This window comes from Paraliomyxa miuraensis (genome assembly GCF_026337845.1).
Lineage (GTDB): Bacteria > Myxococcota_A > Polyangia > Nannocystales > Nannocystaceae > Paraliomyxa > Paraliomyxa miuraensis.
This window is the reverse complement of sequence record NZ_JAOVZF010000156.1, coordinates 402,136-459,806: the sequence shown is the minus strand read 5'-3', so window position 1 is coordinate 459,806 and position 57,671 is coordinate 402,136. Positions and strand designations below refer to the sequence as shown.

Here is a 57,671-nt window from a genome sequence, read left to right as displayed (position 1 = left end):
GGGCACCTGCGCCGAGATGTGCACGGGCAGCGAAACCGAGCCGTTCTGCTCGGATCCCGGGATGATCTGCTCCGGCCGGGGTCCCTACCTGTGCTTGCCCACCTGCTGCCCCATCGAGCAGGACTGTCCCGAGGGACAGGCGTGCTATCCGGTCCAGGACACGTTCTTCTGTGCCCCGGACGCGAGCGGCGACGCGGGAGCCTTCGGCGATTCCTGCGAGTTCATCAACGTCTGCAACGCCGGCCTGATGTGTCTGGGCTCGTCCTCGCTGCCTCCGGGCTATCCGTGCGAGGCCGCGGCCGGCTGCTGCACGGCCATGTGCGAGCTCGGCCACGACGAGTGCAACCTGCTGGATCCGGCCCTGGAGTGCGTCGCCTGGTACGAGCCGGGACGCGCTCCCCCGGGGTACGAGTTCGTTGGCGTGTGCGTCCTGCCGGAGTGAGCGGATGCTGGCCATGCGCGCGTGCACGCCATCGCCGATCGCCCTCGGCCTCGCCCTGCTGGGGAGCGTCGTCGGCTGCTCCGAGGCCTCGTCCTCGGGCGAGGATGGAGAGCTCGTCGGCTCCTCGTCGTCGAGCGACGACGGCTCGAACGACGGCACGCTCGAAGAGGGCTCGTCGGGTGAGCCCGAGGGCCCCCCCGATGCCTGCGCCGACGCGTGTCTCGAGCGCACGACCCCGGAGGGCACCGCCACCTGTCACTCGTGCCGCTGCAAGGTCGCGCTCGACGACTGGCTGCCCACGGCTCTCGAGCTCCAGTGCAGCCACGCGGAGCCCATCGTCACCTACCACGCGGAGCTGTCGGAGACCGACTACGTGCTCGAGCCCACCGCCCCCGGAGCGATGTACTGCGCCAATCCTTCGCTGCTGACCGGCTCGTGCCGGCAGGGCAGCAAGCTCGGCCAGCTCGCCCACGGCGACGTGTCGATGTACTGGATCTGCCGCGACCCCTACATCGACTACGACGGCACGGTGCTCTACCACGACATGGCCGTGATCGGTCACAACCGCCGGACCGGTGCGACCTGCTTCTGGGACGACATCAACGACGTGATCCACGAGGACGATGCGCCTCCGCTGGATCTGTTGGAAGCGTCGGAAGAGGAGCGAGCTCGATCGACCGAGTGGTTTCCGTACAACGACGGCAGCCGCTGCATCAAGTGCCACGACCACGACCCCTTCCTCTACACGCCCCACCTGCAGTCCACGACCTGGGAGAGCGTGGCCGCGTCCAAGGGTCCCTACCACCTGGTGGGGCTCGACGGCTCGGCCCGATCCACCCAGGTGAAGGAGCTGGTCTCGCCGCAGGCCAGCGCCTGCACGAGCTGTCATCGGATCGGGAGCAACCAAACCTGCAGCGTCTTCGCCCCCGATGCCCTCGCGGCGCACAAGGGCAGCCTGTACGAGTCGCAGGTGCACGCCGCAGCCGAGCCGGGCAGCCCGCACTGGCCGCTCGCATACTGGATGCCCGGCCCCATGCATGCCTTCGGCGACTTCGGAGAGTGGGAGTCGACCTACGGCAGCGCGCGGGAGCACATTTTGAAGTGCTGCGAGGCACCCGGGGTCGACGGTGATGGCTGCCAGTGGCGGCCGGTGCCCGTGGAGTGACGCGAGCGCACGAGACCCGCCTCTTCAGGCCAGCGGATCCCAGGTTCGACCGTGGCGCAGCAGCGAGCGCGCGAGCGCGGGATGGGTCGCGGCCCAGCGGTCGTCGAACAGCCACCACTGCTGATGGCCGAAGAAGTCGCTCACGTGCTGTGTGATCGCGGCAAAGTGCTCGGCGCAGGTGATCTTGGTGAGCGTGGCATCTCCCGAGTTGGGCGAGAGCGAAGCCGCCATGTCGGCGAAGCCGGTGACCGCGTCGGCGTGGGAGCCGATGCCGAGCTCCATGGTGCTGCTGTTGCCCAGCGACTGGATCGGATGGTCGCGCAGGCGCTCGAGGGCGGGGGCGAGGGTGGTCTCGCCCTCGCGCACCAGTCCTCGCAAGAGCCGCGGCTCCAGCGGCCACGGGCCCACGTAGCCCCACGAGGTGGGCGGCATCGGCCGGGGGGTGATCGTGCGCAGGTACTCGCAGAGCCCGGGGAGCCGCACGCCGCGGATCACCAGGCTCTCTCCGGGCAGGCTGTCGGAGTCATAGAACGTGCCCAGCACCATGTAGGTGGCGCCCGCGCCGTTGCCCGCGGGCGACAGCTCGGTGAGCGAGAAGCCGGGATCGAAGCCCGAGTCGCGGGAGGGATCGGCGTCGGTGGGCAGCGGCCAGTCCTCGTGCAGCAAGAAGGCGAGGCGATCGGCGTGCTCGGCCACCGCGTGGGCATCGAAGAAGAAGTAGGCCAGGCCGACCTCGTCGTCGTCGGTCAGCACGCGGATGCAGTGCTCGTCGTGGAGGATCTCCCCTTCGACGTAGAGGTGCTCGTCGAGGTGGGCGAGCAGGGCCGCCATGGACTCGGGCGCGGGCACGCCGAGCTCGCGAGCCCGCTCGAATGCGCTGGCCAGGCCGTAGACGTGGCCCCGCAGCGACTGCGTGATCCACTGGTGGGGATCGGGCGCGTCCCAGCCCTCGCGAAACCACGCGAGGATGTCGGCGTGGGGCAGGTGGACCACCCGCTTGGACAGCGGGCCGTCGTAGTGGCTGCGATAGACGAACGTCAGGCCGTGGGGCACGGCTCTACGCTAGCACGGGCCGGTGCGACGAAACTCGTCGTCCGTGGGCCCGCGAACGAGCCCGCGGGCGATTTCAGTTGCACACGCCCTGCGCGGCGGCGAGCTGCGCATCGCAGTAGCCGGGCATGCCGATCGAGGGCAGATCCACGCACTGCAGGGTGCTGATGCAGGCGGCGAAGTCCTCGAACGCGGCCCCGCATGCGGCTCCGAAGGACATGTAGAGGTAGGCCGCATACTCCTCGCAGTAGGCGGTGTACGTTGCGGCGGCGGTCGGATCGCCGCCGGCATAGCACGCGGCGAGCACGTAGCCGTAGGCCTCGCAGGCCGAGCCCGGCGGTGGGGGTCCGGTCATCGAGTCGTCGCCCGCGCTGGTGGTGGCCGAGGCGCTCACGCTGGCGTTGCCGTCGTCCGATCCGGCGCTGGCGCTCGCACTCGCACTCGCACTCGCACTGACGGTGACCGAGTCGCCGGCCGAGACCGTGACGGTGGCGCTCGCACTGGCGGTTGCGCCGCTGGTGCCATCGACCGCACCCGAGCCCTCGCCGGTGGTGCCCTCGGCGTCGTCACCGGTGTCCATGCTGCTCGTGCCGTTGCCCCCATAGGGAGTACTGGTGAACGAGGTGCCATTGTCGGGCACGCCCACGGAGCAGCCCAACGCGAGCGGCGCGAGCCCGAGCAGGAACAAGAGGTCGTGATGGCGAGCGTCGAGGTCGTTCATGGGGCCGAGGTGGCTCGTTTCCCATGATGGTACACCCAGCCGGGCTCGGGAGCCCGAGTGATCCGCTCCGGCTCTACCCGACCCGTGGCTCGAGCCAGCGCTTGAGGACTCGATCCAGGGACTCGAGGGTGATGGGCTTGGCGACGAAGTCATCCATGCCGACGGCGATGCAGCGCTCGCGGTCCTCGACCCGCGACGAAGCGGTGACCGCGATGATCGGCCGCCACTGTGCGTCGCGGTAGCGTCGTCGGATCTCCCGGGTGGCCTCGTAGCCGTCCATCTGTGGCATCTGACAGTCCATGAGGATGAGGTCGTAAGAACGCACTCCCAGCGCGTCGAGCGCTTCGAGCCCATTGGTGACCATGTCCGCGCTGCAGCCGAGTCGCTCGATCTGCGCCATTGCGACCCGTCGATTGATGGCGTTGTCGTCCGCGATGAGGAGATGAGGTCGACCAGAGCGCGTCGCCGGCCCGTGATGCACGGGCTCCTCACGCGTCGGTCGACCGAGCACCTTCAGCACCCGGGAAGGCCGTGGGGGCTTGTACAGGAGCTCGGCAATCGCCTCGAGCGACTGGTCCAGGGCTCGCGACGCCTCGTTCATGCGGCTCAAGACGACGACCCGGGGCCTCGCTGCCCCGAGGGATCGGGCGGTGTCGAGCGCGGTGCAGAGCGCGAGGGCACCGGGCTCGAGCAGCGGCTGGTCGGCGATGACCGCGTCGAAGGGCCTCCCCTCGGCGGCTCGGTCGACGATCAACGACAGGGCCTCGCGCGCCAGGGATGCACGCTCACAGCGAGCGCCATCGGCCTCGAGATGCGCGACGAGCGTGCCCGCGGTGACGTCGTTGGCGTCGACGAGCAGGATCCGTCGACCGCACGAGGCCCCGGAATCGACCGCGCGCTCGCGGGCGACGGTTGGCAGCGGGACGCTGAACCAGAAGCTCGAGCCCTCGCCCTCGATGCTGTCGTAGCCGATGCGCCCTCCCATGAGCTCGACGAGGTGCTTGGCGATGCTCAGCCCCAGCCCGGTGCCGCCGAACTTGCGGGTCATCGACGAGTCGACCTGCGTGAATGGTTGGAACAGGTCATCCCGGGCCCACCCGGGGATGCCGATGCCGGTGTCGTGGACCCAGAACGTCACCTGGGTGCGGCCGTCCGGCATCGCCTCGGTCTCGAGTCGGATGTGGACATGGCCGCGGCTCGTGAATTTCACGGCGTTCGCCGCGAGGTTCGTCAGGATCTGCCGCAAGCGGCTCGGGTCGCCGCACAGGCGAGGCTGATGGGGCGCGAGCTGGCACAGCAGCTCGACGTCCTTGGCGTGCGCGTGCGAGATCAAGACGTCGCACACGTCCCACAGGATCTCGGCCGGGTCGAGCTCGACCGCCTCGAGCTCGACGTGACCCGACTCGATCTTGGAGAAATCGAGGACGTCATTGACGAGATCCATCAGCGACTTCGCGCTCGTGTTGATGGACTCGGCGATGCCGCGCTGCTCGGGTCGTAGCGGCATGCTGAGCATCACGCTGGTCATGCCGATGACTCCGTTGAGCGGGGTGCGAAGCTCGTGGCTCATGTTGGCCAGGAAGCAGGACTTGTGCTCGTTGGCCGCGATCGCTTCGTCGCGGGCCCGCGCCAGCTCTCCATCCATGCGAGCCCGATGGATCGCATAGCGGATCGCGCGCTCGAGGAGATCGGCGCTCAGGGTGCCCTTGACCAGGAAGTCCACCGCTCCCCGGCCCATGGCCTGCAGATCCAGCTCGCGACGATACTGGCCGGTCAACAGGATGAACGGGGTCGGGATCCCGTACTCGGAGGCAACGCCCAGCACGTCCAGCCCCGTGTGCAGACCGAGGTGGTGGTCGACCAGGGCCACGTCGTACGTGCGAGACAGCAGGCGCTCGACGGCATCGTCGAAGGCGGTCACCCAGTCGAGCTCGTAGTCCGCTCCCTCGGCGGTGGCCAGCAGCTCACGGATGATGATCCAGTCGTCTTCGTCGTCTTCGATGAGGAGGATCCGGATCGAGGAGGGGTGGTCCATGGCGTGCTCACCTCGGCAAGCGAACGATCTCGAACCAGTACGAGCTGAGGGTGGCCACGACCGACGCGAGGGCCTCGAATGTCACCGGCTTGCGAATGAACGAGTTGACCCCCAGGTCGTAGGTGCCATGCACGTCCTCGTCGGCATCGGAGGTCGTGAGGACCACCACCGGGATCTTGCGAAGCGCCGGGTTCTCCTTGATCTCCCGCAGCGCCTCGCGACCATCCTTGCGCGGCATGTTGAGGTCGAGCAGGATGAGCGAGGGCTTGGGGTGGAGCGTGCGGTCCGCGTAGGATCCGCGGCCCAGGAGATAGTCCATCAGATCCTCGCCATCGACCACGAAGCGCAGGTCGTTGGCCAGGTGGGCGTCGTCGAACGCATCTCGGGTCAGATCGCGATCGTCCGCGTCGTCGTCCGCCATCAGTATGGTGATTCCCTCTCGCATCAGCGTGCCTCCTTCAAGCGAACGGTGAAGGCGGACCCTTCACCCGGTTTGCTCTCGACCGACAAGGACCCTCCGTGGCGCACGGCGATCTCGTGACAGACCGCGAGCCCGATGCCGGTGCCCGGGTACTCGGCGCGGGTGTGGAGCCGCTGGAAGGGCTTGAAGATCCGGTCGGCGTACCTCGGGTCGAAGCCGATCCCGTTGTCGCGAACGGTGATGGCGAGGTAGCCGCGGTCGAGCGCGGCGCTCACCGAGATTTCCGGAACCACCCCTTCTCGCCGGAACTTGAGCGCATTGGACAGGAGGTTCTGGAACAGCTGCCGCAGGCGGGTTTGATCGCCCAGGACGCGCCCGGGAACGGGATCCACGCTCACCGTGGCCTGCGCCTCGGTGATCGAGATCTCCAGGTCGTCGACCACGCTGGTGAGGATCGTGCTCGGATCGACGGCGTCCAGGGAGGACGGACTGGAGTGCACGCGCGAGTACATCAACAGATCCGAGATCAACGTGGACATGCGCCCGGCCGCGTTGACCATGCGGTCGAGGTAGTCGGCGTACTTGGGTTCCAGCCGAGCTCGCTGGCTCGCCTGGATGCGATCGCCGAACGCCCGGATCTTTCGAAGCGGCTCCTGCAGGTCGTGGGAGGCGATGTAGGCGAACTGCGCCAGCGAAGCATTGCTGCGCTCGAGCGCCCGGTTGGCGTGCTCGAGCGCGATGGCCTTGGCATCGAGCCTGGCCTGCAGCTCGTATTGCGCGGTGATGTTGGAGTAGGCGATGCAGACGTAGCGCTCGAAGACGGGAAAGGCCGAGGCCTGGTACACGCCCCGCTGGATCGTTTCGTCGCCGTAGACGAGCGTGCCGAGGTCGATGGTCTTCCTGGCGTGCCAGACCTCGTCGAGCACCCGCTGGGGCTGACCGGTCTCGATGTACGAAGGATATGCCTCCCTCATCGTCTGGCCGATGAGCCGCTTGATGTCCGTTCCAGCCGCGACACCGGCGTGCTCGTTGGCCAGCACGAGGCGCAGCCGACCGGGGTCGGTATCGCTCTCGACGCGGTAGACGATCAAGCCGAGGGGGGTCTTGTCGACCAGGCTGCGGAGCATCGCGAGCTGCTCCTCCGCTCCCACGCCAAGGGCGGCCTCATCATTGGGGGCTTCCATGAGTGCCCAACGTTCTTGACCACTTCATCCGAACTGCAATCGGTCCGATCGTCTTTTTCGAACCGGTGGGACGGATGAGCCATCGAGCGCGGAATCGACCCGCTACCGTCGAGCTGTTTCATCCCAATGGAACATGGTTTGTCCGACCTCGGCCCGATTCGGGCCACGTGTCCACGTTGACGATGTCCATCGAGGATGTCGCTACACGAGGTTGAGCAAATCGAGCAACATCGGCCCTCCCCACGCTGTCACGATCCCCATGGCAAGCGAGGCTCCGGCGATCACGGGGATCGCGAGCCCGAGGCCGCTGACGGTGAGCACGGTGGCGGTCAGGCCCGCGCCGACCACTCCCCAGAGGAGTCGCCAGCCGATTCCGGTCTCCGATCCTTCCTTGCGCTTGCCCATCGACGGCGATGGTACACCGGGGACGATGGCCCAGCCGCACGGGAAGGGATTGCGATGCGCAGCGTGGGAACCTCGAGCGGCAAGGGGTGTCCTCGGGGGCCGCATGAGCCGCGGGCGTCACGCGAGGGCTTGGCTCGGGGCCTTGGCGATGGGCCTGGGTCTTGGATGCCGAGCACCGGTACCGGCCCAGCCACCGCTTGCCGAAGCGGAGCGGCTGGCGGTCTTCGACCCGGCCGCACAGGCCGATGGGCGCCCGGTGGAGCTGGGTCCGCTGCCCGAGCTGGAGCTTCGAGACTACGGACCGGAGGGGGTTGGAGAGGGGGATCAGGGGGGCTCGACGCATGGCGAGAAGATCCGCGTGCGCTTCAATCAACCCGTGGTGGACATGAGCCAGGCCCCGGAGCCGGGTGCGGATGTGCTCGGCTTGTGGAGGCTCTCCCCGGAGGGCGAGCCCGCCGCGAAGGTGCCGGGGCATGCGCGTTGGACAGCTCCCGATGTGCTCGAGTGGCAGCCCGAGGCAAGTGGGGATGAAGACGCGCTCGTGGACGTCCTGCCCGCGGCCACGGCGTTCGAGGCCCGCTTCGCCGGAGGGCTGACCAATCGCGAGGGCTCGCGGGTGGATGGGGTGGCGTGGCGCTTCGAGACCGCGCGGCCCACCGTGCGCTGGCTCGAGGACTGGGGCGCGGTGAAGACCGACCAGACGCTCTACGTGATGAGCGATCAGCCCATGCGCGCCGAGGCGCTGGCCGAGCACCTGCGGCTGATGGCACCACCGCGCGAGGGTGCCTCACCGCGCCCGGTGCCGCTGCGGGTGGCGGTGATCGAGGAGGACCAGATGCCTCCCTACTGGCGCGACGAGCTCTACGGTGCGGACCTGGAGCAACGGGTGGTCTTCGCGATCACTCCGCGCGATCGCTGGCCGGTCGGGGCCAGGGCGCGGCTCGAGATCGATGCGGGCCTGACCGGCGAAGCGGGACCGCTGCCCCTGGCCGAGCCCTATGTGGCGAGGCTGCACATCCTCGACCGGCTGCGGGTGCGGGGCTTGCAGTGCGAGCAGCAGCGCGGCCGGTCCTGCGAGCCGGGGTGGATCAGGCTGGAGCTCTCCAACGAGCTGACCAACGAGGAACTCGAGCGCATCGAGGTGTACCCACGTCCGGCCGACCTCGAAGCATGGCAGAGCCATTTCTATCCTGATGAGGAGGACGACGACGACGACGACGAGAACGACGATGGAGACGAGGACGAGGACGAGGACGACCACGACGACGACCACGACGACGACCAGCGCGTCGGCCTGATCCTCAGCGGTAATTTCGAGCCCGGTCGCCGTTATCGCATCACCTTGCCGGCCTCGATCACCGACGAGTACGGCCAGACCCTGGGCCGGCGCTACCAAACGACGGTGAGCATCCGCGAGCCCGAACCCGAGGTGCCCGAAGAAGGCTCGGCGTCGCTGCGGCTCTCCAGCTACCAGGGCACGTTCCTGCGCCCCCAAGACGCCCGCCTGGGCGTCCTCGCGAGCCGAGTCGACGAGGCACGGATCCGCGTGGCGGTGCTCGAGCCCGAGGCGCTCCGGGCCCTGCTGCGGGCCAAGGACCTCGACGAAGAGCCCTGGCCGACCGCGGCCACGACCACGGTGGTGCTGCGTCGGATGGCGACGCGCGGGGCCGATGCACATGCGCAAGAGGTGATCTCGCTGGCCGATTTCGGTGGGGCGGGGCAGGCGTTCCTGGTGGAGGTCGCAGCCAACGTCCTGACCCCGACCGGGCGAGACGAGCCAGTGCCGGAGCCGGCACGTGGGCTGTTTCAGATCTCCGATCTCGGGGCGTTGGTCGATCTGGGCCCGGCCCGTGGCACGGCGTGGGTGACCCGGGCCACCGATGGCAAGCCCTGGGCCGGAGTGGAGGGCGAGCTCCACACCACCCGCAGCGTCGTGCCACTGCGGCCCTCGAGCGCCGACGGCCTCATCGCCTTGCCGGGCGCGGACGAGCTGGGCAACGACGTATTGCTGGCGCTCCACGACCCGACCGGCGGGGATGCCTTGGTGCTGCCGCTGCGGGACTACGCATGGTCGTCCTCGAAAGGGGCCATGCACTGGTCGTGGCCGCAGCGCTACATTCGCGCGACGCGTCCTCCGTTGGCCAGGGGCGACGAAGTGCTGCCCAGGGGCCTGCGGCCGGGCGAGAAGGCGCTGGTGGAGCTCGAGGTGGGGCGGGGGATCTACCTGCCGGGCGATGCGGTGCACGTGGCGGGCTGGGCCGGCGTGGCGACGCCGCATCGGGAGATCAGCACCCGGCGGCTGAAGGCGGGGACGCCGGTGGAGATCGAGCTACGCCGCCGCCACGACGTGATGATCACCCACCGCACCACGGTGAACCGCCACGGGCGCTTTGCAGCTTCGCTCACGCTGCCCGAGGGGGCACCCCTGGACTACTACGAGGTACGAGCGCACGTGCTCGAGAGCTGGGGCAGCACCTCGTTGATGGTGGCCGACGCACGGATCCCCACGTTCGAGATCGAGAGCTCCGCCTCGCCCCACTCGGTGATCCGTGGCGAGACGGTGGTGCTGCGCGTTCGGGCGAAGGCCCTCAGCGGCGAGCCGGCGCCGCTGGAAGAGCTGCAATGGCACCTTGGCTGCTGGGCGAGCGACTTCCGACCGCGGGGCTACGACTGGCCGTGGTCGTTTGGGCGGCTCGAGTCGTACCCGTCCCATTCGGACGGGGGCACCCTCACCCCGAAGCGGCCGCAGGCCGAGCTCGAGGTACGGCTGCAAACCGAGCTCATCGAGACCAAGCGCATGCACTCGTGCCAGGCGAGCGTCGCGGGCCACGACGTGTCGTTCCAGGAGGTGGGGGCGGTGTCGAATTCGTTCGAGGTGCACCCGACCCGGACCTACGTGGGCCTGCGACCGCCCCGGGACGCCGAGGTGGGCGAGCGCGTCGAGCTCGAGGTCGTCGCGGTGGACACCAAGGGGCGGCGGGTGGCGCTGCGCGAGGTGGAGGTGACGATCGTGCGCGAGCCGGAGATGGATCGGCGCACGATGCTCGAGCCGCCACCGCCGATCGAGGTGGCGCGGTGTCGCGTGGAGGTGGCGGCGACCGGCGAGCACCCGCGCTGCGCCGTGGCCGAGCCCGTCGCGGGCAACCATCGGGCGAGGGCGACGGCGGTGGTGGACGGGGTGCCGGTGGAGGCCGAGGCGAAGTTCACGGTGGAGGAGGCCCCGCCCCCCGAGCCGGCCGAGAGCGAGGAAACCGACGCGGGTGACCACGAGGCGAGCGCGGGTGCGTCCGGTCCCGAGCCTCCCGCCGAGCCCGAGCGTCGCTTCGAGATCCTCGCGCCCGAGGAGGCCCACGCCGGCAAGGCGATTGCGCTGGAGATCACCGCGCCGTGGGACGAGGGCACGGGTCTGCTCTCGGTGACGCACACCGGCCTGCGGGAGTCGATCCCCTTCGAGCTCCGCGATGGGCGGGCGACCGTGTCGATCACTCCCCACGCGGGGAGGGGCAAGCGGCTGGAGCTGGCGGCCTCGGTGGCGCGGCCGGACTCGGACGGCGAGCTGCCGCAGGTGCGGAAGACCGAGGCCTGGGTGAAGGTGCTCGAGCCGCGCGCGCTCGAGGTCGAGATCGACGCGCCCGCCCAGGCCCGCCCTCGCCAGGAGGTGCCGCTGCGGCTGTCGGTGCGCGATGGTGACGGCAAGCCGGTGGACGCCAGGCTCGCGGTGTGGGTGGTCGACGATGGCCTCCATCAGCTCCGCGCGCCGCGGCCGGCCCAGCTCGCGGTCACGTTCGATCCCGACCGCCCGGGCGATCGGCAGCGCACGCTCGGCCACGACGATCTGCTGCGACCGTTCGTGCCCTGGGCCTTTGGCGGTCGCGGTCATCGCTCGCCTCGCGTGCGCCAGGCCAAGGCCCAGGTCAAGGGGGCGCTCGACGTGGAGGTGCGCCAGCACTTCGAAGCGGTGCCGCTGTTCGTGGGCGACGTGGGCACGGGGCCCGATGGCGAGGTGGAGCTGACCTTGCCGCTGCCCGATGATCTGACGCGCTTTCGGGTGACGGCGGTGGCCTCGGCCGAGCTTCCGCGGCAGGTGGGCACGGCTTCGGGGCCCGCCCGCTTCGGGCGAGGCACGGCGGAGATCGAGGTGAGCATGGCGCTGGTGGTCCGGGCCGCGCTGCCGCGGGTGCTTCGGCCGGGGGACACGGCCGAGGTCGCGGCGCTGGTGACCACGCCGCCGAAGAAGGCGGGCACGGTGACCGTGGAGGCGAGCCTGCGAGAGGCCGACGGCGTGCTGGCGGCCACCAGACCCCTGCGACGCCGGGTCAGGGTCGAGCCCGGTCGCCCCACGCGGGTGCCCTTCGACGTGCGCGCGCTCGGCCCGGGGCGGCCGGCGGTGCGCTTCGTGGCCCGCTTCGTGCCCGACGATGGAGGCCCGGCGCTGGGCCTGCGCGAGGGGGTCGAGCGCACGCTCGAGGTGGAGGTGGAGCGCACCGAGGTCGAGCGCGCGGCGATCTACGGTCGGCTCGATCGCGACGGCCCGTCTGCGATTCCGGTGCTGATCCCCAGGGGGGTCCGACCGGATCATGGGGAGCTTCGGCTGTCGCTCGGGAGCACGGCGCTGGGCGATCTCGACGAGGCGGCGCGCTACCTGGTGGAGTACCCGCACGGCTGCGTGGAGCAGACGGCCAGCCGCCTGCTGCCCCTGCTGGCGCTGCAGGGGCTGGCCCATCGACTGCCCGAGGCGCTCGACCAACCCGACGCCTTCGTGGCCGAGCAGCTCTCACGGCTGGTGGCGATGCAGCGCGGCGACGGCAGCTTCGGCTACTGGTCGGCGAGCGACGACGAGGCCGAGCAAGCGGGGGCCTACGTGACCTGGGTGCTGCAGATGGCGGCCGAGGCCGGGCAACCGGTACCGTCGACTGCGCTCGAGCAAGCGTATGGGGCGTTGCTCGCTCGTCTCGATCGGCCGCTGCCCGATCGCGCGTGGGCACGTGCCGATGCTCGCGCTCTACGAGCGCTGGCGGTCCATGCCCTGGTGCGCGGTGGTCGTGGCGACGAGGCGGTGGTGGCAACGGCGCTCGACGACCTGGTCGAGCATCGCAACGGGCTGCCCGTGTTCGCCCAGGCGCTCGTGCTGATGGCGCTGCACGGTCGCGACCCGGCCGATCCCCGGATCGAGGTGATGCAGCGACGGCTCTCCTCGCTCATCGAGAGCTTGCCCGGCCACGCGCAGGTGGTCGACCCTGGTCGTCGCTACTGGTGGCTGTTCGACTCGCGCACGCGCAGTCAGGCCATGATCCTGCTGGCGTTCCTGCAGGTGACTCCCGACGATCCGCTGGTGGACGACCTCGCGCGCGGGCTCACGCTGATGCGGCACGCGGGGCGCTGGCGCAACACCCAGGAGAACGCGTACTCGCTGCTGGCGATGGCCGGCTACGCGAAGGTGCGCGAGGCCGAGGTGCCCGATCACCGGGTGGAGGCATGGATCGGTCCCCGGCGGGTGCTCGCGACGGAGCAGCGCGGACGCAGCGAGCAGACCCACGAGGTCTCGCTGCCCATGGCGTCCGTGCTGGGGCCGGTGGGATCCGATCGCACGACCCACGTGGTGCTCGATCGCGAGGGCGAGGGCGCGCTCTTCTACCGCCTGGGCATGGAGTGGGTGGGCAGTGAGCCTGCGCCTGCGCGCAGTCAGGGGATCGAGCTGCAACGCACGCTCGAGGGCCCGCAGGGCCCGTTGTCCGAGCGCGAGGGGGTCGAGCTCGAGGCGGGCCAGCGCTATGCGATCGAGGTGGTGGTGGAGACCGACGCGCCGCAGCACTACCTCGCGATCGAGGTGCCGCTGCCGGCCGGGCTCGAAGCCATCGACACGCGGCTGGGCCAAGGGACCGAGGTCCGAGCGTTCGGCGTGCTGGGCCGCGGGTACTGGATGAGCCACGAAGAGCTGCGCCGCGATCGCGTGGTGCTCTACGCCGACGAGCTGCAGCCGGGGCGGTACGTGCACCAGATCCATGTGCTGGCGACCACGCCTGGGTCTTATGTGCTGCCGGCTGCGGTGGCAGAGGGGATGTATACCCCCGAGGTGCGCGCGAGGACCACGGCGGGTCGGGTGCGGGTGGTGGAGCGGTAGCCGAGGGATCGGGCGCAGCCATCACCGGGATCCGAATTTCGCCGTCACCGACGTTGACGCTCGATCGTCGCGGAGTAGGTTTCCGACTGAGCCGCCCCCAACGCGGCCTCTACTTCGAAAGGAGGCGCGCAAGGCGATTGCAAGAATGCGTACCCGAGGATGCTAACGTGACTCTACGAATGCGGTTCGTTGCCGGGTTCTGCTCTTCGACCCTTTGCATCACGGCCAGCGGGTGCAGCGATCCGGCGGGCCGGGAGTTGCCTCCCGTCTCCTGGGAGGGAGAGCACCTGCGCCTGGCCACCAATGTCGAAACCCCGCTATGCGGCGGGACGGCGCCCTACATGGATCACCTGCTCGGCGCGCTGGGCGAGCAACTCGGCGCAGCGCCCCCGGGAAGGCCCATCTACTACCTGCTCGAGGGCGACGTCGACGAGTACGATACCCCCTGCGGTGCCGGGGACTATAGCTGCGGCCATGGCACGGCAGCCTATTCGCCGATCGCCCCCTTCGATCACGAGATCGTCCACGTCGCCCGCTCCGCCATCGGCTTCTCGTATCCCCTGATCGAGGAAGGAGCCGCCGAATACTGGGGCGATGATGCGGACATCCGCGGACGGCTGCAGGGCGACGTGCTCGAGCTCGCGGCGCAGGGCAACGCGTTCGAGTTCCCCTTCTATCCAAAGGCGGGCCACTTCGTGGCGTACCTCCTCGATGTCTACGGTGAGGAATCCTTCCTGGAGCTGTCGCGTCGCACCAACTACCAATCGAGCCTCGCGGCGTTCGACGACGCTCTGGTCGCGGTCTACGGCGAAGACCTCGAGGCACTCGCGGAGGACTACGAGGCCAACTATCCCAAGTGTTCTCAACGCCAGTATCGAGCGGCCTTCGGGGAGTGCACCTTCACCCCGGCTCGATCGCTCTGCGAATCGGACGAGCCGCTGGTCGTGCGACGGCGCTTCTCGTGCGGTGACGAGGACGTGCTGGGTCCTCGCTTCGGGCGGCAGTGGACGACGATCCCCATCGACCTTCCGTCCGCGGGTCTCGTCTTCTTGTTCCAGGCGGACCTCGTGGAAGGCGTGGAGCTGACGATACGACGGTGCGGTGGAGGGTGCCCCCCGTCCGCAGTGGGTCCGCTCGAGCCCTCCGAGACCACGAGGATCGCACCACTCGACGAGGGGCGCTACGTGATCGAGATCGAGTGGCCAGAGGGACAGGAGATCGAGGTCGATTTGGAGATCTACAGCTCGTGCGCGTGACCCCTGGCCCATGGCTGGCTCGGGCAGCCGACCCGCGGAGTCCATCCACTCTCGGGATTCGAAATTCATGGTTCCCCGGTGGTGACGTCCGATCGCCGCAGAGTAGGTAGAGCTCGTAGAGCCGCCCACGAACAAGAGGGGCGGCGGCCTGTTTCGAATCATCGCATCACCCGTCACCCGTGGAAAACCGTCCCCTTGGTCGCTGATCTGGCCGGAGGGCTCGTTGACGTCGGCGCTCATCTTGCGAGCGCGTGTCCGCGAGCGACGAGGCTAAATGGGAAGGAATGCTGTCTCGTCGAGAGAGACGGCCCACTGGCACTAGCGGGTGCTTCCTGGAGGACCAACCGTGATCGTCAATCTGCAACTCGCAGCGGAGAATTACCGACCCATTCTACTCATCGTTCTGGCCGCAGCCGTCGCAAGCGGCTGTGGAGCGCCGAGTTCTCCGGATATTCCACCCGTCGGGAGCGCCGGCACCGACGGTGACACCGGCGGGGATGATGAGCCGGGCCCGGGGCAGTGCATCATCGAGGCGAACGACGGTGGACTCGTTGGAGAGAGCTATCAGTGCAAGGGGCAATTCCACGCCTACTTCGGAGCCGACGGCGCCGAGGAGAGTTCCTACGCGGTCTCGTTCGGCTACCCAGACTCGGGCGACTCCTACGAGAAGCCCTTCGTGGCCGCGTGCTGCGGCCCGCTGGTCGAGGCGCCCAACTGCCCGGACGGTGACGTCAACCAGCATCTGTGGGCGTGCTACGTGGATGCAGTGCAACAGATGTGCGTGGGATTGGGGACCAAGGTCGAGGAAGTTCGCAACGAAGTCCCCCCGGCACATGCCCTCATCAAGCCCTCGCTCGCCCAGCTACGCGACTGGCTCAACCTCTCGACCTCGATCCTCGAGTGCACGGACACCTTCATTCTTCACACAGGATTGATTTCCTTCGACTGCACCGAGGATCCATCGTCGTTGATCGAAGACGTGACCTGGTCGCTCAGCGAGACCAAGCACGGCCTCATCCACAACCCGTACGTGAGAATCGGCCATGTGGAGGTCGTCGATGTCGACAAACCCGAAGTGGGAGAGTCCTGCGTCAACCTGCACGACAACGATACCCACATCCCGCTCGAAATCGGGCCACAGGAGCCGGGTTGGACCAAGCTCATTCTTGCCGACGGGACGGTGAACCTGACGGGACCCGAGCTCGACGGCATCGCCGTCACGGGCAGCGCCGGGCTGGCCTCCATGGCTACGGGCTGCCAGGGCAAGGGGTGCTCGTCCCTGTCGGCCAACCTCCAGACCGAACCGGGCCAGTGGCGGCTCGAGGGCCTTCAACTCCACTCCGTTGGCGCTGCCTCGGTGGCGAGCGGGAGCGCGTCGGTCGGGGTCGAGGAGTACACCATCTCGCTGTTCAGCCCGGTTGACGGGATCGCGGAGGGCAGCACGTACGAGATCCCGCCGGGGGCGGCGCTGTTCTCGTTGTCGGGTCACACCGCGTTCGGCAACTACTCGTTGGCCACCACGAACACCACGACGATCGTCCTTCAAGCATCCGAGAGCGGCTGGGTGATGCCGCCGTTCGGGATCGGCTACGTCGACCAGGATGGCAACGACTGGACCTTGACCATCGACGCTGCTGCGTGGGCGTCCCCTCCGCCTCAATCGGGGGACCAGTAGATCGCTGGAGCGTGTGCATGACCTCGCGTGGCCTACTTCGGAAAGAGGCGCGCGAGGCGATTCCAAGAACGCGTGCCCGAGGTGCTAACGTGTCTCCAAGAATGCGGTTCGTTGCCGGGTTCTGCTCTTCGACCCTTTGCATCACGGCCAGCGGGTGCAGCGATCCGGCGGCGCGGGAGCTACCTCCCGTCTCCTGGGAGGGAGAGCACCTGCGCCTGGCCACCGATGTCGAGACCCCGCTATGCGGCGGAACGGCGCCCTATATGGATCACTTGCTCGGCGCCCTGTCCGAGCAGCTCGGCGCAGCGCCGCCGGGCTGGCCCATCTACTACCTGCTCGAGGGCGACGTCGACGAGTACGACACCCCCTGTAGATCCGGCGCCTATGGTTGCGCCGATGGCACGGCAGCCTATTCGCCGGTCGCCCCTCTCGATCACGAGATCGTCCACGTCGCCCGCTCCGCCATCGGCTTCTCGTATCCCCTGATCGAGGAAGGAGCCGCGGAATACTGGGGCGATGATGCGGACATCCGCGGACCGCTGCAGGGCGACCTGCTCGAGCTCGCGGCGCAGGGCAACGCGTTCGAGTTCCCCTTCTATCCAAAGGCCGGTCACTTCGTCGCGTACCTCGTCGATGTCTACGGCGAGGAATCCTTCCTGGAGCTGTCGCGTCGCACCAATTACCAATCGAGCCTCGCGGCGTTCGACGACGCTCTGGTCGCGGTCTACGGCGAAGACCTCGAGGCACTCGCGGAGGACTACGAGGCCAACTATCCCAAGTGTTCTCAACGCCAGTATCGAGCAGCCTTCGGGGAGTGCACCTTCACCCCGGCTCGATCGCTCTGCGAATCGGACGAGCCGCTGGTCGTGCGGCGGCGCTTCTCGTGCGGTGACGAGGACGTGGTGGGTCCTCGCTTCGGGCGGCAGTGGACGACGATCCCCATCGAGGCTCTCTCGGGTTTCACCTTCGTGTTCAAGGCGACCCCTGCCGAGGGAGCAGGGATGATGGTGCGGCGGTGCGGCGGTGGGTGCCCGGTGCCGTGGGTAGGGCCCGTCGAGTCTTCGGAGGTCGTGAGGCTCCCGCTCTTCGGCGAGGGGCACTACGTGATCGAGATCGAGTGGCCCGAAGGGCAGGATCTCGACGTCGACCTGGAGATCTACAGCTCGTGCGAATGACCCCACCCGTCCATGACCGGGGTCACCGCTCCCATGACCGTTTCCGGCCGCCCATGACCGGGGGTCGCCGCTTCCATGACCGCTTCCGGCCGCCCATGACCAGGGGTCGCCCCTCCCATGACCACTCCCTGCCGCCCATGACCAGGGGTCGCCCCTCCCATGACCAGGGGTCGCCCCTCCCATGACCGCCCCCAGCCGCCCATGACCGGATGGAAGGCGCGCCCCGGGTCATGGACTGCTTTGGACCCCCGAGCCTCTGCGCCCCTTCCGCCAAATCGGCAAACGTTTGCCGATTTGGCGGAAACGGCGCACCACGACTGACGCGCGCAGGGCCCCTCCCCATCCCCGCCCCACCCCTCGAACATCAACCGCCGTAGCTGACCACCGCGACGCTCTCGGCGTTGTGCGTGCCGTTGTCCGCTTCCTGCTCCTGCAGGCGAACCACCACGCCGCTGGTCGAGACGCCATTCTGGCGAGTGACCACCGACGACCCGCCGTTGACCGTCTGCGTCTGGCTCAGGACCACCGGCGGGGCGGCGGGGCTCGCGGGGAAGGAGACCGCCTGCGCGCCATGGTCGATCATCTGGGTCGTGGCCTGGAGCAGGGTGCCGTCGGGCAGGATGTGGGCGCCAGCCTCCACGATCAGATAGACCGCCGTCTCCGTCGCGTGGGTGCCGTCGAGGTAGTCCCACTCTTCGAGCTGGTACGAGAACGACTCGGAGGTCACGTCGTCCAGGCGGATGTGGGAGGCGTGGCTGCCGTTGACGCTGTTGGTCATCATGATGACGACCGGGTCGCCGTAGCTGCCGAGGTAGCCGTCGAGCGTGAACCACTCCCCCGCGTCGTCCTGGGTGAGGCTCAGCGTGCCGACCTCGCCGACCGTGTAGCCATCCTCGTCGATGATGACTCCAGGCTCCAGGGCCAGGTAGCCGACGAGCTCATGGGCGTGCCCGACCTCGCTGTCGCGGGACTGCTCCTCTTGGATGAAGACGTCGAAGCCCGAGGTGTCGATGGCGCCGAGCCTCGTGTCGGAGGGGTCGATCCCATCGAGGGTCTGCATCGCGGCGAACACCGCCGGCGTGCCGGCGAAGGTCTCGTCGAAACTCACGGGCACGACGCTCTCGTCGACGTCGGCGACCAGGCCATCGAGGATCAGAGGCGGCTGTGCGCGATAGTGGATGAGAGCGGCGATCTGAGGCCAGTTGGCCTGGGTGCACTCGCCGGCCTGGACGATGTCGAGCAGGTAGTCGTCGTCGTCCATGGCATCGAACGCGTAGGTGTCACAGGTCAGGTACATCTCCGTCCAGTGACTCCAGTCGCAGCTGTCGAGCGACACGAACTGCGACACGCAATCGAGAGACTCGCTCACGGTCTGCGGCGCCGAGTCACGGTACTCGATGATCCCCGCATACGACGGCCAGTTGGCCTCGGTGCACTCGCCGGCCTGCACGATGTCGAGCAGGTAGTCGTCGTCGTCCATGGCATCGAAGGCGTAGGTGTCACAGGTCAGGTGCATCTCCGTCCAGTGCCCCCAGTCGCAGCTGTCGAGCGAAGCGAACTGCGACACGCAATCGGCTGACTCGCTCACGGTCTGCGGCGCCGAGTCGCGGTACTCGATGATCCCCGCATACGACGGCCAGTTGGCGGCGGTGCAGTCACCGGCCTGGACGATGTCGAGCAGGTAGTCGTCGTCGTCCATGGCGTCGAAGGCGTAGGTGTCACAGGTGAGATAGATCTCGGTCCAGTGACCCCAGTCGCAGGTGCCGGACATGGCGTAGCCCTCGACGCAGCTCAGCGCGTCGGCCAGCGTCTCCACCGGGTCACTGGTCGTGCCGCTACGCTCGGTGACGCGCTGATCCTCCGCCTCCGTGTCACAGGCGGTCGCCGACGCCGCGAGCGTGATGCCGGCGAGGCACTGGATGATGCGAAGGCTGAGCGTGGAGCTGGCGCGAGCGGTCATGGGTCGTGATCCTTGGGTCTGGGTTCGTGCGAGGGGCAGCCTCCCCGCTCGCAAGGGAGTAACGTTGGTCGCCGTTTTTGTTCACCGACCAGACCGAGGGACGCGCGGCGTCATCCACCACGTCGTCCGCACTCACTCCGCTCGCTCGGCCAGCCACTGCTCCACGCGCTTCACCTCGGCATCCATCCCGCGCTCCCGATGCGTCGCGAGCGCTTGCTCGGCCAGCGCCCGTGCGCGTGCGGAATCCTGCCCGGCTGCGTCGAGCGCCCGGGCCAGGACGAAGCGCGCCTGGGCCGTGGATGCGGGATCGATCCCCGCGGCCTCCATCACTCGCAGCCCCCGCTCGGACGCCGCCACCGCATCGGCGGCACGGTCTTGCGACAGTGCGATGAGCGCCAGGCCCTGCAGCGGGGTGCCCAGCAGGAGATGCTCGGAACCCAGTGCCTTCTCGAAGATCCGCAGCGCCTGCTCGAGCTGGGCACGGGCCTCATCCAGCCGCCCCTGCTTGCGCGTGGTGTCGGCCACATTGATGAGGGCGATCGCCACGTCGGGATGCTCGGGGCCCAACGCCTCTTGCAGGATCGGCACCACCTGCTCACGGATCGCGTGCGCCCGCTCCGTCTCTCCCTGATCGGCGTAGCAATTGGCGAGATTGGCGAGTCCGCGGGCGACCTCGGGGTGGTTTGGGCCCATCGTGGCCCGGAGGATCGACAGCTCCTGCTCGTACAGGGCGATGGCCCGCTCGGTGTCGCCGGTCTTGCGGTGGATGAGCGCGAGATTGGAGAGCGGCGCGGCCACGTCGATGTGATCGACACCCTTGGCCTGCTCCGCGATCCGGATCGCACGCTCGAGGACCTCGATGGCCTCGGCGTCGTTGCCCTGAGTCAGGAGGATGTTGCCGAGGTTGTTGAGGCTTCCTCCCACTTGCGGATGCTCGGGGCCCAGCGCCTGCTCCTCGATCCGGATCGCACGCTCGAGCAATGCCCGGGCCCGCGAGAGCTCGCCCATGCCCTTGTGCACGATGGCGAGGTGACCGAGGAAGACCGCAACCTTGACGTGGGTGGGGCCCAGCTCCTTCTCCGCGATGGCGATCGCCTCCTCCACGGTGGCCTTGGCCTCGGCGAGCTTGCCCTCGTCGTGAAGGACCGTCGCCAGGCGATCGAGCTGTTGTGCGCGCCACAGGCCCGCAACGTCGGGTAGGTGCGACACCCAGAGATCCTCGTGGCGTGACCAACGAACGGCGTCGGCAAGGCGCTGCTGTGCCCGCGCCATCTCCACCAGGTTGCCCGCGGCGGTCGCCGCCTCCTCCGTTGCCGAGGCATGGGCCGCTTCGAAGAACGCGTCCTCGTAACGTTGCCCCGCTTCGGCGTACTTGCCCTGCCGCTCGAGCAGCCCGGCCTCGTAGAGGTGGGCCTCGGCGACCAGCGGGGGCCAAGCCAGCGCCTCGGCACGAACCACCGCCTCGCGATTGATCTCGATCGCCCGTTCGTGCTCCAAGGCGGCCCACTGCGACGAGGCGCGCAACAGCTCGGCTCGTATGCTTCGAACCGTCTCGCGGCTCTCCTCGGGTGGCAGCGCCAGTCGTGAGACATCCACCCGATCCCGACAGGGCTCCACGCGCCGCAGGTTCGATGCCGACCACACCGCGTCGTCGACCGTCTCGGGCCGCCCCGCGCCGAGCTCGGTGATGAACGCCTCGAGCTCCGCGCGGCGTTCTTCGAGGCACCACTGCGCGCGCTCGAGGGCATCGGCATCCCAGGTACCTTCGACCTCTGCGCCCAGGCAGACCTCGGTGCGCGCCGCCGCCCAGGCCCCGGCCTGCGCCTCGAGCCACGGAGTCAGCTTGTCGGCCGTGATCTCCGCTCGGGCCATGCCCGTGCTCGTCAGCGCCTCGCGAACGGACCGGGCGACGTCGGCGTTCCACACCTCGTCGACCTCCCGTCCCGCGCGGTCGCAGGCCTCGATGCGTGCGACCTCCTCGTGGTGTCGCCATCCCACGATCGCGGCCGCGGTGGCGGCGACCACCCCCAGCGCCCACCCCAGGGCTCGCCGTCGCACCCCGGCTCGCCCATGGGCGAGCGCATCGACCAGGGCCTCCATCGAAGGCCATCGACGCGCCGGCTCGACCGACATGCCTCGCTCCACGATCGCCCGCAGCCATCGCGGCACCCGGGCAGCTTCGGGGGGCTCGGCGATCCTGCCGTCCAGGATCCTCACCGTCAGCTCCGCCAGCGTGTCGCCGACGAACGGCCGCTGACCGTGGAGCGCCTCCCAAAGGCTCACGCACAGCGCGAATTGATCCCCGGCCGCACTCCCCGGCTGCCCTCCCAGCAGCTCCGGCGCCATGTAGGCCGGCGTTCCCAGCAGCATCCCGTGCTGCGTCAGTGCGGCGTCGGTCGTCGCCGTGAGTTCGTCGTCCTCGCTGCTCGCCTCGTCCTCCTGCCCCACGTCCTTGGCCAGCCCGAAGTCCACCACCCGCACCCGACCGTCGTCGCCCATGATGCAGTTGCCGGGCTTGAAGTCCCGATGCACCAGTCCCGCCGCATGCGCCGCGGCCAGCCCGGCACCCGCCTGCGCGTACACGTCGATGATCTCCGACCACGCCGGTCTCGGCTCGCGACGGATCCACTCCGCCAGCGTCTGCCCCCGCACCAGCTCCATCGCGATGAACGTCTGCCCGTGGTCCTCCCCCACCTCGAACACCTGCACCACGTGGGGATCCGACAGGCGAGCCAGCGCCGTCGCCTCCCGCTGCATGCGATGCCGCGCCGCCACGGGCATCTCCGCGTGCAGCACCTTGATCGCCACCGGACGATCGAGCGAGGGATCGAGCGCCTCGAAGACCGTGCCCATGGCCCCGGCGCCCAGCCGACCCGACAGGCGGTAGCGACCGATCGTGGGCCACGTGGGCTCGATGCTCGACCGGCGAGCCGAGGTCGCCATCCCGAGCTCGGTGGGCTCGTCGCTGGTCGCAAACGCGCTCGCGTACGAGTCCTCCGGCTCCGGCTCCGGCTCGGGTGAAGAGCCCACGCCCATGGTGCTCGTCTCCGGCGACGAACCCCGAGAGGGCTGGGTTCGATCTTCACCACGGGTGGTCACGGCCGCACCGAGGGTAGCCCCTCGGACATTCCGCTTGCCAGCCATGCAAGACGAGCTACTGCGCATGGGCCTCGAGCCACGGCTCGATCGTCGCCAGCACGCACCTTCCGGTGTCGCCCCGCTCGCGGCACGTGTCCCGGGCCTGCTCGGCCAGCGCGCGTGCACGGACCCGGTCGCGACCGGTTGCCCACTGTGCTCGGGCCAGCTCGAAGCGTGCCATGGCGAGGTCGGTCGCATCGCCGCCATGGGCTTCCAGCGCGGTGATCGCCGCCTGGGCCGCGCCGATGGCCTCGTCCGGTCGGCCCTGGTCCGTGGCCACGGCGGCGATGTCGATCCGAATGTCCGCCGCGTTCGGGTGGTCGGGCCCCAACGCGCGCTCCACGATGGGGAGCGCACGCTCCAATGCCTTGTGGGCCTGGTCGAGTCGCTCGGTGTTTCGGTAGACCACCGCGAGGCCGGACAGACACAGCGCCACGTGGGGGTGCTCGGGGCCGAGCGCGCGCTCGAAGACCTCGCGTGCTCGCTCGAGCAACCCCTCGGCCGTCGCGTGGTCTCCCTCCGCGATCGCGCTGCTGGCGAGGTTGATGAGGGTGCCCCCAACGCTGGGATGGTCGGGCCCCAGCGCAGCCTCTTGGATCGCCAGCGCACGCTCGCCCGACTCTCGGGCTCCGACCGCATCACCGAGCTCGAGCCGAATCATGGAGAGGTTGACCAATACGATGGCGACGTCGGGGTGCATGGGCCCCAGCGCGGCCTCACGGATGCGAAGGGCTCGCTCGAGCATCTCCACGGCCTTGGCGTGGGAACCCATGGTGCCTTCGATCAGCGCCATCTTGGTCAAGACGGCGGCCACTCGGGGGTGGTCGGGATCCAGCTGACTCTCGTAGAACGCCAGCACGCGCTCGTACGACGGCATCGCCAGCTCGGGCTTGCCCAGCATCTGGCGGAACGCCGCAAGGTTCTCGAGATGCCTGGCCACGTTGGTGTGGTTGGGGCCGAACACCCGCTCGTCGATTTCGACGGCTCGCTGGGTCAGCACCTCGGCCTCGGCGAACTCCCCCAGCTCGGCATGGGTGGCGCCGAGGTTGCCGAGCACGACTGCGACTTCGGGATGCTCGGGGCCCCGCGACGCCTCGAGCAAGGCGAGGACCCGCTGCCGTAGGGCCTTGGACTGCTCGTAGTCCCCCAGTGCGTGGTACGTGTTGGCCAGGTTGGCGAGGCTCGCGGGCAGCCAGGGATGATCGGTACCCAGCACGCGTTCCTTGATCGCGAACGACTGTTGGATCAGATCCCTGGCCTCCGCGACGTGGCCGTCGCACTCGAGGATCGTCCCGCGGCGGTTGAGCAGCGATGCACGCCACAGCTCCGCTTCATCGGGGAGACGGGCGATCATCAGCTCCTCCTGGCGCGACCACGACATGCCCACCGCGGGATGCGCCAGGGTGCAACCCTCGAGGAAGGAGAGTAGCGACGCTGCCTTCGCCGCCTGGACGACCGCATCCGCCTTGGCGGCTTCGAAGAATGCGTCCTCGTAGGCTTGCCCGGCCTCCGCATACTGGTCCTGCTCATCGAGCACCACGCCGACTCGCAGCCTGGCCGCGGCGGTCAGTGGCGGCCAGGCCAACGCCTCCGCCCGAGCAAGGGCCTCGCGCGCCACCGACAGCGAGCGATCGTAGTCGTGTGTGGCGTAGAGCGCCTTCGAGCGCGCCAGCTCGGCTCGCACCGCATCCACCGCCTCGCGGGCGTCGTGCGGCGGGGTGGGCAGGTGCGCGAGCACGAGCGGATCGACGCATGGATCCACCCGGTCCAACCGGGAGGCAGCCTCCACCGCTTCATCGATCGTCTCGGCTCGGGCGCTGCCGAGTTCGGTCACCAGTGCCTCGAACTCCTCGCGGTGTTCGTCCAGGCACCACCGCGCACGCTCGAGGATCGAGGGATCCCACGCGTCCCGGACCTCGGCTTGGAGGCAAGCCTCGGTGCGCGCACTCCCCCATGCGTCAGCGTGGGCATCGAGCCATGGGATCACCTTGTCCGCCGTGATCGAGGCCCTGGCCACGCCCGTGCTCATCATCGCCTCTCGCATCCCGGCCGCGGCCTCGTCGTTCCAGATCGCCTCGAGCTCGCGTCCGGCCTCCTCGCAGGCTCGGGTCCTCGCGTGCTCGTCGATGCGGCGCCACCCCGCCCCCGCGGCGATGGCCACGGCCACCACTCCCGCCGCCCAGGCGCCCCGTCGCCAGCGCGCGCGGGCCCTCCCACGCCGCAGCGCGTCGACCAGGGCCTGCACCGAGGGCCAGCGGTGATCGGGGTCGACGTCCATTCCACGCTGCACGATCGCCCGCAGCCATCGCGGCACCCGGGCGCCCGCCGGAGGATCGGTGAGCCGGCCCTCCAGGATCCTCACCGTCAGCTCGGCCAGCGTGTCGCCGACGAACGGCCGCTGGCCGTGGAGCGCCTCCCACAGGCTCACGCACAGCGCGAATTGGTCGCCGGCCGCGCTCCCCGGCTGCCCTCCGAGCAGCTCCGGCGCCATATAGGCCGGCGTACCCAGCAGCATCCCGTGCTGCGTCAGCACGGTGTCGCTCGTCGTCGCCAGCTCGTCCTCGCTGCTCGCCTCGTCCTCGTGGCCGACGTCCTTGGCGAGCCCGAAGTCGACCACGCGCACGCGACCATCGTCACCCATGATGCAGTTGCCGGGCTTGAAGTCGCGGTGGATCAGCCCGGCCGCATGGGCGGCGGCCAGCCCGGCGCCCGCCTGCGCGTAGACGTCGACGATCTCGAACCACGCCGGTCTCGGCTCGCGACGGACCCACTCGGCCAGCGTCTGGCCGCGCACCAGCTCCATCGCGATGAACGTCTGGCCATGGTCCTCGCCGACCTCGAACACCTGCACCACGTGGGGATCCGACAAGCGAGCCAGCGCCGTCGCCTCCCGCTGCATGCGATGGCGCGCCGCCGCGGGCATCTCCGCGTGCAGCACCTTGATCGCCACTGGACGATCGAGCGAGGGATCGAGCGCCTCGAAGACCGTACCCATGGCCCCGGCACCGAGGCGGCCCGAGAGGCGGTAGCGACCGACCGTGGGCCACGTGGGCTCGATGCTCGAGCGGCGAGGCGAGGCCCCCATCCCGAGCTCGGTGGGCTCGTCGCTGGTCGCGGACGCGCTCGCCTGCGAGTGCTCGGGCTCGGGTGAAGAGCCCGCGCCCATGGTGCTCGTCTCCGACGACGAACCCCGAGAGGATTGGGTTCGATCTTCACCACGGGTGGTCACGGTCGCCCCGAGAGTAGCCCCTCGGACATTCCGCTTGCCAGGCACGCGCCCGCGTGCACCGGGCTGGCCGCCGAATTCTTGGTGGGCTGCGGCCGGTGCTCATACATTCGCCATCGAGCGAGACGATCCCCGATGACCACGTTCTGGAATCCGAGGCTCCGGCTGGTCGTGCAGGGCTACTTTGGCGTGGACCGGCTCGGGCTCGACGGTTGTGGGGCGACGCAGGTCGAGCGGAGGATCATCGCCCGCGCTCCTCGGCCGGAGCTGATGCCGGCCAAGATGCTCGGGATGAGCGCGCAGGCGAAGGGCATGCTCGGTCCTTCCCCTCGGCCAGGGCTCCCGCCGGGGATGGGGGCGCCGCGGGTGGCAATGCTCGCAGGGGTTGCGCGATGGGCCGAAGGCGGGATCAAGGCCTCGCGGCTGGCCGAGGGGCGAGTGCGGTTGCCAGGGCCGGGGAGGGCGCTCGACGATGATCTCGCGGAGCAGATGGGGAGGTTCCTCGGCGCTGACTTCTCGAGGGTCAGGATCTACGAGGACGCGGTGGCCAGTGCGCTGGGTGCTGCCGCCTTTACGATGGGAGACGCCATCTGCTTCGCGCCAGGGGCATACGCTCCGCGGACCTCGGCCGGCATCGAGTTGATCGCACACGAATTGACACATGTGGTGCAGCAACGAGAGGACCGGGTGAGCAATCCCTTCGGGAGTGGCGTGGCCGTGGTGCAAGATCCACGGCTGGAGAGCGAGGCGGAGCGGCTGGCTCGGAGCGTCCAGTCGATCCCGTCGTGGGAGCCGCGGAGGTGGGCCTCGATGCAGCTGATGAAGCGCCCCGGCTTCACCACGGACGCGAAGAAGTCGGCCTATCACTACCACAACGCATCCAACCGAGGGTTTCAGGTCGATCCCAACCGGCCTCGCCTGCGCTCGTTCAACGCCGCGATGCCGCACCGAATGTCGTGGGCGGACATTCGACGAAACATCGAGGCGTTCTGGAACGATGAAGACTCCGTCGATGACTTCAAGCGGTGGACCAAACGGTTCGTGAAGGCCGGCAGGGACCGGATCGCCGAGATCCGAGGGATGCGGGATCGGTATCGAAAGCAGGGAAGGAAGCGAGACGCCTGGGAGGCCGATGAAGCACTGAGGCGCGCCGAGGCTTCCCAGGAGGCCTTCGAGGATGCCAGGGACGACTTCGCCAGGCATCCGTATGCTCAGAAATGCAAGCGGGAGTTCGCGCGGCAAGCGAACAGCTTTCACGCGAACGTGCCCGATCTGGGCCCCCATGACGGCGTGAACAATCCGGTTCGCGAGCGAACCCACCTGCACTTTCGACGGAGGAAGAACAGCAATCGTAGGTCACCGAGCCCAATGTCGCGGAGGATGCTGCGGATGTCGCCAGAGCGAATCAGCGAAATCGCAACGACGGACGACGGCGACATCATCGACGTGCACGGTGAGGTGGTGGATCTCGAGGACCTGTCGCGGAAGAGGAAGCGCCAGGTCGAGAACATAGGGTTCCACACGATCAAGACGTTCGATCCCGACGCCCAGTTCGGAAAGAAGACGAAGAAGAAGCGCAGGGTGAGCTAGAGCGCATGGGCCTCGAGCCACGGCTCGATCTTCGCCAGCGTGCACATCCCGGTGTCATCGTCCTCGCGGCACGCATCTCGAGCCTGCACGGCCAGTGCCCGCCGTGCCGGGCTCGAGGCTCCGTGTTCGTCAGAACTCGTACTCCAGCTCGTAGGCCATGCAGGCCGCGTCCACCGCGGTCGCGCGCACGAAGACCTGCGCCGAATCGCCGTTGCCGAAGCCACAGTCGACCGAGCCCACCTCGACCCCGTTGGTGCCACAGCACCCCGAGCGGCCGTCCGGGGAGTCGCTGGGGTTGGATGGAGGGGAGCACTGCACCATCGTGTTGCCCTCGTCGCACTCGAAGTACATGCACAGCACGACGTCGGCATCGGCCGTGACCTGGGCGCTCGGGCCTCCGAAGCAGGCGATGCCCGCACTGCCATGAAACGTGTACCAGTCGGCATCGACCCCATCGAGCACCCCGCTGGTCGTCTCCGGCGGATCGCCGCAGCCGAGGTCGGCGAGCTCCACCGCGCTGGCCTCGTCGCCATTGGGCTCGCCCTCGGGCTGCGCGCAAGGGGGACCGGACACGCAGATCCCGTCCTCACACGAGAGCCCGTCCTCGCACGCGGCTCCGACGTCGCACAGGCAATTCTCGGTCCCCACGGGGCAGTCGTCGGTGGTGCTCGCGCTCGGAGGCTCCGCCGTTTCGTCCGCATCCGAGGTGTTGGCGGTCGTCAGCCCGGTGGTCGGCCCGGCGGTCGTGAACGTGGTGCTCCCGCTCGTCGTGCTCTCGGTCTCCGCATCGGTGTCGGTCTCCGTATCCGTGTCGGTCTCCTCGATCGCCTTGACCCCCTCGGGACCACACGCCAGACCGAGCAGCAGGCAAGAGCAAGACCACCATTGGAGCGAACGCGATGAGACCATGGCGCCATCGTACCGCCTTCCCGATGCCCCGTCAGGATCGTGTGGGCTCGTCCACCACGCCGATCTCCACCCGTGCTCCGTCGCCGTGCAGCGGCAGCGACAAGCACACCCGCGACGCCGGACGACCCATGCCCAGCCAGCCAGGGGCGGGACCCTGACACCACGAGGCCCCCAGCGCACGCAGCCGCAGCCGCCGGCCCGCGGCCACCACCTCCGCCACCTCACCGTCCACCGTCAGCGGCAGGCTCGCAGGCACGAAGTACCGCACCGTGGCCGGCCCGCCGCCGGGCTCGAGCGCATCGGCCACCACGAACGTGCCGCGCTGCGGCTCGTACTCGATCACGCGCCGATGCGCCGCGCTCCCGTCGTGCCCCCACACCCGACCCTCCAGGCGGTGCTCGGCCTGCGCCAGGGTCTCCGTGCGCCCGCGGGCCCCGATGCGATGGCTCGCCCACAGCTCGTGCTGATCGGCACCTCCCACGCTCACCGTGTTGTGGGCCGCAGTCGATCGCGCGTAGGCACGCTCGGGCCCCACCTCGTACGTCCCCACCCCCGCATCGACCAGCACGCGCGTGTCTCCCACGCTCAGCTCGATCGACAGCGCATCCGCGTGCACATGACCGGGCTGGTGCGGCAGGCCCACGCCGCCGCGGTTCCACAGCAGCGACAGCGGCCCGAAGCAGCGGCGCCCGAATCCGCTGACCGGTGCATCCGCGTGCGACGACCCCAGCGTCCCGCCCAGCCGCGCCACCAGCCCCGCCGGCGTCACCGGAGCATCGCGCTGGCTGTCGCCCCACAGCGCCACGTCACCATCGGGATGGGTGAACGCCGGCAGCACCGCGACCATGGCATCGAGCGCCGGCTCGAGCGCATCAGCCAAGAGCGGCTGGGTCACCCGCGCATACGAAAGCAGCACCGCCAGCTGCTCCGCCAGCAGCACGTGATAGGTGGGCGTGCGCTCGCCATGCACCCCGTCGCCCGCGAGCTGCTCGCGAACGACCGCCAACGAGCGCGGCCCGAAGCGCTCGAGCAGCCGCTGCGGCAGCGGACCTCGCAGCGCAGCGCCAGCGCAGGTCAGCGCCACCAGGTTGGTCCACAAGTGGTTCCCATCGATGTGCGTCTCCACGTGGGCGGCCAAGTGCTCGAGCTGCGCCGCCAGCGAGCCCAGCATCCGCTCGCGCGCGTGCGCCTGCAGCCCCGCGCCGTGCTGGTGCAGCCAGCCCAGCCAGTGGAGCACTCGCATCGACGTCGGATACGGCTCCCACCCCACACCTTCACGGTGCTCCCCGATCCAGCTGTCGATGATCGATGCCGCCAGCCCCGGGCTCATCGAGCGTTCGTTCAGCCAGCCGTGGTAGTGCAGCGTGTACGACCACAGCGCGCTCTGCCCCGGCTCCCAGCCCATGCGCCGCGGGTCGTACGCAGGCCGGCCGACCAGCGCCACCCTCCCCTCGGCGTCCGGCCGCCCCTCCGGCGAGGGCGCCCAGGGGCTCGGGCAGGCCGACAACGCCGTGATCCCCTCCGCGATGGTCCGGCGAGGCGTGCGTGCCGGCCCCCGCACCCGATGCACCAGCTGCGCCGCGAGCTGCTGCGGCCGGAGGTGACGCGCCGTGCGGAGGGAGAGGCCGAGCCGGTGGAGCGAGGGCATGAGCGACGCTCGCTCCTACCGGAATTGGCCCCACCCGAGCAAGCCCCCCAGTCCCGGTTGGCAGCGAGCGCCGCTCACTCTTCCATCAGGGGATGATCGTGCGTCGTCCAGCGAGCCCGAGTCTCCATGTGCACCGCGCCCCCGCGCTCGATCGTCACCGTTCGATCCAGGCCATCGCCATGGTCATCGATCGAGGTCAAGCGCACGGTGACCGCATCGTCCTCGATGCGCACCTCCGGGGCCAGCGCGGTCACGTCCGGCTCTCGGGTGCACTCCCCGACCAGGCTGGGATCGATCACCAGCGTCCCCACCTCGGTCATCACCACCACCAACTCCATCCATGCCGCCTCCGTGAGCGAGCGCGGCTCGAGGTGGTGGTTGCGAACCAGGCGCTCGAGATCGCCGAGCGTCCCGTCGGGACAGTAGGCCTCGTGCGCGTCCGCAAAGCAGTGCAGGTGCCGCCACGCCATCATGCACGCCCCGGGCGTGCTCGAGGCCACCACCAGGCGCAGCCCCGGCACGTCCACGTGGTCGCGCAGCACCATCACCGCCGTGGCGCTCAGCGTCAGCCGCGGCGGCTCGATCGTCTCCACCCGGCTCGAGATCCGGTCGAACAGATCGCCACCCGCCAGCCGTGGACCCAGCGCACCGAACATCACCGCGGGGCATGGCTCGCTCACCGGCGTCGGCCACAGCGCATGGGTGCGAAGCTCGCGAAGCCCGATCCGCGCCAGGTGGGTCTCGGGCGATGGCGGCCACGTGGAGTAGTCGCGCTCCACGTCGTCCCACGGAGACGCCTCGTCATCCACCTCGTCGGGCTTGCCGCGCTCGCCCGGCTCGACCGCGATCATCGGGTCGACCTCGTCGTAGAGACCCTCGATCTCGAGCGGCTCGGGCACCTCCACGCAGCCCCCGCTCCCGAGGACCAACGCTCCCATGAGCAGCGCGAGGCCGAGCGTGGGCCGTGCCGTTTGGTTGCCTCCCGTCCTCGTCATCGCGTCCCTCCACGGTGGTCGATCTGCATCAGCTCCTTGCGCTCCACATCGAGGCGACCCTCCTCGAGCGTGGCGTACACGGTGAGCAGCAGGCTCAGATCGTCCACGTCGATCCACTCCACGAACGTCACGTGCTGCCCGCCCGCGATGCGCCCCCGGCCCAGCGGCGGGACCTTGGCTCGAACCTCGGGCGGCAGGTCCGGCACGCAGCCATCGAGCTCGGCCTCGCTGGCGAACACCGCGGCCGCGTCGTCGAAGGTGCCGAGCAGCCGCGCCCATGTCGAGGCATCGCGTGGCAGGTCTGCTCTCGAAGACCGATCCACCATGAGCTCCGCCGGAACGCACTCGTTGGCGCCCCAGCCGTCGTCCTCGGTCCGCGGCGTGCTGCGCAGCCAGCATGGCTGCAGCTCGTTGGGCACGTGCTCTACCTTCACCTGCCAAAGCTCGTAGCCGGGAACGGAGACCGGAGCGCTCACGCGACGGATCCCGGTCGGACGCCCGTACTCGGCCCGCGGGTGCCAGCTCGCGCGCACTGCCGCGAGCCGCTCGCGGCGATCCCACCGCTCGAGCGGCTCCAGCACGAGCTCCCCGCAGACCGGCCTGGGCCCCGCGTAGGACCGGGCCTTCGGGCGAACCGGCGGGGCATGGGGAGACCGCGACGGCGAGCCGAACCGCGCCGGCTTGGACTCCTCGACCGCCACCTCGCGATCCTCGGCTTGGGTGGGCGCACAACCGGGCACGAGCGCGAAGCCGGCCATCGGCAAGACCAGGGCAAGGGCCAGGCGGGTCCGCATCCGGGGGCACGGGACAGCGCCTCCGGACGAAGGTTCCCCTGCCCGTGGATCCCGCCGTGGTTGGCGCATGCCCTGCCGCGCTCGGGGTGCCTTCGCGTCGAGGTCCTCGTGCTACCGTCGCCCGACGCGATGCTCGGGTCCAACGCAACCCCAGCCGCCATCGGGCGGACCTGCATCGGCCTGTGGCTGCTCGCCCTCGTCGGCTGCTCCGATCCGCCCGAGGATCCCGAAGTGGCCCACGCCATCATCGGCCCCTCCGGCGGCCTGCTCACCTCGACCGACGGCGTGCTCACCCTCGCCATCCCTCCCGGTGCGCTCGAGGAGGACGTCGAGCTGTTCATCCGGCGCAGCGGCGAGCCACCCGGAGTGTACGGGCAGGCCTACGTCGTGCGCCCCAACCCCGTGCTGCTCTACGACGCCAGCATCACCATTCGCCAGGAGCTCCCCGACGACCCCACGGGGCTTGCGGTGGGAGCGATCGACATCGACGACTACGAGGCCGATCGCGGGCGATGGGAACCACTCCCCGTGCTGCGGATCGACCCCGAGGCCAAGCTCGTCAGCGGTCTCGACGACGGGATCTCCGTCTTCTACGCCCTGCTCGACGACGCCGAGCCCAGCGCCGCGACCACGACCACCACCACCAGCGGCGGTACCAGCTCCACCACCACCACCACCACCACCACTACTGGTGACGACCCCACGACCGCCGGCGACCAGACCACCGGCAACACCGACCCCACCACCGGGGCCGCCGACGAGAGCACGAGCACCGGCGACACCACGGGTGCGTCCGCGGTCGGCTACGCCGACGACGTCGAGCCGATCCTCGAGGCCAGCTGCAGCTGCCACATCGACGGAGTCGAGGCCGGCCTCAGCCTGCTCGACGGCCATGCCAACCTCGTGGACGTGCCCTCGACCCAGGTCCCCGCACTCGATCGGATCGAGCCCGGCTCGCCGGAGGACAGCTACCTCTGGCACAAGCTCCACGACACCCACGCCAGCGTGGGTGGGACCGGCAACCCCATGCCCGCCCCTGTGGGCGGACTTGCGGCCGGTTCACTCGCGATCATCGAGGCGTGGATCCTCGACGGCGCCGTACCCTAGGGGCCAACGCTAGGGACTGGCGGCAGGCGCGATTTCGGCCCGGGGCCACACTGCTTCGATGGCCAGCACCGATCCCCCAATTGCCAGCAGCACCGCGACCCAAACCAGCGATCGCCGCTGCTTCCAGCTCAGCGCCCGATACGACGCGGTGGTCCATGCCACCAACCGCACACGCTCGCTGCTGGGATCGTAGATGAACTTTCGGACCACGCTTCCGCGCCGTGTACCACAGTGTCGGGCGACAGGGCCAGGGTACGGTGCACTCGCCCTTGGAGCCCTGCACATCCGGTGAGATCGCTCGCACTCGCACATCGCCGCACGTCTCGCCGTCACACGCAGCCCTCAACGAAACGGCCAGTCGGCTTCGGGACTACCCTGGCGCTTCCGGGTACGCGATAGTCATGGTGACGATGAGCGGCAACGACTGGAGCGACAGCCTGTTCAAGGACGAGAAGGGCGACTCGCTGGGCGACGGTACGTGGGGCAAGCCCGAGGAGCCCAAGCTCGCGCCCGTCGCTTGGGACAAGCTCCCCGAAGCACCCGATCCCAAGAAGAAGGTTCGCGCTCGGCTGGCCACGCCCGCGCCCGGCAGTCAGAAGGAATCGGGCTTGCTCGACATCAAGCAGCTCGCCCCTTCGCTGGCGGCCGGCATTCGCGACGGAGGCTCCGAGCCCGCGCACAAGCGGCAGCCCACCCCGGCCCCCGTCGATCCTCCGCGAGGCGCTCGTCTGGCCACCGCCGCCAAGGGCAGCGCCGGCTCGGGCCTCATCGACGTCCAAGAGCTCGCACGCATGCAGGAGAAGCCCAAGGCCGCCGACTCGGTGGCCGAGGCCGCAATCGAGGCAATGAACAGCTCCGCCTCCATGAGCCGCGACGCACTCGGCGTCAGCGGCACCCACAACACCGTGACCCCGCCCCCCGACGTCGACCTCGACGACGAAGTTCCAGCGGGCGGGCAGAGCAAGCTGTTCCTCGTGATCGGGCTCCTCGCCGTCGCGTTCGTGGGCATGGCGATCTACGTGCTCACCAGCATGTGAGGCTCCCGATCCATGCACGACCTCCCGTGCATGTCGTGGGTGGCTCGTTCACCTCAGTGAGCGCAGCACCCCCGCCGCCGCCTTGCGGCCGCTGAGGAACGCCCCCTCCACGCGACCGCCCCCCAGCCAGTCCCCCGCCAACGCCACCCCCGCCTCGTCGTCGCCCAGCGAGCGCGGACGCGCGTGCGGGTCGACCCCCGCCTGGCGCCAGCGATGCGCCATCGTCTGTGACACCGCGCGCGGGCTCGGCCCGCCGCGCTCGTGCCAGGCCTCGAGCATCGCCTCGGTCACATCGAGGTGGTGATCGTCCCAGTGCGCCCGCGTCCACGTCGCCGTCGCGTGCAGCACCCACGCCTCGTACGAAGGCCGCCCCGCCTTGCTCGACTGACGCATCGCCCACGAGAGCGGTGAGCCCTCCACGAACGCAGCGTCGTAGCCCGTGGGGAACACACCGGGCATGTACAGCATCAGCGTCCAGCACGGCTCCATCACCACCGCCTCGGCCGCCGAGCGCAGCCCGGCCAAGCCGGGGTGCTCGCGCATCAGCTCCGCCGCTTGCCCCGCCGGAATCGCGAGCACCACCCGATCGAAGCCATCGTAGAGCCCGTGCTCGTGCTCGAGCGACCATCGAGAACCCTCGCGGCGCATCCCCGTCACGCGCACGCTGGTGTCGACCGTCAGTCCCTCGGCCAGCGCCCGCGGCAGCGCGCTCATCGTCGGCGTCGCGATCCAGCGCTCCTCCCCGTCCGAGAGCGGCCGTACCCCGTCGGGCCCCGCCACCGCCAGCCGACCCGTCCAGCGGACCAGCGTGCCCCCCTCGATCAGCGGCGCGAGCATCCGGCGAAACCACCGATCGCGAATCGTCAGGTACTGCGCGCCGTGGTCGAACGACAGCCCGTCCTCGGTGCCATGCGTACAGACGCGCCCGCCCTCCTCGTGCCCCTTGTCGAGCACCCGCACCTCGATCCCATGCCCCTGCAGCACGCGAGCACACGACAGGCCAGCGATGCCGCCACCGACGACGGCAACCCGAGGACGAGCGGACGAGGACACCACGCCAGCACCCTACGACGTTCCGCTCCCATGGCCACGCCACACGATGTTGCCACGCAGCACCATGTGAGTGAACGACCTGTCATATTCGGCCACAATTGCCTTGAATTCGTGGTTTCAGGCCCGTATTGGTTTTGCTGCAATGCAGCACTGGAAGACGTCTGCCACCTTCGCGATGGTCCTGGGACTCGGCTGTGCACCGGTCGACGAAGCCGACTTCGAGGTCGCGCTTCGAAGCGGCTGGAACGTAGGGGCCCGTGGCGGCCTGAGCGGTGCCCTCTACACCCCGGTGGCCAACGGAACGATCGGCGACGGCCGCTCGCTCTTGGTGGTGCTGCACGGCTGCTCCCAGAGCTACGGCAATCTCCAGACCTACGGCAACTGGGTCGACACCGCCGAGGAGCACGGCATGGTGATCTCCTTGCCGGGCGTCGCCGGGGGCGGCGTCTACTTCGGGTGCTGGGACTACTACGGCGGCACGCACTCCCGCAACGGCGGTGACGCAGCCGACATCCTCGGCCACGTGAATGCGCTGCTGGCCGATCCCTCGCTGGGGATCGATCCCGATCAGGTGTACATCGCCGGCCTGTCATCCGGCGGTGGCATGGCGATGGTGATGGCCTGCCTCGCCCCCGACGTGTTCGCGGGCGTGGGCATTGCCGCAGGGCCCACGGTGGGAACGACCGCGTTCCAGATCAGCTCCGTGTCCACCAACGCCGGAACGGCCCAGGCCACGTGCGAGTCGCTGGCCGGGACGCACGCCGGAGACTTCGATACCCAGCTCGCGGCCGTGATCAGCGGCACGAACGACTACACCGTCGCGCAGGGCTACGCCACGCTCAACGCCCAGGTGTTCGCCAACATCTACGCCGACGCGGCGGGCGGCGGCGCACTGGGAACGGCGAGCCTGGCCGTGGAGAGCCTTCCTGGCTACCAGCCGGCCGGGACCGGCTCGGTACGAACCGATGAGCACGGGACGCGCGTGGCCTCGATCTCCGCCACCGGGATGGGCCACGCGTGGCCGGCCGGCTCGGGCTCGGGCTACGAGATCTCCTTCGTCGCGCGGCAAGGGGTCGACTTCGCCGCGGTGCTCGCCGACCTGTTCACCAGTGGCAACCGCCGGGTGGAGCACGACGCAGGCATGGGCGGTAGTGGTGACACCGATGGTGGTGACACCGGCGGTGGGGGCACGACCGGTGACGACGATGGAGGCACCACCAGCGGTGACGATGGAGGCACCACCGCCGGTGATGATGCAGGCGACGACGCGGGCACCACCGCCGGTGGTGATGATGCAGGCGACGACGCGGGCACCACCGCCGGTGATGATGCAGGCGACGACGCGGGCACCACCGCCGGTGGCGAGGAGCCGTGCGAGCCATGGGTGAACGCGGTGACGGCCACCATCAGCGGGCACTTCTCGCGCTTCGGCGTCCACCCGGGCGGCTACGGAGCGGCCGACATCACCTACGTCGCGCTGTTCTCGATCTACGGCATGAACACCGCGTTCACGCTCTACCAGGGCACGAACGGCGCCTGGTACCACGACCCGGCGAACCTGCCCGGGGCCGGCTGCCCGTAGCTCGCCCCGAGAGCGCTGGCCATCCCATCAGCGCCCTCAGCCGCGCCCGGTGGCCTTGGGACGCTCGACCTTCTCGAGGCGAGGCTTGGCCCCGTCCCACCCCCGCAGCGCGAACAGGTGCCGCGTCCCCGGATAGACCGTCACCTCGAGCAGACCATCGTCGGTCAGCACGAAGCGCTCGGCCGCCTTGGGCACCGAGAGCTTCTGCATGATCTTGCCGTCGCCACGGCGCACCACGTAGATGTAGTCGCGCTCGTTCGTGAACCCGTAGCCGGTCACGATGTAGTCGCCGTGCACCAGGAATTCACCGTTCGACACCAGCGACCGCGTTCGCCACCGCACCGTGCTCGTCGCCGGATCGTAGGCCACCAGCGCCGAGCACTTGCCACCTGCCCCGCTCGAGTAGCTCTGGCAGGCCTCGTTGAAGTAGAGCGTTCCGTCGGCCCAGCGAATGTCCTGCACCTCGAGATAGGTGGAGGCCGACAACAGCTCGTGCAGGCTCACCCGCCAGCGCTCGTTGCCCTCCACATCGTACGCGCGCACGAAGTAGTGGCAGTTCTCGTCCCCGCCCAGCCCACAGCTGCTCGCACCGTAGGGATCGCGATAGAACGCCATGAACTCGTCGCCCACGCGATCGAGCAGGAACAGCTCGGCGGTCTCTTCCATCAAGGGCACGAAGCCAGGCACCTGCGGACCCACCCATACGCGCGGGCTTCCCTTGGACAGCGCCCCCTCCACGTGGCTGCGCAAGCGACCTCCGAAGACGTCGCCGCGCGTGCGTGGCGGTGCTTCGACCGTCAGATCGCCGGCTCGACGAACCGGAGGAGCAATATAGGGATTCGGCTCGCGGGGCTCGGCCACCGCGGGCTCCGCCACCACGAGCTCACTCGACTCGACCACCGAGGGTGACGCCACCGGTGATGCAGCCTGCTCGTCGGCCTCGCCCTCCATCGCCATGGGCGACGTCAGTGACAGCGGGGCATCCGGCCGGCCCGCGCACGCAACCAGAGCCAGAAGGCCGGAAGAGATCCCCAATGCGGCGCAGGTTCGCACCATCGAACGCAGCCTAGCAGCCACGCATCGACCGGCTCCCAGCGACCCGCGCCTTTCTGGAAACCAGCCCAATTTCAAGCACTTCACCATCAGTAAGCGTCATTACTGACATCCAGTTTACACAATGATCTCGGGCTCTTTACGTTCACGAGAGCAAATGGGAGTGGCCCCCTCGAAAACCCACGCTAGCCTGGAATTCGTGCCAATAACGGCCATTGGAAGCGTTTGGAGCCTCTTCCGACCCCTCGCGGGGCTACCGGGACCAAGCGGTGCTGGATTGAAGCTTTGCTCTTGGGCTTCGTCGAAGCCCGCCAACCAGCCCGGCCGGGAGAGGACCTAGACCTTGCCTGGCCCCAACCCACGGGGATTAGACCATGTACCTACGAAGGAACCGAGTCCGCTGCGGTGACACCCGCCGAACCTACCTCTCCATTGCCCACAACGTGTGGTGGTCTGGAGAAGGTACTCGAAAGGCCCAGAGCCGGCCGATCGTCGTCGCCAGCTTCGGCGTCGAGGACAACGTCGACATCGATCTCGCCCGTGAGCTGGTGGCCGCGGTCGAGCGCTGCGCACCCAAGTTCTCTTCGCGGCGTGGGGAAGGCAAGGCGGTCACGATGCGGATCGCCCAGGAGATCCGCAAGATCGAGCCCTTCCTCAAGGTCCTGGCCAGCCGCAAGCTCGGCCTCTCCCAGCACCTCCCCCCCCATCCCGAGCGCAGCGAGATCCTCGATACGTTGATCCGCAACCAGCTCGCCGAGCCCACGGGCGCGCGTGAAGAGGAGATCCTCTCGAGCATCCGCGCCCGCCTCGCTTCGTAGCGTGGCCCCATCGAGGCCCGAGCCCCAACCATGAACGGGCCGGGCCTCGATGCCGTCGTTCGACCGTCGATCACTACCCCGCAAGGCCGGCTCGTCCTGGTCGTGGCACGCTCTCCAACGAGGTGTCACGACCAGGGACGCTCCCTGCAAGTGCGTGGTGAAGATCCCTTCGCAGCGGCATCCCAGCGCCGCAGCCCGAGCATCGGCAGGCCTGCTCGAGGACGCTAGCCGAGCAGCTCGAGCACCAACGACTCGGGCAGCGCGAGCTCGGGCTTGCGCGACACGAACACGTGCGGAGCCTTGCCCGTGGTCACCAGCGTTCCGTATCCCAGCCGAGGTGCGAGCACCTCGAGCACCTGGAGCTCGCGGCCGCCGATCGTGCGAGTCTCGGCCCGCTCCTCGAGCATGGGGCGGGCGAGCGGAGCGCTATCCACGAAGACCTCGCTGAGGAAGTCCACCCGAATCGCGATGTCACAGCGCTTGCCCTGCAGCCCGTCGGTTCGATCGCGAGGCAGCCCCGCTGGCAGATCTCCCACGATCTTGGAGAGGATGAACGGCTCCAAGAGATCGGGCTCGGACAGCTCCGCCCTGGGGCACGCGACGATGCCCAGCTCGTCCACCACATAGGGAACGTGGGCCTCCACCTCGGCGGCGCGGCGCTGCTGCTCGACTTCCTCGGCGGCGCGCTCCTGCTCGCGGCGCTTGAGATCCTCGGACACGGACAGCTTGGGCTTGGCCGGAGCCGCGCCCTGCCCCCCCGCGCCCTTGTCGGCGGCGGCCGCGGGCGCAGCCTCCTCGGGATCGCCGCCCGCGGGAGATTGGCCCGCGAGCGTCATCAGCATGGTCTGGTCGTCCACGTTCGGCTCGAGCAACGGAATCTCGATGCTCGGACCACCCGCAAAGCCGCTGGCCAGCTCGTCCACGTCGAGCCGTAGCTGCTCGCACAGCTTCTCGACCGGCCAGTGCTCGGCCCCGGGCGCCTGGCGATCGATGCTGCCCTCGTCCGCCGCGAGCACCTGGCCTCGCTGCGCGACGAGGAAGGCCTCTCGGCGCTCCTGCGGCGGAGCGCTCTGCACGTAGTACATGAAGCACTGGCGCGGGAGCACCTGGCTCATGGCCACGGCGATGTCTGCGTTCTCGCGCCAGAACGCGACGGGGTCGTCTCCGACGACCTTGCCCTCGATGTGCCCGAGCACCAGCTGTGTCCGTGGGTGGCGCGTGAGGACCAGCCTCGCGTCGGTGATGTCTCGTGCCTTGCTCACCAGCAACTCGGCCGCGACGGCCGCGAGGTGGCTGACACGGAAGGGGTCGAGCGGGATCAAGATCCCGCCGTGCTTGGTGGGGAGCGTGGAAGGGGAGAGGTCGGTCATGGCGTCAGCTCGCGTCGATCACGGCCACCGAGACTTGCCACAGGCCCGTGGCCTCGTCGGTGACGAAGCGGGCCACCACCAGCAGCGCGCTGCCCTCCACGGGACACGTGAAGAGTCGATCGGCCGTGGGCGGCGGCGGCTGGTCGGCGGTGGGACGAGGGGTTGCGTCGGTCCACGGGCGGGTGCACCAGTGCTCGGTCTTGCGAACGGCCTCTTCGGCCAGCGCGGAGCCGTCCGCGAGGGAGAGCTCCGTGGCCACGAGACCTATCACACCCTCGCCGCCCAGTTCGAGGGTGAACGCATGGCCGTCGATCTGGACCGGGGGATTGGGGATGCACACCAGGACTGGTCCGTCGGCGGTGTCCCGGGGTACGGGCTGCACCTGACACCAGCGCTCCGCGAGGCGCGCCATGGTCTCGTCGTCGGTGCCGACGGCCGTCTCGGACAGTGCGGTGTCGAGGATCTCTTCGAGGCGCTCCCAGCCAACCCGTATGGGCTGGGCTTCGGTGTCGCCACCCTGCGCGTCGTCGGGCCCCCCGCGGTCGCTCGGCCCCTCCGCGGGGGCCTTGCTCGCGTTGCCCCAGGCCTTGCGCACGCGCTCGTCCGTCCGCTTGGCGCAGGACAGACCCACGCCCAAGGCCACTGCGATCGCTCCCCATCGCCGGCTAGACCGCATGGCTCCGCTCGATGCCACCCACGAACACGTGCCGCACCACCGCGGCCGTCCCCGCGCACATCGAGGCGTCGAGCACGTGTCGCGGGGCCACGCCGCGAAAGAACGGCAGGTCCAGGCCCACGGTGAGGGCATCGAAGGGGCGGCCCACGGCGAGCCGGCCCGAGCGATCGGCCCGACCCAGCGAGGATGCGCCGCCCTCGGTGGCCATGCGCAGCAGCACGGGGCCCACGGAGCCGAGGCCGTCGCACAGCCGCAGGCGAGCCTGGCCGCGCAGCCGCTCGTGCATCTCGAGCAGGCGCGCCTCCTGGATCAGGTCGATCACCGCGTTGCTGTCGCTGCCGAGCGACAGCTCGATCCCGGCCTCGCGCAGCTCCACCGCGGGCACGATGCCATCGCCGAGATCGGCCTCGGTGGTCGGGCAGGCGCAGACGTGTTGGTGGGCGAGCAGGCGATGATCGGCCGCGTCGGTGTGTACGGCATGCACGGCCGTGAACGCGCGCGAGCGCTGGCAGTAGCCGGCGTCGGCGAACACCTGAGCGGGGCTGTGTCCGTGCTCGGCGTGGCACTCGTGGTTCTCGCGCGGCTGCTCGCCGAGGTGGGTGTGCAGCGGCAGCCCGTGGGACAGACCATAGCCCGCAACCGCCTCGAGGGCGGGCCGCGGCACGGCGCGGATGCTGTGGGGCGCCAGGCCGAGCTCCACCCCGCGCGTGCGCAGGTCGTCGACGCGACGCAGATAGGCGTCGACGTCGGCGTCGCAGAAGCGGCGCTGCTCGGGGAGCGGCTCGCGGCCATGCCCCGCGCGCAGGTAGAGCACCTCGAGCATCACCACGCGAATGCCCGTGTCGGCGGCCGCTCGTAGCACCTGCCAGGACAGCTCGTTGGGATCGTCGTAGGGCCGCCCTCCGGGCTGGTGGTGGAGGTAGTGGAACTCGCCCACGCAGGTGATTCCGGCGGCGAGCATCTCGGCGTAGGCCTGTCGCGTGATCTCGTAGAGGCCCTCGGGGGTGAGGCCCTCGGCGCAGCGATACATGGCCTCGCGCCAGCTCCAGAACGAGGAGGGATCGCTGGCCCCACGGCGGTGGGTGGCACCGCGGATGGCTCGCTGGAACGCATGGCTGTGGGCGTCGACCAAGCCGGGCAGGAGCGCGACCGGGCCCAGATCGCGGGTGACGGTGGTCGCGGTCGCGGCGGGCTCGGGTGGCGATGGCGGGCTGCCCTGGAGGTCGTCGCCCGCGTGGCCGGTGGCAAGGATGGTTCCGCTCGCATCGACGAGCAGCCACGGCGCATCGACCCACGCGCCATCGATCACGCCGTGCGCGGCTCGGTAGACGGTCGACGGAGCGGACGAGGTCATGGCTTGGGCTCGGGCGCGGCCTTCTTGGCTGGCTTGGCCTTGCCCGGGGCCGGCTCGGCCTTGGCCTTGCTTGGCTTGGCGGCCTTGCCCGGGGCCGGCTCGGCCTCCTTGGCGGGCATGGCCGATGCGCCGCCGACGAAGTAGATCCGCCGGGTGTCGAAGTCGATCGTCCAGCGACGGCGACCCATCACGCCCAGGCCGACCATGCCGTCGAGGCGAAAGCCATCGACGGTGGAGGTCTGCTCGAAGAACCCGTAGGCGGCCTCGAGACCCGTCAGGCGGGTGTCACCGAGCGCGAACGATGCGATGTCGACCATGGGCGCCACGCCATCGCGGACGACCGGGGCGCCCACGCCACCGTGGCGATAGGCGAGCGTGGTCGCGGTGAAGTCGGCCCCGCGCATGCCGGTGTTGACCAGGTAGATGCCCTCGGCGTCGTTGAGCTCCGCCATGACGTAGAGGTAGTGCGTCTCGTGCTGCCAAAACGGCACGCCCTCGCCGACGCGACGCGCCTGCTGCTCGGGCTTGCAGCGGCTGCCCACCAGCTCGATCACCTTGCCCGGGACGTCGACGGTGACCTGGAAGTCGGCCAGCAGGCTCAAGCCGAGCACCGCCTTGACGTCGGTCAGCGCGTCGCCGGCCATGTCGGCCATGGCCCGGTCGTCGAACACGTCGACGGGGACGTTGGCGAAGCCGATGTCCCCCACGGTCATGGTCTCGGCTTGGCCGTAGCCGACGGTCGGGGTGCCGGGCGGGGTCTGGCCCAGCGGGCGCACCGAGATCCCGCGCGCGGTCGCGAACTTGGCCGAGAGGATGAGATCGGATGCGCCGCTGTCGACGATGGCCGAGACGGGCTCGCCCTCGACCTCGATCTCGACCACGGCGAGCGGCTCGGTGGCGACCATGGGCACGGTGGTCACGCAGCTGCCCTTGGGCGAGGTGGTCTGCACGGGCTTGCCCACGAAGCTGCGAAAGCGCCCGGCGAGCACGGGGTCGCCCGCCGCATCGAGGGCCTTGGCGAGCTTGGGATAGTCGCGGCGGCGATAGTGGATCCACGCCTCCTCGCGGGCCGCGAGGCTGGGCTTGAGACCGGCCGACTCGGCCTTGCGCAGCACCGTGAGCGCCTCCTTGAGCTCTCCGCGGAGCACGTGCGTACGCGCGAGCAGGACCATGGCCTCGGGCTCGCTGGCGTCGAGGGCGAGGGTGGCCCTGGTCGCCTCCATCACGGTGTCGAAGTGGGCGGCCTGCCACGCGGCGCGGGCGAGGGCGATCTGGGCGGCGGCGTCGTCGGGCTCGGCCTTGGCCGCGGCAACGGCCCCCCGCAGGATCGACAGGCGTTGATCGGGCAGCGGCTCGGGCGGAGGCAGCTCGGGCAGCGCGAACAGGGTGGGCTCGACCTTGCCGTGATCGACCCGCTGGGTGACGAATTCGACGATCTGCTGCATGTCGCCGAGCTCGTTGATCACGCGGATCAGGTGGGGGACCTGGATCCCGTCGAGCTCGCGGTAGTCGTCGTAGACGATGGTCTGGCGCTGCACCTCGTCGCCCTCGCCCTCCTCGACGACCTCCTCGCGCAGCAGGCCCGTGGCGCGATCGAACCACATGGTCTTGGGGCTGGCCGCGCTGCCGGGCATCTCCCAGTGCACGCCGTCGAGCACGGCGACCTGGCCCTCGCTGTCCTCCTTGCGCGGGCGGGCGAGGGTCACCTCGATGCCGCGGGACTCGAGGTCGAAGTACCAGTGGAGCACGGCGTCTTCTTGCGACAGCTCGAGCTCGTCGTCGTTCTCGAGCCGCACGACGTCCCCGGCGAGCTGCCAGCCGACCTTGCCGTCGAAGCCCTTCTCCTCGACCTGCTCGCCGAGCACGGTGCGGCGATAGAGTTTGCCGTCGGCGGTGGTGCGCAGCAGGAACGACCCCACCTGATCCTCGGACAGGCAGGACTCATCGCCGGGCGAGCAACCCTCCTGGGCGCGAATGATCATCCGGGCCTCGATGGTCCGTGCCGGGATCGCCCGCAGCGCCTTCTCTCCGCCGGTGCCCTCGATGTAGCGGTCGAGCACCTCGGCCGCAGTGCTGGGCGCGGCGGCCGTGCCGTCGGGCTCATCCACGAGCTCGGGGGGAACCTTGAGGCATCCCGCCGGCAGACCGAGCCCGGCCAGGGCCATCCACGAGAACACGAGGCTTCGCACGCGGGGCAGGCTTGCCCGGGCCCACCGGGTCGTCAAGGGGCGGTGCCGTGTGGTGCGAGCCCGGGTGGGCCTGCTAGCCTCGGGCGGCGTTGCCGTGGGTCCGCTCATCGCCGCTGGGGCTCGGGCTGGGACTGGCGCTTGGCGCCGCGAGCCCGGCCGCCGCCACCTCCCCGGTCGAGCTGCGTCCGGTTCGAGCGGAGCTGACGGCGGTCGCGGGGCTGTCGGTCGAGCTCACCCCGAATTGTCGCGCCCAGGTGCTGGCCGAGCTCACCGAGGGCCGCCGGCTCGGCGAGGGCTGCCGTGCGGATCGGGAGCTCGTCGGGCGAGCGCTGGTCCGTCGCCAGGACGCGTTCGGCTTCGTGGAGCGCCGCGAGGTGGATCTCGCACGGCTGCGTCTGGTGCTCGGCGTGGCCCGGCGCTGCCGGCAGTGGCCGCTGCGCGACCCCGATCGCGACGTGCTGCGCCGCACCGACGTGGACGAGGCCGGCTGCCGATTGCGCCGGCACCAAGGGGAGCTGTCGTTGGTGCTCATCGATCGCGCCGGTCGCCGGCACGAGCCGCTCCCTCCAGTGCGAGCCGACCGCGACGGGCGGGTCTCCGTGCGCTTCGGGGCGGTCGACCGGGCCCTGCGAGCGCTGGGCAAGGGATCCCTCGACGGATACGCCCGCCTCGAGCTGGGCGACGGCGGCTGGGCCGGCCACGTGGACCTCGACGAGCTGCTGCGGCTCCGCGCCGACTGGCACCTGACGTGGTTGCAGCGTGGTCGTGGTGCGCCGGGGCTGTTCGTGGTGCAGCACCCGCGACACCCTCGGGCCGACACCGCGCGCACCTTGGCGGCCGATGCCGCGCTGGCGCGACAGGAGCGAGATGCCGAGCGAGTGGAGGAGGGCGAGCTGCCTCCCCAGGTGTTCCTCGATCGCTACCCTCGCTCTCCCTACCGACGACGCGTGGAGGCGTGGATGCGGGCACGAGCTCGACGGCAGGACGAGCCTCAGCGCCCCGAGCGCCCGGCCTCCGCTGCGCCGGGCGGAGGCCGACGAGGAGGCACCACCGGGGGCATGGGCCCATAGGCCGACATATCGGGATACTCCGACGGCAGCTCCTCGAAGAAGCCCACGTAGTCGACGCGCGCCTGGCCGCGGTAGATGACCAGGTGCATCGCGATCATGGTCGCCTGTCCCTCGGCAAAGACGGTCCACATGGGCTCGGCTCCGGTCGCGTGGAGCATCTGGATCCCGGGCGGCACGGGATAGCTGCGCCAGTTCGCGTCATGGGGCAATCGCATGGCGGCGCGACGAAACGCCTGGAAGAACGCCTCGCCGTCATCGCCGGCGAAGATGGGGCGCGAGCCGACTCGACGACGATCGGGCCAGCCCCACCGTGCGTCGGGCGTGAGGATGAAGCCCAGGCCGTCGAGTCGATCGTGGGCCGCAGCGATGAGCAAGGCGGCCGTGAGGCGCTTGGATTGGAACGGCAGCCGCCAGGTTCGCGACTCGTCCTCCCAGGTCACGGGCACTCGCACTTGGTCGCCAACCACTCGCGTGCCGACCACGTCGGGATCGCGATCGATGTACGCCTGCAACAGGTTGCGACTGACGTCGCCTTCGGCCGGAACCACCGGCTCGGGTACGCGCTCGACCGGCTCGGTGTCCGGCAGCTCGGGCGGGAGGTTGGGATCGCACCCGAGCGGGATCGTCGCGAGCGCGAACGCAAGCGCAAGCCTGGGGGGCCACCGGAAATTGTCCAGCATCGCCCAAGACTTAGACTCGTGGGCGAAGATCGGCAAGCACGCCGCGGACCGGCCGGTTTGCCCGTGGCGAGCGTTCTGGCAGGATGCAGGGGCATGACGGGCGGGTCCGACGACGCCCGGCCTCCTGCGGACGAGCCCAACGCGGTCGATGCGGCCTGGGATGCGCTCGTCGAGGAGACCGGGAAGGACGAGGAGGATTCCGGTCGGGCGGCTTCCACGGGCGAGCCCCCTGCTGGCGAGCCTCCTGCGGGCGAGCCGAGCACGAGCAGCACGCCGCCCTCGCTGACTGCGGCCACGAGTGCAACCCTTCACGCGCGAGCCGATGACGAGATGGCGCGCCTGATGGAAGGCGACGAACCCAAGCCTGCATCCACCACGACTCGTCCACGCCCATCGAGCCAGGACGTACCCGCCCGTGCCTCTCGCCCCCTCGAGCCCGGCCCTTCGACCCCTTCACCCGCGGCTCGCGGTCTACCGTGGGCATGGATCGGCGCGGGCGCGCTCGCCCTGGGAGCGGTGACCCATCTCGTGACGCAGGAGGGCTCGAGCAACGACGGGCGCCCCGAGACGCAGGCACCGGTGACGGCCCCCGAGCCCACGCGCTCCGCTCCATCCCACGTCCCCGATCTGGGCTCGGCCATCGAGACGCAGCCGAGCGAGGGCGACGACGCCGGCCCTCACGACGCCAACCGAGACGAGTCGCCCAACCCCAACGCCGAGGCCCGCACGGGCGATCCTCGGGAGCCGCCATCGGGGACCCCTCCGGAGATCGCCGCCGTCTTCCGCCGCCTCCCCGTCAGCCCCTCCGATCGTCCGCCCGTGGGCGGGATCGGAGCCAGCGGGATCCACATCGATCACATCGCCATGGGCTCGGAGACCACGGGAGCCACGTGCTCGGGCAAGCCCGACGACTTCTCGGTGAGCGCACGCGAGCGAGCCGGCGTCTGCGTTCGCGTGGTCCACCCACGCGAGAAGGAAGAGCTGCAGGTCCTGTGGGAGAAGCACGGCGGCTCCACGCGACGCAGCAAGATGGTGGTCCTTCCCATGCACGCCTACCGCACGCGCGGCTACCTGGTCCTGCGCTCCGAGTACATCGGCGACTGGACCGTGCGCATCCTGTCCTCCGACGGCGTGGAGCTCGCTCACCACGAGTTCACCGTCGTTCCCTAGCTCGAAGCTCAGCTCGAAGACCAGATCGATGCCCTTGGCTCCACGAACGAATACCCAGAGCCCTTCGGGGGTCCTAGCGCCGATGTCGACCCGAGGATCGCGGAGCTCCCGCCTGTTCTCCCTCGCCGTGGCCCTGCTGGCCCTCACGAGCGCGCCCACGGCCCACGCCGAGCCCCCCGATGCCGCCACCGAAGAGGGCGCCAACGAGCCCGCCGAGCCCCCGCCCACCTGGCGCTTTCGTCACGACGACAAGCCGGTGAAGGTGGTGGTGCTCGCGGGCTCGATCGGTGCGTGGCCGCGCCAGCCCTACGCCGAGCAGCTCGAGAACCTGTGCGCCAACGTCGAGGTGCGCAACATCTCCAAGACGGGTCTGGGCGCGTGGGCCCTCAAGGAGCGCTTCGAACAGCAGGTGATCGACAACGGCCACCTGCGCTGGAACGTCGAGGGGCAAGAGCACTGGCTGGTGTTCGGCGGCGGGCTCAACAGCGTGGGCAACCCCCGCTCGACCAACCACCACATGCGTCGCCTGTTCGAGCTGGCCCATCGTCGGGGCATGAAGGTGGTGGGCCTGACGCTGACGCCGTGGGGGTCGGACCAGGACAAGCGCTGGCGCGACGTCAACGGCCTCAAGAGCCTGCGCACGACCCGAGCGGTGGTCGACTTCATCATGGGGCGCCTCGATCCCGAGCAGGCCCTGGGCGCGCTGGCCAGCAAGCGGCGCGTGGCCGCCGATGCCCCGTGGGACCCCAGCGAGCTGCCCGACGTATCGATCGATCTCCACGACTCGCCGCTTCGCGACCGCGAGGCACCGCTGCGCGACCTCGACGAGGTGCGGCAGATGCTGGCCAAGAGCAAGGAGTGGCAGCGCGCCCACTCCGACCTCGACGAGCTGCAGCGCCAGACCAAGCTCGAGGCCGATGCGCGCGAGGTGGCGGAGATTCCCCGCTGGTACATGCGCAAGGAGCTCCACAGCTTCGATCACATCCACCCCAACGCGGATGGGCATCGCCTGATGGCGGAGACCATGTGCCCCTCGCTCCCCGAGAGCTGGGGCTGCGCGTGCCCGAGCCAGGACGACGACGCCGCGGACCCGGCCTCCACGGACGTCGGCGCACCGTAGCCCCGCCTTTGGTTCTGGCACCGGAGCGAGCTACCGTGAGCTCCATGCGGCGCCCGTTGCTCGGCCCTTCGCTCGGCTCCCTGGTCGTTTCGTCGATCGGCGTGCTCGCGCTCGCCTCCTGCGTGCGCTCGTCGGCCGATGCCTCCGTTCCACCGCCGATCGTGGCTGCGATCCCACCGCTCGCGGCCGCCTCGAGCATTGGGGCCGAGCCGTCGAGCACGAGGCCCTGTGCCACCGCGACCTGCGAGGCCCCCACCGTGCTGCTTCGCGACGCGCGGCTCATCGATGGCACGGGGGCCGCTCCCCGCGAGCACGTCGACGTGCTGGTGGAGCGGGGAAGGATCGCCCAGATCGGCCCCGGTCTTCCACCGCCCCAAGGAGCGCAGGTCATCGAGCTGCACGGACGCACGCTGCTCCCCGGTCTCATCGACGCCCACGTCCACCTGAGCGCGTCACCGCCGGCGAGCTACGCCCAGGGGGTGGTCGACGACCTCGGCCGCACGCTCGCCGATCATGCGCTCCTGGGCGCCAGCAATGCCCGGGCCACGCTGCTGGCCGGCTTCACCACCGTGCGCAACGTGGGGGGCTCGCTGGCCGACCGCGCGCTGCGAGACGCGATCGCCAACGGCCTGGTGCCCGGGCCGCGCATGCTGGTCGCCAACCACGCCATCGGCATCACCGGCGGCCACTGCGACGACACCAACGCGATGCATCCCGACGTGATGCCGCAGGCCCAGGACTACCGCCACGGCGTGGCCGATGGGCCCGAGGAGGTGCGCAAGGCGGTGCGGTACCAGATCAAGCACGGTGCCGACGTGATCAAGGTGTGCGCCACGGGGGGCGTGATGTCGCAGGGCGACGCGGTCGGGGCTGCGCAGCTCGACCCGCAGGAGCTGCGCGCCGCCGTGGATGCGGCCAACCGAGCCGAGCGCAAGGTGGCCGCCCATGCCCACGGCAACCAGGGGATCCGCGAGGCGGTGGAGGCCGGGGTCCACAGCATCGAGCACGGCAGCATCCTCGACGAGCCGAGCGTGCGCATGATGGTCGAGCGCGGCACGTTCCTGGTGCCCACGGTCTACGTGGCCAAGGCCGTCGAGCGGCAGGCGGACGCGGGCAAGCTCTCGGAGGACTCCGCCCGCAAGGCGCGGGAGATCGCCCCCAAGATGCGCCGCAGCTTTCGGCTGGCCTACGAGGGCGGGGTGAAGATCGCCCTGGGCAGCGACGCAGGGGTCTTCGCCCACGGCGACAACGGCAAGGAGCTGACCACCATGGTGGAGCTGGGCATGACGCCGATGGACGCGATCGTGGCCGGGACCTCGCGCGCCGCGGAGCTGCTGGGCCTTCGCGACGTGGGCCGGGTGGAGGAGGGCCTGCATGCCGACCTGGTGGTGGTGGAGGGCGATCCGCTCGCGAACATCGAGGTGCTCGAGCGCCCTGCGATGGTGATGAAGGGCGGGGTGATCTACCTGGAACCCGCGTGGGACTAGCGCTTGGCGGCTCCGCCTGCCCAGGGCTCGCCCACGATCACCGGCTCGGGCTGCAGCTCGATGCCAAAGCGCTCGCGCACCCTCGCGGTGATCTCGTCGGCGAATGCCAGCAGCTCCCCAGTTCGGCCGCCGCCGTGGTGCACCAGCGCCAGCGCGTGCCGACTGGAGATCCCGACCGCACCGCGGCGATCGCCCTTGCGAAAGCCCGCGGCCTCGATGAGCCATGCCGCGGGGAGCTTCACTCTTCCGTCCTCGGTGGGATGGCGCGGCACCGCATCGGCGCGATCGACCACGCCCTCGCGCACCACCTGCTCGACCAGCGCCTCGACCTGCGAAGGCGCCACCACGGGGTTGGTGAAGAACGAGCCCGCGCTTCGAGAATTGGGATCGTCCGCATCGAGCACCATCGACTTGCTGCGTCGCAGCGCGAGCACGTGCTCTCGCACGCGTGCGAGCGATGGCCGGCCGCCTTGCTCGAGCGAGCGCCGAAGCTCGGCGTAGCGCAGGGTGGCGTCGCCGCCGGGACGTAGCTGGAGCTCGACCGCGAGCACCACCGCCGCTTCGGGGTCGCGCTTGAAGGCGCTGTCGCGGTAGCCGAACGCGCACGACGACGGGGTCAGCACCCGACGTTGGCCGGCTCGCCGGTCCCACACGTGCACGGCGGTGATCACCTCGGAGATCTCCTGGCCGTAGGCCCCCACGTTCTGAATCGGGGTTGCGCCGGCCAAGCCCGGGATCCCGGAGAGGCACTCGACACCCGCCAGACCTTCTTGGATTGTTTGGGCCACGACCTCGTCCCAGGGCTCGCCCGCCGCGACCATCACCCTACCCGTGGGCCGATCGATGACTAGCCCACGTAGCCCAATTTGAATCACCACACCTTCCCAGCCACCATCGCGCACCACGAGGTTGGAACCTCCACCGAGTATCAACACGGGAAGCGCATCGCTCGCGGCCCAACGAAGCGCCTCGATCAACTCGTGCTCGTCGCTGACGCCGATCAGGTGTCGCGCGCAGCCCCCAAGCCGTAGGGTCGTGAGAGGCGCAAGGGGTGCCTGGTGCTGCACATCGAGCACCGGCGCAGGCTAGCAGTTTCGCGATCTTCGGTGGATCGTGTCGGATCGACACGGTGGAACGAGGCGAATCGACTCATGCGCACACGAGATTCCGACGGGCCGTTCATTGGGCTTGCATGAGGAGTGTCCCAGATCGGAACCCTCACGTCGGCGGGTTTCCCGGGCCGACCGACTCGAGGAGATCGTCACCCGATGGCGATCGAGATCGGTAACGACGTTCGATTCGCGACCCAGGCGGCGGACCTTGTGTGGTACGGTGTCAGTGTGGTGAATGGCGAACCGGCAGAAGAGGGAAACCGGGGCGAAAAGCCCGGGGCAGCCAACCATAACTCGTTGAAGGAGGCCATCGTTCAGGCCGCCATCGAGCTCGGTACTGAGCTCGGAGAGGAAGGCCTTACGATGCGCGGGATCGCAGCCCGTCTGGGCGTCAGCGCCACCGCGTTGTACCAGCACTTCGAGGGGAAGGCTTCGATCCTCCGGGCCATTCGCTTCCATGGCCTCGCGCTGATGAACCGGTCCGTCGCGCCGGCGTTCGACCACACCGATCCGCTCGATCAGATCCGCGAGTCGGCGCTGGCCTACATCAACTTCGCACGCTCCAATCCTTGGCTCTACTCGCTGCTGTTCGGCGGCGACCTCGTCGACTACGACTCGCTCACCGACGAGGAGCGCGAGGTCCTGCTGTACCCGCAGGTGAAGGTGCAGAGCGCGTTCCAGGTCGGCAAGGAGCAGGGCAAGCTCCGCGTCGACATCGACGTGGCAACGTCTCCGTTCCTGCTGTGGGCCTCCAATCACGGCCTGGCAATGCTGCTCATCACCGGTCGCGTCAGCGAGCAGCACCCCAACTTCCCCGTGCCGAGCGTCGAGGAGTTCATCCGCAGCTTCGTGCAGAGCGAGATGCGGGGGCTGACCCCCTGCGAGAGCTGAGGGGCTGAGCGGCTGGTCGTTTCGCGGTAGAACGCCCACGCCGTGGCCGAAGCCTTCGACAACCCGCTCGAGCGCTACCAGATCATGGACCCGCTGGGTCGTGGAGGTAGCGGGCACACGTTCCGTGCGGTCGATCGAGCCACGTCGCAGCAGGTCGCCATCAAGGTGCTGTCGCTGCGCGACGTGGGCGGCGACTGGAAGCGCTTCGATCTGTTCGAGCGCGAGGTGGCGGTGCTTCGAACCCTCGATCACCCGGGGATCCCCCGCTTCCTCGACAGCTACTCGAGCGAGGGCACGGGCGACTTCTTTTTGGTGATGGAGCTTTGCGACGGCCGGTCGCTGCGGCAGCACCTCGCAGAGGGCAAGCGGCTGTCGGCGGCCAGGCTTCGCGCTCTATTGGACCAGGGGCTGACGATCCTCGAGTACCTGCACGGGCTTTCGCCGCCGGTGATCCATCGCGACATCAAGCCGGCCAACCTCGTGCTCGACGTCGAGGGTCGGCTGCGCCTGGTGGACTTCGGTGGGGTCAAGCGAGCGGCGCACCAGGACGGCGGGACCACGGTGATCGGCACGTTCGGCTACATGGCACCCGAGCAGCTCCACGGCGAGGCCGGTCCGGCGACCGACCTCTACGCGCTCGGGGCCACCATCGTGGCCCTGCACGCGGGGACCGAGGCCGACCAGCTGCCGCACGACGGCCTGCGCATCGACCTCGCGGCGCTGTCGCTGCCGCCGCCGCTCGAGCCGGTGCTGCGGCACATGCTCGAGCCCGATCCCAGGGAGCGCGTGCGCAGCGTGGCCGAGGTACGACGGCTGCTGGACGCACCAGCGCGCGAGCGAAGGCCGACCCCGGTGTCGCCGACGCGGATGGTGGAGCCGCCAGTGGCCGAGCCGCCCACGACCGCGCTGGCGGTCACCTCGGGGCTGCGATCGCTGGCCCGCGTGCCCGCGCCGCTGTCGGTGTTGGTGTGGCTGTTGTCGGCGATCGGCGCGGGCGGCCTGACCGTGTTCCAGGTGGTCTTGCTCCCGCTCATCGTCGCGATCGCCCGGCAGTTCAGCCGCAACGAGCCGGCGACGGAGCGGGCCCGGCTCGAGGGCAACCTCGCGCAGCTCGAGGCAACGGTGGGCGAGGCGCGTCGCTCGCTGTCGTACGTGGCGAAGGAGACGCATCCCATTCGGGACGAGCGCTAGGCCGGCTCCGCCGGACTGTCTTTGGCGGCCCCTTCGGGAGCGTCGCCTATCTTCCGAGCCCGACCGCTCGCTTGACGTCGACGAGCACCTTGGACGCGATCTCTCGTGCCCGCTCCGCGCCGCGGTCGAGCACGCCGTCGAGGTAGGTCGGATCGTCCATGATCTCCTTCCAGCGCTGCTGAAGCGGCTCGAGCTCGGCGAGCACTACGTCGGCCACGGCCATCTTGAGGTGGCCGTAGCCCTGTCCGTCGAAGGTCGCCTCGATCTCCTCGCGGGGCTTGCCCGTGATGGCCCGATAGATGGTCAGCAGGTTCAGCACGCCGGGGCTGGCGTCTTCGAACCGCGCCACGTTGCCCGAGTCGGTCACGGCGCGACCGAACGCCTTGCGGATCGCCTTGGGCGAGTCGAGCAGGCCGATGGCGTGGCCCTTGACCTTCTCGCCCACGCTCTTGCTCATCTTGGCGGTGGGATCGTCGAGGCCCATCACCCGCGCGCCGACCTCCCGGATCATCACGTCGGGCACGGTGAGCGTCTCGCCGAACAGCTGGTTGAAGCGCTGGGCCACGTCGCGCGCGAGCTCGATGTGCTGCTTCTGGTCCTGACCCACGGGCACCTGGTCGGCCTGGTAGAGCACGATGTCGGCCGCCTGCAGCACCGGATAGGTGAGCAGGCCGGTGCCAACGCTCTCGCGCTGGTCGGACTTGGTCTTGAACTGGGTCATGCGATGGAGCCACCCCAGCGGAGTCACGCAGCCCAGCACCCAGGCCAGCTCGGCGTGCTCGTGGACCTCGCTCTGCACGAAGATGGTGGAGCGCTCAGGATCGATGCCGGACGCGAGATAGAGCGCGCAGACCTCACGGGTCTTCCGACGCAGCTCGTCGGGTCGCACGACCTCGGGGATCGTCAGCGCATGCAGGTCGACCACGCAGAACAAGCACTCGTAGCCGTCTTGCTGCTCGCGCCACACCGACAGCGCCCCAAGGTAGTTGCCCAGGTGGATCCGACCCGTGGGCTGCACGCCCGACAGGATGCGCGGCTTTTCCTTGCTGGTGGCGCTGGCCATGCACGAGGGCGCCTATCACCGGGTCTCGGCCAGCGTCAAGAGCACCGCCGGGGCGGCGGGCCACCGCACGCCGACGCCCGAGCGCCGACGCCAGAGCCACCGTCAATCGTCGCGAGAGGCGCTGCCGGGCTCGGCTTCGATCTCCGAGACGAGCAGGCGTCGCATGCTGACGTCGAGGTCTCCCTGGACCACCCGCATGATGCTGAGGAACTCGCCGCTGCCCACCCGCAACCGGCTCATCAACGCGGCCCGGGTCTCGCGCAAGAGCGACTTGCGTGCCTTCTCGATCCAACGAAAGGCGGTGGTGCGATGCACCCGATAGATCGCACCCACCTGATCGATGTTGAGGCCGTGGATCACCTGGTGGCGCAGCAGGTTGCGCTCGCGTGGGGTGAGGCTGCCGAACGCCGACTGCAGCGCGTCCTTGAACTCGCTCTTGTACACCCGCTGGATGTAGTCGAGCTCGGGATCCTCGTTGGGCGCGGGCATGGCCCCGAGCATCTCCGTCTCCACCGAGATCTCCTTGCCCGCGTTCTTGCTGCGCACGATGTCCACGATCATGCGCAGCGCGGTCACCCGCACCCAGCTGCGAAGATCGCCGCGTCCGGCGTAGTCGGCGATCTTGGGCGGCCGCTCGCCGCGGGGCACGAACAGCTTGTCGCGCAGCAGCTGGCGGAACTCGTCCTTGCCGAGGTTGACGTTGCCCGAGCGCGCGATCGCGAGGTCGATGTCGCGGCCGTACTCGGCATCGAACAGGGCCAGCGCGCGATCCCGCCCGGCCGGGCTGGCGCAGGCGCAGGCGAGGTAGAGATCGCCCGCGCGCAGCGAGGCCAGCGAGCCGGGGTCGGTCTTGGTCCCGGCCACCCGCGCCACGTGAGCCACGAGCTCCTCGGAGGACACCCCGAGCGGGCCGCGGGCCTCCACGGCAGCATGGGCCATCGCCTCGAGCGCCTCGTCGAGCTCGGCATGCGTGGCATGGGCCTCCCGCACCGACTCGTCGAGGGCGGTGACGAACGCCTGGCGCAGGGAGGCCGTCATCGGGGGTACGGTACCAGCCCGCGCCGCCCGCGGACGAGCCCGGGGTTGGACTCACATTGGGCCGTCATCCGGCCCCTGGGCTCGCGAGTGCGTGCTCGTCGCCATCTCGGCGCTCGTGCGCCCGACGGTGGTGGAGCGGGGCTCATTGCTCGGCCTCGTCGGTGTGTCCGAGCCTTGCCCGCAACGAGGCCACGGCCTCACGGTAGCGAACGACGCGAGGATGCTCGTCGCCGAGGTGGCGACGGGCCAGCTCGAGCGCCCGGCTGCGATGCTCCAGGGCGGCGTCGAGCTGACCCAGGGCTTCCTCGACATTCGAGAGGTTGTTCAGCGGACCGGCGACATCGAGGCCGTCCTCGCCATAGACCTTGCTCAGGATCGCGAGCGCCTGCTCGCCATGGGCCTTGGACTCGTCCATCCGACCCAGGTGCTGGAGGGTCGCGGCCATGTTCATGTGCGAGACCCCGATCTCGGGGTGACCGGGATCGAGGTTGGCCTCGCGGATCTCGAGCGCCTGCTGCTGCAGCCGGCCTGCCTCTTCGTAGTCGCCGCGCTCCGACAGCGAGGTGGCCAGGTTGTCGACCACGGTGGCCGTGAGCGGGTGCTGCGTGCCGTACTCGTGCGTCACGTGCCTGCGCGCGCGTCGGAAGGCATCGACCGCCTCGTCCCGCCGGCCGCGGGCGGCCATCAGCTGGCCCAGGGTCGACATGGCGGCACCCAGGCTGTGGTGCTCCTTGCCCATCGCGGCCTCGCGGATCTCCACCGACCGCTCCAGCGAGTGCTCGGCCTGGTCGAGCCGACCGTGGTTGAGCCTCGCCACCGCCAGGGCATGATGGAGCTGGGCCTCGAGCTCGGGGAGGGGACCCAGGGCCTCGAGGGAGGCCAGGCCATGCGCAGCCCAGCGCTCGGGTTCTTCCGCGGGCCGCCCTGGATCGCTGGTGATCCACACCAGACCCTCGGCCGCCTGCGCGATCGCCTGTGCATGGCCTGCCGCCAGCGCGGCCGACAGGGCATGGTGATAGGTGGCCTCGGCCTCGGGATACCGCCCTCCCCGCTCGAAGGTGGTGGCCAAGAGCACCAGCGCCTCGGCCTCGAGCGGCCGATAGCCGAGCGCGACCGCACCGTCGGCCACCTCGCGACAGAGCGCTTCGACCTGGTCGAGCTTCATCGCCTCGCGCAGCACGCCGGCCTCGGCCAGCTTGCGCTCGAGCTGGGCCACCTCCGCGCGCTCCCTGGGCGAGTCGGGGGGCGCGGGCATGGCCTGGGTGAGCGCATCGAGATCCTCGCAGGGTTCGAGCCGCGCAAGACCCCGGGCCGCGTCCACCGCCCCTTCCACCACCGCGGCATCGGCATGGGCGAGCACGTCGACCACCGTCCGCAGCCCATCGAGGCGGCGCTCGAGGCAGTGCATGCGCAGGGCGAGCACGGCCTGCGGCTGCTCGCCGCGCACCTGATCCTGGCATGCGGCCGCCTGCATGCCGGTCCATCGCGCGGCGTAGTCGTCGAGCCGGCGGCTGGTGGCGGCCAGCGCATCCTCGGCGTAGGCCCGCCCGGTGGCTCGAAAGGCGCTGGTCACCGCCTCGCGGCGCGCATCGTCCCAGACCCCCTCGAGCTGGGCCTCGACGTGATCGCAGTAGCTGCTCTCGCCGCCCCGAACCTGCGAGACCACGATCCCACCGACCAGCAGCAGCCCCGCCGGGAGCATCACCGCGGCGCTGCGTCGCCACCGACGCGACGGGTCGTGGTGCAGCGCGTGCAGCAGCTCGTCCATGGTCTCGAAGCGCTGCTCGGGCTCGGTGGCCAGCCCGCGAAACAGCGCCCGACGCACGCGTCGCGGCACGGCCACGTTGCGGGGCGCCGGGGCGTACGAGCCCGAGCTGACGTTGCTGGCCAGCTCGGCGAAGCTCTTGCCGCGAAACGGTCGCTTGCCGTAGAGGCCCTCGTAGAGCGCCACGCAGAAGCTGAACTGATCGGTCCGCGGCCCCGGGCGCCCGCCCGCGAGCTGCTCCGGGGCCATGTAGGCCGGCGTGCCCACCACCGCCCCGGTCTGGGTGAGCGACGCGGTGAGCACCTGCATGCTGGGGATCTCGCCCACCGCCGAGAACGCATCGGTCTTGCCCGCCGCGGGCCGGGCCAGGCCGAAGTCGGTCACCAGCACGCGACCGTCGCGCCCCAGGAGCACGTTGTCGGGCTTGAAGTCGCGGTGCACCAGCCCCACCGCATGGGCTGCCGCCAGCCCGCGCCCGGCGGCCAGGAACACGTCGAGCACCGCTCGCCAGCTTCGCGCGGAGCCGGTGTGGGCCTTGAGCCAGTCGCCCAGCGTCTGGCCCTCGATGAACTCCATGGCCAGGAACACCTGGCCCTCGAACGTGCCCACGTCGTGCACCGTGATCACGTTGGGATGGGAGAGCTTGGCCATCGCCTGGGCCTCTCGCATCAGGCGCTCGCCCTGCTTGTCGCCGTGGCTGCTGCGACGGCGCAGGACCTTGAGCGCCACCTTGCGATCGAGCTCGGGGTCGAAGGCCGCGTACACCACCCCCATGCCCCCGGCCCCCACGCGATCGAGGACCACGTAGCGACCGAGCTTGGCGCCCTGCGGCAGCATGGCCCCGGGCTCGTCGAGGATCTCGCCCGCGGCGTGGGTGATGGCCGACGGGCTGAAGGCGCCATCGGTGTCCAGCATCCCCACGTCGTCGGCGATCA

41 protein-coding genes (2 of these 41 only partly in view) are annotated in these 57,671 nt (G+C 69.7%); 17 read left to right on the top strand and 24 right to left on the bottom strand.

What is annotated here, in order from left to right:
• Both OEB96_RS27385 and OEB96_RS27380 read left to right on the top strand, forming a co-directional pair.
• Nucleotides 1-442 carry the 3' end of a ribulose phosphate epimerase gene (locus OEB96_RS27385; RefSeq protein WP_266219704.1) on the top strand. It extends 461 nt beyond the left edge of the window, so the window shows 442 of its 903 coding nt (coding positions 462-903); its start codon lies off the left edge, out of view; the stop codon is at nt 440-442.
• A 13-nt stretch (nt 443-455) separates the two neighbouring features.
• Entirely contained in the window at nt 456-1,607 is a 1,152-nt protein-coding gene (locus tag OEB96_RS27380; protein WP_266219703.1) for a hypothetical protein, read from the top strand.
• A 24-nt stretch (nt 1,608-1,631) separates the two neighbouring features.
• Here OEB96_RS27380 and OEB96_RS27375 read toward each other — a convergent pair whose 3' ends face one another.
• The 6 genes from OEB96_RS27375 to OEB96_RS27350 form a co-directional block, all read right to left on the bottom strand.
• Nucleotides 1,632-2,660 (bottom strand): hypothetical protein, encoded by a 1,029-nt coding sequence (locus OEB96_RS27375; protein ID WP_266219702.1) that lies wholly within the window; start codon nt 2,658-2,660, stop codon nt 1,632-1,634.
• A gap of 73 nt (nt 2,661-2,733) precedes the next feature.
• Nucleotides 2,734-3,378, bottom strand: coding sequence for a hypothetical protein (locus OEB96_RS27370; RefSeq protein WP_266219701.1), 645 nt, complete (start codon nt 3,376-3,378; stop codon nt 2,734-2,736).
• A gap of 73 nt (nt 3,379-3,451) precedes the next feature.
• Nucleotides 3,452-5,413 carry a response regulator gene (locus tag OEB96_RS27365; RefSeq protein ID WP_266219700.1) on the bottom strand — a complete coding sequence of 654 codons (1,962 nt, stop codon included), beginning with the start codon at nt 5,411-5,413 and terminating at the stop codon, nt 3,452-3,454.
• 7 nt (nt 5,414-5,420) lie between these two features.
• Nucleotides 5,421-5,858, bottom strand: a complete 438-nt coding sequence (locus OEB96_RS27360) for a response regulator (protein WP_266219699.1) — start codon at nt 5,856-5,858, stop codon at nt 5,421-5,423.
• A complete protein-coding gene (locus OEB96_RS27355; protein ID WP_266219698.1) occupies nt 5,858-7,018 on the bottom strand; it encodes a sensor histidine kinase in 1,161 nt (386 codons plus the stop codon). The genes OEB96_RS27360 and OEB96_RS27355 overlap by 1 nt, the downstream gene beginning before the upstream one ends.
• Nucleotides 7,019-7,219: 201 nt before the next feature.
• Entirely contained in the window at nt 7,220-7,423 is a 204-nt protein-coding gene (locus tag OEB96_RS27350; RefSeq protein WP_266219697.1) for a hypothetical protein, read from the bottom strand.
• Nucleotides 7,424-7,571: 148 nt separating this feature from the next.
• Between OEB96_RS27350 and OEB96_RS27345 the strand changes: the two genes are divergently transcribed.
• The 4 genes from OEB96_RS27345 to OEB96_RS27330 all read left to right on the top strand — a co-directional run bounded on the left by OEB96_RS27345 (nt 7,572) and on the right by OEB96_RS27330 (nt 17,650).
• A complete protein-coding gene (locus tag OEB96_RS27345; protein ID WP_266219696.1) occupies nt 7,572-13,544 on the top strand; it encodes an alpha-2-macroglobulin family protein in 5,973 nt (1,990 codons plus the stop codon).
• Between the two features lie 167 nt (nt 13,545-13,711).
• The gene (locus tag OEB96_RS27340; RefSeq protein ID WP_266219695.1) at nt 13,712-14,800 is read left to right on the top strand and encodes a gluzincin family metallopeptidase; all 1,089 of its coding nucleotides are present in this window, start codon (nt 13,712-13,714) and stop codon (nt 14,798-14,800) included.
• Between the two features lie 346 nt (nt 14,801-15,146).
• Nucleotides 15,147-16,475 carry a hypothetical protein gene (locus tag OEB96_RS27335; protein WP_266219694.1) on the top strand — a complete coding sequence of 443 codons (1,329 nt, stop codon included), beginning with the start codon at nt 15,147-15,149 and terminating at the stop codon, nt 16,473-16,475.
• A 101-nt stretch (nt 16,476-16,576) separates the two neighbouring features.
• Nucleotides 16,577-17,650, top strand: coding sequence for a gluzincin family metallopeptidase (locus OEB96_RS27330; protein ID WP_266219693.1), 1,074 nt, complete (start codon nt 16,577-16,579; stop codon nt 17,648-17,650).
• A gap of 364 nt (nt 17,651-18,014) precedes the next feature.
• Here OEB96_RS27330 and OEB96_RS27325 read toward each other — a convergent pair whose 3' ends face one another.
• From OEB96_RS27325 to OEB96_RS27315, 3 genes are all read right to left on the bottom strand, one after another.
• A complete protein-coding gene (locus tag OEB96_RS27325; protein ID WP_266219692.1) occupies nt 18,015-19,610 on the bottom strand; it encodes an H-type lectin domain-containing protein in 1,596 nt (531 codons plus the stop codon).
• Between the two features lie 132 nt (nt 19,611-19,742).
• Nucleotides 19,743-22,709: a serine/threonine-protein kinase gene (locus tag OEB96_RS27320; protein WP_266219691.1), complete on the bottom strand. Its 2,967-nt coding sequence runs from the start codon at nt 22,707-22,709 to the stop codon at nt 19,743-19,745.
• A 55-nt stretch (nt 22,710-22,764) separates the two neighbouring features.
• Nucleotides 22,765-25,914: a serine/threonine-protein kinase gene (locus OEB96_RS27315; RefSeq protein WP_266219690.1), complete on the bottom strand. Its 3,150-nt coding sequence runs from the start codon at nt 25,912-25,914 to the stop codon at nt 22,765-22,767.
• Between the two features lie 195 nt (nt 25,915-26,109).
• On the opposite strand from OEB96_RS27315, the gene OEB96_RS27310 reads away from it, so the two are divergent.
• The gene (locus OEB96_RS27310; protein WP_323137435.1) at nt 26,110-27,564 is read left to right on the top strand and encodes an eCIS core domain-containing protein; all 1,455 of its coding nucleotides are present in this window, start codon (nt 26,110-26,112) and stop codon (nt 27,562-27,564) included.
• A gap of 129 nt (nt 27,565-27,693) precedes the next feature.
• On the opposite strand, the gene OEB96_RS27305 is transcribed toward OEB96_RS27310, so the two are convergent.
• The 4 genes from OEB96_RS27305 to OEB96_RS27290 form a co-directional block, all read right to left on the bottom strand.
• A complete protein-coding gene (locus OEB96_RS27305; RefSeq protein ID WP_266219689.1) occupies nt 27,694-28,473 on the bottom strand; it encodes a hypothetical protein in 780 nt (259 codons plus the stop codon).
• Nucleotides 28,474-28,504: 31 nt separating this feature from the next.
• Nucleotides 28,505-30,121, bottom strand: a complete 1,617-nt coding sequence (locus OEB96_RS27300) for a heparinase II/III domain-containing protein (RefSeq protein ID WP_266219688.1) — start codon at nt 30,119-30,121, stop codon at nt 28,505-28,507.
• A gap of 74 nt (nt 30,122-30,195) precedes the next feature.
• Nucleotides 30,196-31,116 (bottom strand): hypothetical protein, encoded by a 921-nt coding sequence (locus tag OEB96_RS27295; RefSeq protein ID WP_266219687.1) that lies wholly within the window; start codon nt 31,114-31,116, stop codon nt 30,196-30,198.
• The gene (locus OEB96_RS27290; protein WP_266219686.1) at nt 31,113-31,910 is read right to left on the bottom strand and encodes a hypothetical protein; all 798 of its coding nucleotides are present in this window, start codon (nt 31,908-31,910) and stop codon (nt 31,113-31,115) included. The genes OEB96_RS27295 and OEB96_RS27290 overlap by 4 nt, the downstream gene beginning before the upstream one ends.
• Nucleotides 31,911-32,039: 129 nt before the next feature.
• Here OEB96_RS27290 and OEB96_RS27285 point away from each other — a divergent pair, with 129 nt between their 5' ends.
• Together OEB96_RS27285 and OEB96_RS27280 are read left to right on the top strand one after the other, a co-directional pair.
• Complete coding sequence (locus tag OEB96_RS27285; protein WP_266219685.1) at nt 32,040-33,017, top strand: hypothetical protein; 978 nt, start codon at nt 32,040-32,042, stop codon at nt 33,015-33,017.
• Nucleotides 33,018-33,418: 401 nt separating this feature from the next.
• Nucleotides 33,419-34,054, top strand: coding sequence for a hypothetical protein (locus tag OEB96_RS27280; RefSeq protein ID WP_266219684.1), 636 nt, complete (start codon nt 33,419-33,421; stop codon nt 34,052-34,054).
• A 48-nt stretch (nt 34,055-34,102) separates the two neighbouring features.
• On the opposite strand, the gene OEB96_RS27275 is transcribed toward OEB96_RS27280, so the two are convergent.
• The gene (locus OEB96_RS27275; RefSeq protein WP_266219683.1) at nt 34,103-35,110 is read right to left on the bottom strand and encodes an NAD(P)/FAD-dependent oxidoreductase; all 1,008 of its coding nucleotides are present in this window, start codon (nt 35,108-35,110) and stop codon (nt 34,103-34,105) included.
• A gap of 172 nt (nt 35,111-35,282) precedes the next feature.
• On the opposite strand from OEB96_RS27275, the gene OEB96_RS27270 reads away from it, so the two are divergent.
• Nucleotides 35,283-36,689 carry an extracellular catalytic domain type 1 short-chain-length polyhydroxyalkanoate depolymerase gene (locus tag OEB96_RS27270; RefSeq protein ID WP_266219682.1) on the top strand — a complete coding sequence of 469 codons (1,407 nt, stop codon included), beginning with the start codon at nt 35,283-35,285 and terminating at the stop codon, nt 36,687-36,689.
• A gap of 36 nt (nt 36,690-36,725) precedes the next feature.
• Here OEB96_RS27270 and OEB96_RS27265 read toward each other — a convergent pair whose 3' ends face one another.
• Nucleotides 36,726-37,745, bottom strand: a complete 1,020-nt coding sequence (locus OEB96_RS27265; RefSeq protein ID WP_266219681.1) for a PQQ-binding-like beta-propeller repeat protein — start codon at nt 37,743-37,745, stop codon at nt 36,726-36,728.
• Between the two features lie 371 nt (nt 37,746-38,116).
• Here OEB96_RS27265 and OEB96_RS27260 point away from each other — a divergent pair, with 371 nt between their 5' ends.
• Nucleotides 38,117-38,560 (top strand): hypothetical protein, encoded by a 444-nt coding sequence (locus tag OEB96_RS27260; RefSeq protein WP_266219680.1) that lies wholly within the window; start codon nt 38,117-38,119, stop codon nt 38,558-38,560.
• Between the two features lie 224 nt (nt 38,561-38,784).
• Here the strand turns inward: OEB96_RS27260 and OEB96_RS27255 are convergent, their stop codons facing one another.
• From OEB96_RS27255 to OEB96_RS27240, 4 genes are read right to left on the bottom strand one after another with little or no spacing between them, the layout of a single operon-like run.
• Nucleotides 38,785-39,930, bottom strand: coding sequence for a hypothetical protein (locus OEB96_RS27255; RefSeq protein ID WP_266219679.1), 1,146 nt, complete (start codon nt 39,928-39,930; stop codon nt 38,785-38,787).
• 4 nt (nt 39,931-39,934) lie between these two features.
• Nucleotides 39,935-40,573 (bottom strand): hypothetical protein, encoded by a 639-nt coding sequence (locus OEB96_RS27250; RefSeq protein WP_266219678.1) that lies wholly within the window; start codon nt 40,571-40,573, stop codon nt 39,935-39,937.
• A gap of 22 nt (nt 40,574-40,595) precedes the next feature.
• Complete coding sequence (locus OEB96_RS27245; RefSeq protein ID WP_266219677.1) at nt 40,596-41,960, bottom strand: formimidoylglutamate deiminase; 1,365 nt, start codon at nt 41,958-41,960, stop codon at nt 40,596-40,598.
• Complete coding sequence (locus tag OEB96_RS27240) at nt 41,957-44,149, bottom strand: retropepsin-like aspartic protease (protein WP_266219676.1); 2,193 nt, start codon at nt 44,147-44,149, stop codon at nt 41,957-41,959. Before OEB96_RS27240 ends, OEB96_RS27245 begins: the two co-directional genes overlap by 4 nt.
• Before the next feature lie 89 nt (nt 44,150-44,238).
• On the opposite strand from OEB96_RS27240, the gene OEB96_RS27235 reads away from it, so the two are divergent.
• Entirely contained in the window at nt 44,239-45,219 is a 981-nt protein-coding gene (locus OEB96_RS27235; RefSeq protein ID WP_266219675.1) for a hypothetical protein, read from the top strand.
• Here the strand turns inward: OEB96_RS27235 and OEB96_RS27230 are convergent.
• Complete coding sequence (locus OEB96_RS27230) at nt 45,141-45,899, bottom strand: hypothetical protein (RefSeq protein WP_266219674.1); 759 nt, start codon at nt 45,897-45,899, stop codon at nt 45,141-45,143. The two genes, OEB96_RS27235 and OEB96_RS27230, sit on opposite strands and share 79 nt — an antisense overlap.
• A gap of 93 nt (nt 45,900-45,992) precedes the next feature.
• Here OEB96_RS27230 and OEB96_RS27225 point away from each other — a divergent pair, with 93 nt between their 5' ends.
• From OEB96_RS27225 to OEB96_RS27215, 3 genes are all read left to right on the top strand, one after another.
• Nucleotides 45,993-47,069 carry a DUF2914 domain-containing protein gene (locus OEB96_RS27225; RefSeq protein ID WP_266219673.1) on the top strand — a complete coding sequence of 359 codons (1,077 nt, stop codon included), beginning with the start codon at nt 45,993-45,995 and terminating at the stop codon, nt 47,067-47,069.
• Nucleotides 47,070-47,151: 82 nt separating this feature from the next.
• Nucleotides 47,152-48,189, top strand: coding sequence for an SGNH/GDSL hydrolase family protein (locus OEB96_RS27220; RefSeq protein WP_266219672.1), 1,038 nt, complete (start codon nt 47,152-47,154; stop codon nt 48,187-48,189).
• 44 nt (nt 48,190-48,233) lie between these two features.
• Entirely contained in the window at nt 48,234-49,676 is a 1,443-nt protein-coding gene (locus OEB96_RS27215) for a metal-dependent hydrolase family protein (protein WP_266219671.1), read from the top strand.
• Here the strand turns inward: OEB96_RS27215 and OEB96_RS27210 are convergent.
• Nucleotides 49,673-50,743: a UDP-N-acetylmuramate dehydrogenase gene (locus OEB96_RS27210; RefSeq protein ID WP_266219717.1), complete on the bottom strand. Its 1,071-nt coding sequence runs from the start codon at nt 50,741-50,743 to the stop codon at nt 49,673-49,675. The genes OEB96_RS27215 and OEB96_RS27210 overlap by 4 nt on opposite strands.
• Nucleotides 50,744-50,944: 201 nt before the next feature.
• Here OEB96_RS27210 and OEB96_RS27205 point away from each other — a divergent pair, with 201 nt between their 5' ends.
• Nucleotides 50,945-51,679: a TetR/AcrR family transcriptional regulator gene (locus OEB96_RS27205; protein ID WP_266219670.1), complete on the top strand. Its 735-nt coding sequence runs from the start codon at nt 50,945-50,947 to the stop codon at nt 51,677-51,679.
• Nucleotides 51,680-51,721: 42 nt separating this feature from the next.
• Entirely contained in the window at nt 51,722-52,870 is a 1,149-nt protein-coding gene (locus OEB96_RS27200) for a serine/threonine-protein kinase (protein ID WP_266219669.1), read from the top strand.
• Between the two features lie 46 nt (nt 52,871-52,916).
• Here OEB96_RS27200 and trpS read toward each other — a convergent pair whose 3' ends face one another.
• From trpS to OEB96_RS27185, 3 genes are all read right to left on the bottom strand, one after another.
• Nucleotides 52,917-53,933 carry a tryptophan--tRNA ligase gene (trpS, locus tag OEB96_RS27195; RefSeq protein WP_266219668.1) on the bottom strand — a complete coding sequence of 339 codons (1,017 nt, stop codon included), beginning with the start codon at nt 53,931-53,933 and terminating at the stop codon, nt 52,917-52,919.
• A gap of 102 nt (nt 53,934-54,035) precedes the next feature.
• Complete coding sequence (locus OEB96_RS27190; RefSeq protein ID WP_266219667.1) at nt 54,036-54,971, bottom strand: sigma-70 family RNA polymerase sigma factor; 936 nt, start codon at nt 54,969-54,971, stop codon at nt 54,036-54,038.
• Nucleotides 54,972-55,113: 142 nt separating this feature from the next.
• Nucleotides 55,114-57,671: the 3' portion of a protein kinase domain-containing protein gene (locus OEB96_RS27185; protein ID WP_266219666.1), read on the bottom strand. Its footprint extends 205 nt past the window's final position; only the last 2,558 of its 2,763 coding nucleotides appear in the window; the start codon falls outside the window, past its right edge; its stop codon occupies nt 55,114-55,116.

Excerpts from the sequence above, each read along its gene's own strand:
- OEB96_RS27380 (WP_266219703.1), top strand. The coding sequence starts at position 456 with ATGCGCGCGTGCACGCCATCGCCGATCGCCCTCGGCCTCGCCCTGCTG.
- OEB96_RS27370 (WP_266219701.1), bottom strand. The coding sequence starts at position 3,378 with ATGAACGACCTCGACGCTCGCCATCACGACCTCTTGTTCCTGCTCGGG.
- OEB96_RS27365 (WP_266219700.1), bottom strand. The coding sequence starts at position 5,413 with ATGGACCACCCCTCCTCGATCCGGATCCTCCTCATCGAAGACGACGAA.
- OEB96_RS27360 (WP_266219699.1), bottom strand. The coding sequence starts at position 5,858 with ATGCGAGAGGGAATCACCATACTGATGGCGGACGACGACGCGGACGAT.
- OEB96_RS27355 (WP_266219698.1), bottom strand. The coding sequence starts at position 7,018 with ATGGAAGCCCCCAATGATGAGGCCGCCCTTGGCGTGGGAGCGGAGGAG.
- OEB96_RS27350 (WP_266219697.1), bottom strand. The coding sequence starts at position 7,423 with ATGGGCAAGCGCAAGGAAGGATCGGAGACCGGAATCGGCTGGCGACTC.
- OEB96_RS27345 (WP_266219696.1), top strand. The coding sequence starts at position 7,572 with ATGGGCCTGGGTCTTGGATGCCGAGCACCGGTACCGGCCCAGCCACCG.
- OEB96_RS27330 (WP_266219693.1), top strand. The coding sequence starts at position 16,577 with ATGCGGTTCGTTGCCGGGTTCTGCTCTTCGACCCTTTGCATCACGGCC.
- OEB96_RS27325 (WP_266219692.1), bottom strand. The coding sequence starts at position 19,610 with ATGACCGCTCGCGCCAGCTCCACGCTCAGCCTTCGCATCATCCAGTGC.
- OEB96_RS27315 (WP_266219690.1), bottom strand. The coding sequence starts at position 25,914 with ATGGGCGCGGGCTCTTCACCCGAGCCCGAGCACTCGCAGGCGAGCGCG.
- OEB96_RS27310 (WP_323137435.1), top strand. The coding sequence starts at position 26,110 with ATGACCACGTTCTGGAATCCGAGGCTCCGGCTGGTCGTGCAGGGCTAC.
- OEB96_RS27305 (WP_266219689.1), bottom strand. The coding sequence starts at position 28,473 with ATGGTCTCATCGCGTTCGCTCCAATGGTGGTCTTGCTCTTGCCTGCTG.
- OEB96_RS27300 (WP_266219688.1), bottom strand. The coding sequence starts at position 30,121 with ATGCCCTCGCTCCACCGGCTCGGCCTCTCCCTCCGCACGGCGCGTCAC.
- OEB96_RS27295 (WP_266219687.1), bottom strand. The coding sequence starts at position 31,116 with ATGACGAGGACGGGAGGCAACCAAACGGCACGGCCCACGCTCGGCCTC.
- OEB96_RS27290 (WP_266219686.1), bottom strand. The coding sequence starts at position 31,910 with ATGCGGACCCGCCTGGCCCTTGCCCTGGTCTTGCCGATGGCCGGCTTC.
- OEB96_RS27285 (WP_266219685.1), top strand. The coding sequence starts at position 32,040 with ATGCTCGGGTCCAACGCAACCCCAGCCGCCATCGGGCGGACCTGCATC.
- OEB96_RS27280 (WP_266219684.1), top strand. The coding sequence starts at position 33,419 with ATGGTGACGATGAGCGGCAACGACTGGAGCGACAGCCTGTTCAAGGAC.
- OEB96_RS27270 (WP_266219682.1), top strand. The coding sequence starts at position 35,283 with ATGGTCCTGGGACTCGGCTGTGCACCGGTCGACGAAGCCGACTTCGAG.
- OEB96_RS27265 (WP_266219681.1), bottom strand. The coding sequence starts at position 37,745 with ATGGTGCGAACCTGCGCCGCATTGGGGATCTCTTCCGGCCTTCTGGCT.
- OEB96_RS27260 (WP_266219680.1), top strand. The coding sequence starts at position 38,117 with ATGTACCTACGAAGGAACCGAGTCCGCTGCGGTGACACCCGCCGAACC.
- OEB96_RS27255 (WP_266219679.1), bottom strand. The coding sequence starts at position 39,930 with ATGACCGACCTCTCCCCTTCCACGCTCCCCACCAAGCACGGCGGGATC.
- OEB96_RS27245 (WP_266219677.1), bottom strand. The coding sequence starts at position 41,960 with ATGACCTCGTCCGCTCCGTCGACCGTCTACCGAGCCGCGCACGGCGTG.
- OEB96_RS27230 (WP_266219674.1), bottom strand. The coding sequence starts at position 45,899 with ATGCTGGACAATTTCCGGTGGCCCCCCAGGCTTGCGCTTGCGTTCGCG.
- OEB96_RS27225 (WP_266219673.1), top strand. The coding sequence starts at position 45,993 with ATGACGGGCGGGTCCGACGACGCCCGGCCTCCTGCGGACGAGCCCAAC.
- OEB96_RS27220 (WP_266219672.1), top strand. The coding sequence starts at position 47,152 with ATGTCGACCCGAGGATCGCGGAGCTCCCGCCTGTTCTCCCTCGCCGTG.
- OEB96_RS27215 (WP_266219671.1), top strand. The coding sequence starts at position 48,234 with ATGCGGCGCCCGTTGCTCGGCCCTTCGCTCGGCTCCCTGGTCGTTTCG.
- OEB96_RS27205 (WP_266219670.1), top strand. The coding sequence starts at position 50,945 with ATGGCGATCGAGATCGGTAACGACGTTCGATTCGCGACCCAGGCGGCG.
- trpS (WP_266219668.1), bottom strand. The coding sequence starts at position 53,933 with ATGGCCAGCGCCACCAGCAAGGAAAAGCCGCGCATCCTGTCGGGCGTG.
- OEB96_RS27190 (WP_266219667.1), bottom strand. The coding sequence starts at position 54,971 with ATGACGGCCTCCCTGCGCCAGGCGTTCGTCACCGCCCTCGACGAGTCG.